61 protein-coding genes, 1 pseudogene and 1 riboswitch (1 of these 63 cut by a window edge) are annotated in these 52,959 nt (G+C 72.7%); of the genes and pseudogenes, 37 read left to right on the top strand and 25 right to left on the bottom strand.

Translation table 11 applies throughout. From position 1 onward, the window contains the following. The 3 genes in view from BMW85_RS24700 to BMW85_RS24690 are tightly spaced (at most 60 nt apart) and all read right to left on the bottom strand, a layout consistent with a single transcriptional unit that may run on beyond the window. On the bottom strand, nt 1-399 hold the 5' portion of the coding sequence (locus BMW85_RS24700) for a MarR family winged helix-turn-helix transcriptional regulator (protein WP_091085649.1). Its footprint begins 21 nt before the window's first position; the window shows 399 of its 420 coding nt (coding positions 1-399); it begins with the start codon at nt 397-399; its stop codon lies beyond the left edge, outside the window. Between the two features lie 52 nt (nt 400-451). Next, nucleotides 452-2,638, bottom strand: coding sequence for an amino acid adenylation domain-containing protein (locus tag BMW85_RS24695; RefSeq protein WP_091085647.1), 2,187 nt, complete (start codon nt 2,636-2,638; stop codon nt 452-454). A 60-nt stretch (nt 2,639-2,698) separates the two neighbouring features. After that, nucleotides 2,699-3,304 (bottom strand): TetR/AcrR family transcriptional regulator, encoded by a 606-nt coding sequence (locus BMW85_RS24690; RefSeq protein ID WP_091085644.1) that lies wholly within the window; start codon nt 3,302-3,304, stop codon nt 2,699-2,701. A 108-nt stretch (nt 3,305-3,412) separates the two neighbouring features. Here BMW85_RS24690 and BMW85_RS24685 point away from each other — a divergent pair, with 108 nt between their 5' ends. Next, a complete protein-coding gene (locus tag BMW85_RS24685; protein ID WP_091085642.1) occupies nt 3,413-4,228 on the top strand; it encodes an SDR family NAD(P)-dependent oxidoreductase in 816 nt (271 codons plus the stop codon). A 4-nt stretch (nt 4,229-4,232) separates the two neighbouring features. On the opposite strand, the gene BMW85_RS24680 is transcribed toward BMW85_RS24685, so the two are convergent. Together BMW85_RS24680 and helR are read right to left on the bottom strand one after the other, a co-directional pair. Continuing rightward, complete coding sequence (locus BMW85_RS24680) at nt 4,233-5,129, bottom strand: RNA polymerase sigma-70 factor (protein WP_091085639.1); 897 nt, start codon at nt 5,127-5,129, stop codon at nt 4,233-4,235. A 112-nt stretch (nt 5,130-5,241) separates the two neighbouring features. After that, nucleotides 5,242-7,395 (bottom strand): RNA polymerase recycling motor ATPase HelR, encoded by a 2,154-nt coding sequence (gene helR, locus BMW85_RS24675; protein ID WP_091085636.1) that lies wholly within the window; start codon nt 7,393-7,395, stop codon nt 5,242-5,244. A gap of 162 nt (nt 7,396-7,557) precedes the next feature. On the opposite strand from helR, the gene BMW85_RS24670 reads away from it, so the two are divergent. Together BMW85_RS24670 and BMW85_RS24665 are read left to right on the top strand one after the other, a co-directional pair. Continuing rightward, nucleotides 7,558-8,919 (top strand): MFS transporter, encoded by a 1,362-nt coding sequence (locus BMW85_RS24670; protein WP_218155915.1) that lies wholly within the window; start codon nt 7,558-7,560, stop codon nt 8,917-8,919. A gap of 37 nt (nt 8,920-8,956) precedes the next feature. Continuing rightward, nucleotides 8,957-9,988 (top strand): carboxylate-amine ligase, encoded by a 1,032-nt coding sequence (locus tag BMW85_RS24665; RefSeq protein WP_091085631.1) that lies wholly within the window; start codon nt 8,957-8,959, stop codon nt 9,986-9,988. Between the two features lie 5 nt (nt 9,989-9,993). Here BMW85_RS24665 and BMW85_RS24660 read toward each other — a convergent pair whose 3' ends face one another. Both BMW85_RS24660 and BMW85_RS24655 read right to left on the bottom strand, forming a co-directional pair. Next, entirely contained in the window at nt 9,994-10,920 is a 927-nt protein-coding gene (locus tag BMW85_RS24660) for an alpha/beta hydrolase family protein (protein ID WP_091085628.1), read from the bottom strand. A 20-nt stretch (nt 10,921-10,940) separates the two neighbouring features. Then, nucleotides 10,941-11,816 (bottom strand): LLM class flavin-dependent oxidoreductase, encoded by an 876-nt coding sequence (locus tag BMW85_RS24655; protein WP_091085627.1) that lies wholly within the window; start codon nt 11,814-11,816, stop codon nt 10,941-10,943. Between the two features lie 166 nt (nt 11,817-11,982). Here BMW85_RS24655 and BMW85_RS24650 point away from each other — a divergent pair, with 166 nt between their 5' ends. Next, entirely contained in the window at nt 11,983-12,558 is a 576-nt protein-coding gene (locus tag BMW85_RS24650; protein WP_091085625.1) for a TetR/AcrR family transcriptional regulator, read from the top strand. A 6-nt stretch (nt 12,559-12,564) separates the two neighbouring features. Here BMW85_RS24650 and BMW85_RS24645 read toward each other — a convergent pair whose 3' ends face one another. Together BMW85_RS24645 and BMW85_RS48580 are read right to left on the bottom strand one after the other, a co-directional pair. Next, complete coding sequence (locus tag BMW85_RS24645; protein WP_091085623.1) at nt 12,565-13,905, bottom strand: FAD-binding oxidoreductase; 1,341 nt, start codon at nt 13,903-13,905, stop codon at nt 12,565-12,567. Between the two features lie 95 nt (nt 13,906-14,000). Further along, on the bottom strand, nt 14,001-14,342 hold the full coding sequence (locus BMW85_RS48580) for a YciI family protein (RefSeq protein WP_143082396.1): 342 nt from the start codon (nt 14,340-14,342) through the stop codon (nt 14,001-14,003). 204 nt (nt 14,343-14,546) lie between these two features. On the opposite strand from BMW85_RS48580, the gene BMW85_RS24635 reads away from it, so the two are divergent. The 6 genes from BMW85_RS24635 to BMW85_RS24610 all read left to right on the top strand — a co-directional run bounded on the left by BMW85_RS24635 (nt 14,547) and on the right by BMW85_RS24610 (nt 19,939). Beyond that, nucleotides 14,547-16,931: an ATP-binding cassette domain-containing protein gene (locus BMW85_RS24635; RefSeq protein ID WP_218155914.1), complete on the top strand. Its 2,385-nt coding sequence runs from the start codon at nt 14,547-14,549 to the stop codon at nt 16,929-16,931. Between the two features lie 49 nt (nt 16,932-16,980). Next, complete coding sequence (locus tag BMW85_RS24630; RefSeq protein WP_245775041.1) at nt 16,981-17,448, top strand: helix-turn-helix transcriptional regulator; 468 nt, start codon at nt 16,981-16,983, stop codon at nt 17,446-17,448. A 5-nt stretch (nt 17,449-17,453) separates the two neighbouring features. Next, nucleotides 17,454-17,864, top strand: a complete 411-nt coding sequence (locus BMW85_RS24625) for a VOC family protein (RefSeq protein WP_091086326.1) — start codon at nt 17,454-17,456, stop codon at nt 17,862-17,864. A gap of 25 nt (nt 17,865-17,889) precedes the next feature. Further along, complete coding sequence (gene lexA / locus BMW85_RS24620) at nt 17,890-18,558, top strand: transcriptional repressor LexA (protein ID WP_218155913.1); 669 nt, start codon at nt 17,890-17,892, stop codon at nt 18,556-18,558. 83 nt (nt 18,559-18,641) lie between these two features. Continuing rightward, nucleotides 18,642-19,433 (top strand): maleylpyruvate isomerase family mycothiol-dependent enzyme, encoded by a 792-nt coding sequence (locus BMW85_RS24615; RefSeq protein ID WP_091085616.1) that lies wholly within the window; start codon nt 18,642-18,644, stop codon nt 19,431-19,433. An 83-nt stretch (nt 19,434-19,516) separates the two neighbouring features. Further along, nucleotides 19,517-19,939, top strand: a complete 423-nt coding sequence (locus BMW85_RS24610; RefSeq protein ID WP_091085613.1) for a hypothetical protein — start codon at nt 19,517-19,519, stop codon at nt 19,937-19,939. Nucleotides 19,940-19,948: 9 nt separating this feature from the next. On the opposite strand, the gene BMW85_RS24605 is transcribed toward BMW85_RS24610, so the two are convergent. Next, nucleotides 19,949-20,260: a hypothetical protein gene (locus tag BMW85_RS24605; RefSeq protein WP_091085610.1), complete on the bottom strand. Its 312-nt coding sequence runs from the start codon at nt 20,258-20,260 to the stop codon at nt 19,949-19,951. Nucleotides 20,261-20,330: 70 nt separating this feature from the next. After that, the gene (locus BMW85_RS24600; protein WP_245775040.1) at nt 20,331-20,573 is read right to left on the bottom strand and encodes a hypothetical protein; all 243 of its coding nucleotides are present in this window, start codon (nt 20,571-20,573) and stop codon (nt 20,331-20,333) included. A gap of 256 nt (nt 20,574-20,829) precedes the next feature. Between BMW85_RS24600 and BMW85_RS52340 the strand changes: the two genes are divergently transcribed. The 12 genes from BMW85_RS52340 to BMW85_RS24540 all read left to right on the top strand — a co-directional run bounded on the left by BMW85_RS52340 (nt 20,830) and on the right by BMW85_RS24540 (nt 27,314). Continuing rightward, nucleotides 20,830-21,249 (top strand): SH3-like domain-containing protein, encoded by a 420-nt coding sequence (locus tag BMW85_RS52340; RefSeq protein ID WP_091085606.1) that lies wholly within the window; start codon nt 20,830-20,832, stop codon nt 21,247-21,249. Continuing rightward, nucleotides 21,249-21,545, top strand: coding sequence for an SH3-like domain-containing protein (locus tag BMW85_RS52335; protein ID WP_091085603.1), 297 nt, complete (start codon nt 21,249-21,251; stop codon nt 21,543-21,545). The genes BMW85_RS52340 and BMW85_RS52335 overlap by 1 nt, the downstream gene beginning before the upstream one ends. 9 nt (nt 21,546-21,554) lie before the next feature. Continuing rightward, nucleotides 21,555-22,253 (top strand): thiocyanate hydrolase subunit gamma, encoded by a 699-nt coding sequence (gene scnC, locus BMW85_RS24585; RefSeq protein WP_091085601.1) that lies wholly within the window; start codon nt 21,555-21,557, stop codon nt 22,251-22,253. Nucleotides 22,254-22,260: 7 nt separating this feature from the next. Beyond that, nucleotides 22,261-22,599 (top strand): ScnB, encoded by a 339-nt coding sequence (locus BMW85_RS24580; protein ID WP_091085598.1) that lies wholly within the window; start codon nt 22,261-22,263, stop codon nt 22,597-22,599. A 138-nt stretch (nt 22,600-22,737) separates the two neighbouring features. Continuing rightward, on the top strand, nt 22,738-22,950 hold the full coding sequence (locus BMW85_RS24575) for a CbtB domain-containing protein (protein ID WP_091085597.1): 213 nt from the start codon (nt 22,738-22,740) through the stop codon (nt 22,948-22,950). A 15-nt stretch (nt 22,951-22,965) separates the two neighbouring features. After that, on the top strand, nt 22,966-23,712 hold the full coding sequence (locus BMW85_RS24570; RefSeq protein WP_091085593.1) for a CbtA family protein: 747 nt from the start codon (nt 22,966-22,968) through the stop codon (nt 23,710-23,712). Between the two features lie 272 nt (nt 23,713-23,984). Continuing rightward, nucleotides 23,985-24,380, top strand: coding sequence for a hypothetical protein (locus BMW85_RS24565; protein WP_218155912.1), 396 nt, complete (start codon nt 23,985-23,987; stop codon nt 24,378-24,380). A gap of 34 nt (nt 24,381-24,414) precedes the next feature. Further along, nucleotides 24,415-25,011 (top strand): histidine phosphatase family protein, encoded by a 597-nt coding sequence (locus tag BMW85_RS24560; RefSeq protein ID WP_091085587.1) that lies wholly within the window; start codon nt 24,415-24,417, stop codon nt 25,009-25,011. Between the two features lie 148 nt (nt 25,012-25,159). Beyond that, nucleotides 25,160-25,348: an ammonium transporter gene (locus BMW85_RS48575; RefSeq protein ID WP_177240865.1), complete on the top strand. Its 189-nt coding sequence runs from the start codon at nt 25,160-25,162 to the stop codon at nt 25,346-25,348. Further along, the gene (locus BMW85_RS24550; RefSeq protein ID WP_143082395.1) at nt 25,336-25,602 is read left to right on the top strand and encodes a DUF1275 family protein; all 267 of its coding nucleotides are present in this window, start codon (nt 25,336-25,338) and stop codon (nt 25,600-25,602) included. The genes BMW85_RS48575 and BMW85_RS24550 overlap by 13 nt, the downstream gene beginning before the upstream one ends. 112 nt (nt 25,603-25,714) lie before the next feature. Further along, on the top strand, nt 25,715-26,779 hold the full coding sequence (locus BMW85_RS24545) for a fatty acid desaturase family protein (RefSeq protein WP_091085582.1): 1,065 nt from the start codon (nt 25,715-25,717) through the stop codon (nt 26,777-26,779). A 7-nt stretch (nt 26,780-26,786) separates the two neighbouring features. Then, on the top strand, nt 26,787-27,314 hold the full coding sequence (locus tag BMW85_RS24540; protein WP_091085580.1) for a GNAT family N-acetyltransferase: 528 nt from the start codon (nt 26,787-26,789) through the stop codon (nt 27,312-27,314). Here BMW85_RS24540 and BMW85_RS51300 read toward each other — a convergent pair. Next, nucleotides 27,287-28,645 (bottom strand): pentapeptide repeat-containing protein, encoded by a 1,359-nt coding sequence (locus BMW85_RS51300; RefSeq protein WP_177240864.1) that lies wholly within the window; start codon nt 28,643-28,645, stop codon nt 27,287-27,289. The genes BMW85_RS24540 and BMW85_RS51300 overlap by 28 nt on opposite strands. Nucleotides 28,646-28,722: 77 nt before the next feature. Further along, nucleotides 28,723-30,681, bottom strand: coding sequence for an ATP-binding cassette domain-containing protein (locus BMW85_RS24530; protein ID WP_091085574.1), 1,959 nt, complete (start codon nt 30,679-30,681; stop codon nt 28,723-28,725). Nucleotides 30,682-30,743: 62 nt separating this feature from the next. On the opposite strand from BMW85_RS24530, the gene BMW85_RS24525 reads away from it, so the two are divergent. Next, nucleotides 30,744-31,718, top strand: coding sequence for a helix-turn-helix transcriptional regulator (locus BMW85_RS24525; RefSeq protein WP_091085571.1), 975 nt, complete (start codon nt 30,744-30,746; stop codon nt 31,716-31,718). Here the strand turns inward: BMW85_RS24525 and BMW85_RS24520 are convergent. Next, the gene (locus tag BMW85_RS24520; protein ID WP_091085568.1) at nt 31,680-32,090 is read right to left on the bottom strand and encodes a DUF6010 family protein; all 411 of its coding nucleotides are present in this window, start codon (nt 32,088-32,090) and stop codon (nt 31,680-31,682) included. The genes BMW85_RS24525 and BMW85_RS24520 overlap by 39 nt on opposite strands. Nucleotides 32,091-32,179: 89 nt before the next feature. Here BMW85_RS24520 and BMW85_RS24515 point away from each other — a divergent pair, with 89 nt between their 5' ends. Continuing rightward, nucleotides 32,180-33,133, top strand: coding sequence for a GlxA family transcriptional regulator (locus BMW85_RS24515; RefSeq protein ID WP_091086321.1), 954 nt, complete (start codon nt 32,180-32,182; stop codon nt 33,131-33,133). A gap of 5 nt (nt 33,134-33,138) precedes the next feature. Here the strand turns inward: BMW85_RS24515 and BMW85_RS24510 are convergent, their stop codons facing one another. After that, nucleotides 33,139-33,645 (bottom strand): FBP domain-containing protein, encoded by a 507-nt coding sequence (locus tag BMW85_RS24510; RefSeq protein ID WP_091085566.1) that lies wholly within the window; start codon nt 33,643-33,645, stop codon nt 33,139-33,141. A gap of 68 nt (nt 33,646-33,713) precedes the next feature. Here BMW85_RS24510 and BMW85_RS24505 point away from each other — a divergent pair, with 68 nt between their 5' ends. Then, nucleotides 33,714-34,286 (top strand): TetR/AcrR family transcriptional regulator, encoded by a 573-nt coding sequence (locus BMW85_RS24505; protein WP_091085564.1) that lies wholly within the window; start codon nt 33,714-33,716, stop codon nt 34,284-34,286. A 5-nt stretch (nt 34,287-34,291) separates the two neighbouring features. On the opposite strand, the gene BMW85_RS24500 is transcribed toward BMW85_RS24505, so the two are convergent. Further along, nucleotides 34,292-34,984 (bottom strand): CHAP domain-containing protein, encoded by a 693-nt coding sequence (locus BMW85_RS24500; protein ID WP_091085562.1) that lies wholly within the window; start codon nt 34,982-34,984, stop codon nt 34,292-34,294. A gap of 16 nt (nt 34,985-35,000) precedes the next feature. Next, nucleotides 35,001-35,143: riboswitch (cyclic di-AMP (ydaO/yuaA leader) on the bottom strand. 198 nt (nt 35,144-35,341) lie between these two features. Next, the gene (locus tag BMW85_RS24495; RefSeq protein ID WP_091085559.1) at nt 35,342-36,211 is read right to left on the bottom strand and encodes an LLM class F420-dependent oxidoreductase; all 870 of its coding nucleotides are present in this window, start codon (nt 36,209-36,211) and stop codon (nt 35,342-35,344) included. A gap of 122 nt (nt 36,212-36,333) precedes the next feature. Between BMW85_RS24495 and BMW85_RS24490 the strand changes: the two genes are divergently transcribed. The 4 genes from BMW85_RS24490 to BMW85_RS49685 all read left to right on the top strand — a co-directional run bounded on the left by BMW85_RS24490 (nt 36,334) and on the right by BMW85_RS49685 (nt 39,338). After that, nucleotides 36,334-37,341 carry an iron-containing redox enzyme family protein gene (locus BMW85_RS24490; RefSeq protein WP_091085556.1) on the top strand — a complete coding sequence of 336 codons (1,008 nt, stop codon included), beginning with the start codon at nt 36,334-36,336 and terminating at the stop codon, nt 37,339-37,341. A gap of 66 nt (nt 37,342-37,407) precedes the next feature. Next, nucleotides 37,408-37,536 carry a hypothetical protein gene (locus BMW85_RS52030; protein WP_281249601.1) on the top strand — a complete coding sequence of 43 codons (129 nt, stop codon included), beginning with the start codon at nt 37,408-37,410 and terminating at the stop codon, nt 37,534-37,536. Continuing rightward, nucleotides 37,533-38,633, top strand: a complete 1,101-nt coding sequence (locus BMW85_RS24485) for a YeiH family protein (protein WP_177240863.1) — start codon at nt 37,533-37,535, stop codon at nt 38,631-38,633. Before BMW85_RS52030 ends, BMW85_RS24485 begins: the two co-directional genes overlap by 4 nt. Before the next feature lie 336 nt (nt 38,634-38,969). Further along, a complete protein-coding gene (locus BMW85_RS49685; protein ID WP_091085553.1) occupies nt 38,970-39,338 on the top strand; it encodes a hypothetical protein in 369 nt (122 codons plus the stop codon). Nucleotides 39,339-39,474: 136 nt separating this feature from the next. Here the strand turns inward: BMW85_RS49685 and BMW85_RS52025 are convergent, their stop codons facing one another. Next, nucleotides 39,475-39,606 carry a hypothetical protein gene (locus tag BMW85_RS52025; protein ID WP_281249600.1) on the bottom strand — a complete coding sequence of 44 codons (132 nt, stop codon included), beginning with the start codon at nt 39,604-39,606 and terminating at the stop codon, nt 39,475-39,477. Between the two features lie 85 nt (nt 39,607-39,691). On the opposite strand from BMW85_RS52025, the gene BMW85_RS24475 reads away from it, so the two are divergent. Beyond that, entirely contained in the window at nt 39,692-40,534 is an 843-nt protein-coding gene (locus BMW85_RS24475) for an ABC transporter ATP-binding protein (protein WP_091085551.1), read from the top strand. A gap of 5 nt (nt 40,535-40,539) precedes the next feature. Continuing rightward, nucleotides 40,540-40,782 carry a hypothetical protein gene (locus tag BMW85_RS49680; RefSeq protein WP_091085549.1) on the top strand — a complete coding sequence of 81 codons (243 nt, stop codon included), beginning with the start codon at nt 40,540-40,542 and terminating at the stop codon, nt 40,780-40,782. Between the two features lie 40 nt (nt 40,783-40,822). Here BMW85_RS49680 and BMW85_RS24465 read toward each other — a convergent pair whose 3' ends face one another. Beyond that, nucleotides 40,823-41,749, bottom strand: a complete 927-nt coding sequence (locus BMW85_RS24465; RefSeq protein ID WP_245775038.1) for a tyrosine-type recombinase/integrase — start codon at nt 41,747-41,749, stop codon at nt 40,823-40,825. A 228-nt stretch (nt 41,750-41,977) separates the two neighbouring features. Here BMW85_RS24465 and BMW85_RS24460 point away from each other — a divergent pair, with 228 nt between their 5' ends. The 3 genes from BMW85_RS24460 (at nt 41,978) to BMW85_RS24450 (ending at nt 44,066) form a co-directional block, all read left to right on the top strand. After that, entirely contained in the window at nt 41,978-42,565 is a 588-nt protein-coding gene (locus BMW85_RS24460) for a DUF5994 family protein (RefSeq protein ID WP_245775037.1), read from the top strand. A gap of 119 nt (nt 42,566-42,684) precedes the next feature. Then, complete coding sequence (locus tag BMW85_RS24455) at nt 42,685-43,008, top strand: STAS domain-containing protein (protein ID WP_091085545.1); 324 nt, start codon at nt 42,685-42,687, stop codon at nt 43,006-43,008. Between the two features lie 5 nt (nt 43,009-43,013). Further along, nucleotides 43,014-44,066, top strand: coding sequence for an acyl-CoA desaturase (locus tag BMW85_RS24450; protein WP_091086314.1), 1,053 nt, complete (start codon nt 43,014-43,016; stop codon nt 44,064-44,066). 6 nt (nt 44,067-44,072) lie between these two features. Here the strand turns inward: BMW85_RS24450 and BMW85_RS24445 are convergent, their stop codons facing one another. After that, nucleotides 44,073-45,227, bottom strand: a complete 1,155-nt coding sequence (locus BMW85_RS24445; protein WP_281249605.1) for a Tn3 family transposase — start codon at nt 45,225-45,227, stop codon at nt 44,073-44,075. A gap of 113 nt (nt 45,228-45,340) precedes the next feature. Between BMW85_RS24445 and BMW85_RS24440 the strand changes: the two are divergent. Beyond that, nucleotides 45,341-46,099, top strand: a pseudogene (locus tag BMW85_RS24440) (LLM class flavin-dependent oxidoreductase); the annotation flags it as partial. Here BMW85_RS24440 and BMW85_RS24435 read toward each other — a convergent pair. After that, nucleotides 46,096-46,515 carry a hypothetical protein gene (locus BMW85_RS24435; RefSeq protein ID WP_143082392.1) on the bottom strand — a complete coding sequence of 140 codons (420 nt, stop codon included), beginning with the start codon at nt 46,513-46,515 and terminating at the stop codon, nt 46,096-46,098. The pseudogene BMW85_RS24440 and the gene BMW85_RS24435 overlap by 4 nt on opposite strands. A gap of 91 nt (nt 46,516-46,606) precedes the next feature. Then, nucleotides 46,607-46,924, bottom strand: coding sequence for a sensory rhodopsin transducer (locus tag BMW85_RS24430; RefSeq protein WP_143082391.1), 318 nt, complete (start codon nt 46,922-46,924; stop codon nt 46,607-46,609). Nucleotides 46,925-47,013: 89 nt separating this feature from the next. Here BMW85_RS24430 and BMW85_RS24425 point away from each other — a divergent pair, with 89 nt between their 5' ends. Further along, nucleotides 47,014-48,231, top strand: coding sequence for an FUSC family protein (locus tag BMW85_RS24425; RefSeq protein WP_091085533.1), 1,218 nt, complete (start codon nt 47,014-47,016; stop codon nt 48,229-48,231). Here BMW85_RS24425 and BMW85_RS24420 read toward each other — a convergent pair. Beyond that, on the bottom strand, nt 48,223-49,074 hold the full coding sequence (locus BMW85_RS24420; RefSeq protein ID WP_143082390.1) for a GNAT family N-acetyltransferase: 852 nt from the start codon (nt 49,072-49,074) through the stop codon (nt 48,223-48,225). The genes BMW85_RS24425 and BMW85_RS24420 overlap by 9 nt on opposite strands. Then, nucleotides 49,071-51,170: a phosphate acetyltransferase gene (gene pta, locus BMW85_RS24415; RefSeq protein WP_091085528.1), complete on the bottom strand. Its 2,100-nt coding sequence runs from the start codon at nt 51,168-51,170 to the stop codon at nt 49,071-49,073. The genes BMW85_RS24420 and pta overlap by 4 nt, the downstream gene beginning before the upstream one ends. A gap of 93 nt (nt 51,171-51,263) precedes the next feature. Here pta and BMW85_RS24410 point away from each other — a divergent pair, with 93 nt between their 5' ends. Then, nucleotides 51,264-51,986, top strand: coding sequence for a class I SAM-dependent methyltransferase (locus BMW85_RS24410; protein ID WP_091085526.1), 723 nt, complete (start codon nt 51,264-51,266; stop codon nt 51,984-51,986). A 149-nt stretch (nt 51,987-52,135) separates the two neighbouring features. On the opposite strand, the gene BMW85_RS24405 is transcribed toward BMW85_RS24410, so the two are convergent. Continuing rightward, on the bottom strand, nt 52,136-52,912 hold the full coding sequence (locus tag BMW85_RS24405; protein ID WP_091085522.1) for an SDR family oxidoreductase: 777 nt from the start codon (nt 52,910-52,912) through the stop codon (nt 52,136-52,138). Between the last annotated feature and the right edge of the window lie 47 nt (nt 52,913-52,959).

The following is a 52,959-nucleotide window of genomic DNA, read 5'->3' as shown; positions in this document are numbered from 1 at the left end:
CAGGTTGGTGGCCATCCGCTGGAGCGTGTGCACGGTGGCGGTGTACTCCTCCTCGGTGAGGCCGGTGAGGAACGCCGAGCGGATGCCGTGCATCTTCTCCTGTACGGCGGCGTGCCCGGTCAGGCCCTCGGGTGTGAGGGCGTGGCGCCCCTCGGCGTCCTCGGTGAGCCAGCCGCGCCGGGCCAGCTCGCCGGTGACGTCCTCCAAGGTGATCGCGCCGGGCTGCCAGAAGGGGCGCAGCGTCTCGCCGAGGCCGCTCGCGGTCTGCGGGGACTGGCGCAGCACGTTCAGGACCTGCCAGTGCCGGCGGGTGAGGCGCTCCTCGGCGAGGACCCGCTCGGCCTCGGTCTCGATGAGTCGGTCGAGGTGCTTGAGCCAGTAGCCGATGGGACGTTCCATGGCGTATGCCTTTCTGCATATACATGTCTTTATGCAAGTATATGCAGGACGTTCAGGGGGTTGGAGCCCGGTAGGTGCGCACGTCGTCTCCGTCGCCCAGGTACGCCATGACGAGCAGCCGCTGGGTGCCGTACCTGCCGCCGTTCCAGGGCAGCCAGGCGAAGTGCACGCGGACGCGGTAGTGGCCGGGCCGCCCGCGCAGCGACAGGTCGGGCAGGACGATGCCGGACAGATCGTCCCGCAGCCGTAGGTCTCCGGCCGGGCTGTCGTAGCCCACCTCCACCACGTGCTCCCAGCCGCCGGTCTCGACCGGCGGGCGGCGGGCGTAGGTCTCCAGCGTGACGCAGGCGTGCGCGTCGGAGTGGGTGAGGATCACCAGGTGGCCGCGCCCGCCCGCGACCAGCCCGTTGGCCAGCGCCTTGCTGAACACTCCCTGGCTCAGCGGATCGAAGGAGTCGTCGACCGCCTCGAACAGGCCCAGGGACCCGTCCGGCCACTGGGGCTCCTTCACGCGGACCGCCTTCGCGGGCGCGATCAGCGAGCGATGACGCGGGGCGGCGTCGCACTTGCGCCGCTCCTCGGCCTGCGACTGCTCGTACTCCACCTCCTCGGCCGTCTCCGCCGCCACGACCGCCGCGTGCGCGCTCGGGCAGATGTCGTCGATCACCCAGGGCAACCCCTCCGGGTCCACGCCCTCCTCGGAGCGCAGCCGGGCCAGCTCGGCGGGGTCCTGGCGGGCGTGGACGGCGCACAGGCGGCGGCCCCGCGCGAGCAGGACGTGATCAGGGGTGCCGGCGGCCACGTCCAGCGTCGCGTTCACCCGGATCGCGCACAGGTACGCCCGCTCGCTGGTTCGCGGGGCCCGCGCGCAGTCCTCGACCGTGGTGATCTTCCCGGGGGCCAGGTCGGCCGCCGGGAGGAAGCACAGCGCGAGGGCCGCCGCCGTCGCCGCGAGCAGCGTGTGCCGGCGCGGGGTCCCCGCCTGGAGGGCGAGCAGCAGGAGGGCGGCGGCGGTCAGCGCGGCGGCGTGCCACAGAGGGGGGAGCGCGGCGGGGTCCGGGCCCGGCGCCAGGTCAGGGCCGGTGCCGCCGAGCCGGGCGGGCGGGAGGGTGAGCGCGGAGACGGCGACGAGCGCGGCGCAGTCGAGCAGTGCCACCGCGGTGACGCGGACCGCCGTACGGGTGCGCCGCGCCACGGCGGCGAGGACGAGCAGCGCCGGAGCGCCGACGCCGAGCAGCAGGTCGAGGGCGTACCACGCCAGGGACGCCCGGTCGCTGATCCGGAGCAGGTCCGCGACCGCCCCTCCGGGGCCGATGGCGCGGGGCACACCATGGGCGAGGTTGACGGCCACGGCGACCAGTGGCAGCGCGACCGCCACCGCGGCGAGCGGCAGCGGGAACGAGGGGCCACGAACCGCGCCGGGCCGGGCTTCGGCCGAGCGGGACCGAGCCTCGGCCGGGCGGAGCCGGGTGCCGGCCGGGCGGGGCTCCGTCTCGGGCGGGCGGGTCAGCTCGTGTGCCGAGCGTGCCTCCCACACCGCGCCGAGCGCGCCCAGCGCCACCACGGCCACCTCGAACAGCAGCCCGGGGTCGAGCTCGCGGGGAAAGCGGATGGCGAAGGACGTGGGGCGGAGCAGCCACGCCGCCGCGAAGATCGCGCCGGTCCACACCGTGCCACGGCTCCAGCGCGGATCTCTCGCCTGGCCCACCAGCACGGGTACGGCCCACAACAGCCAGATCGGGGTGCCCGCCGGGCCGTACCCGAGGTCGGCCGCGACCGCCGCGATGCCCGCCACGAGCGTGCCGAGCCGCACCCACCGGGGCAGGGACGCGGCCAGCACCGGGACGTACAGTCCGACGACGGCCAGCCGGACCAGCGCGCCCGTCCAGATCGGCCACTCCACGTCGTCCGGTGGCCACAGGTGCAGGAGCAGCGTGTGCGCGACGCTCGCGTACAGCGCGACCCGTAACCATCCCGCCGCATCATCCGGCCACCCGACCCGCGCCGCGCCCCCGAGCGCCGGCCCCCGCAGCACCTGCCAGAGCGCCCACCCCTGCAGGACGGCCACCGGGAGCAGCACCCAGCGCGCCCACGGCCCGAGCTCCATCAGGTGCGGCGGCTCCACCGGCACGACGACGCCCGCCACCGTGATCCAGTCCGCGAAGACGACCACCCCGACGCCGGCCACGTACGCGACCGCGACCAGCGCGGCGATCCTGCCGAAACGGTACCGGCGCATGGCGGCTTCCTCGGAAGGGGGACAAAGGCGCCCAACCCTAGCGGCCCGCCACCCAAACGATCAAGGAGTCACGGGGGAGGCGGCGGTGAGCCGGCGAGCGGCGGCGATCACCGCCTCGCGCCGGCGGGCCATCGCGGCCCGGTCGCTCTCCTCGTCCAGCATCATCCGGCACATCCCGGGCACCGCGAAGTTCCAGGCGATCAGCCCCAGGATGGTGAAGAGCAGGTCCTGGGCGGCCCGCACGCGCTCCTGCTCGGGCAGGTGGGGGGCGACGCTGTCGGCGAGGCCGCAGACCTTCTCCCGGTACGCGGCGCGGCGCTCCGGCTCGCTCGCGTCGATCCCGTCGTCGCACGTCTCCAGCGCCTCCCACAGCAGCAGCCGGATCAGCTCGGGATGTTGCTGGTGCCAGTCGAAGATCTGCCCGACGGAGTCGGCCACGGCGTCGGGATCGATGGTGATCGCGGTGTGGATCTCCTCCAGCTTCGCCCGCAGGACGGCGGCGAAGAGCTTCTCCTTGCCGCCGTAGTAGAGGTAGATGGCCTGCTTGTTGGCCTTGGCGGCGGCGGCGATCCGGTCGACCCTGGCCCCCGCCAGCCCGTGCTCGGCGAACTCGGCGGTGGCGGCCACGAAGATCCGCCGCTTGGTGTCCTCCGCGTCATAGGCCATGAAGAAATTAAACCATCCGGTTGACTCGCTCCCGTGCAAGCGGCAGTATCGGGGAGGCGAAATAAAACAACCAGATGGTTTATTTCTCACCATCGCGGAAGGCATCCCATGACCATCGGCACCACTGGCACCACTGTGTCCGCGCCCGTCCCCGTACGCTCCCCGCTGCCCACGGGCCTCGCCGGCGCGACCGCCGTCCTCATCGGCGCGAGCTCGGGCATCGGCCTGGCGGCGGGCGTCCTGCTGCGTTCCGTCGGCGCGCGCGTCGTCCTGGTCGGACGCGACCCCGACCGGCTGAAGGCCGCCGTCGCCCGGGTACGCGAGGCGGGCCAGGAGACGGACCCCGACGACGCCGTGGTGGGCGTCCCCGGCGACGGCGGCGACGAACGCACCCTCGACGAGGCCTTCGACCGGGCCGGGCACACCGACCACATCCTCGTCACGGCGGGCAGCATGGCCGGCGTGGGCCCCGTGAGCGAGGTGTCGCGCGAGGGCCTCGTCACGCTCCTCGACTCCCGCCTCTGGCCCGCCTTCGCCGCCGCCCGCGCCGCCGCGGCCCGCCTGCCCGCCGGAGGCTCGCTCACGTTCAGCTCGGGAACGCTCGTGGTCCGCCCCATGCCGGGGATGAGCGCGCCGCTGTCACTCGGCGGCGCCGTGGAGACCATGACCAAGGCCCTCGCCGTGGAGCTCGCCCCGGCGCGTCAGCGCGTGAACGCCGTACGCTTCGGCATGATCGACACCCCGCTCCTGCGCTCGATCCCGGGCGCGGACTCCGACGAGGGAGTCGCCGCCCTCGGAGCGGGCGCGCCGCTCGGCCGGGTCGGCACCGCCGAGGAGGCCGCCGCCTCCGCCCTGTTCCTCATGTCGAACAACTACGTCACCGGCCAGGTCATCACCGTCGACGGCGGCGCCACCCTGACCTGAGCCCTCACCGGCTGACCGGGGTCTCCCGCTCGACGCGCGACAGCTTCTCGGGGTTGCGCACGGCGTAGAGGCCGGTGACGAGGCCGTCGTCGATCCGTACCGTGAGGACGGTGCTGAGCGCGCCGTCGAGCCGGAAGATCAGCGCCGGATGGCCGTTGATCTGCGCCGGCTCCAGCGTGGCCGGCGCGTCGGGCGTGCGCAGCCTGGCCACCAGCGCGGCCACCTGCTCGGGCCCGACCAAGGGGGTCAGCGCGGCCTTGGCGACCCCGCCGCCGTCGCCGAGCATGACCACGTCCGGGGCGAGGATGTCGAGCAGCCGCCGCAGGTCGCCGGTCTCGACCGCCCGCTGGAACGCCTCCAGCGCGCTCCTGATCTCGGCGGCGGACGCGCTGCCGCGCGGGCGCCGCTCGGCGACATGGGCCCGCGCCCGGTGCGCGATCTGCCGGACCGCGGCCGGGCTCTTGCCGACGGTCTCGGCGATCTCGTCGTAGTCCACGGCGAACACCTCACGCAGCACGAACACCGCCCGCTCGGCCGGCTGCAGCGTCTCCAGCACCAGCAGCATCGCCGTCGAGACGCTGTCGGCCAGCTCGACGTCCTCGGCCACGTCCGGCGAGGTCAGCAGCGGTTCGGGCAGCCAGGGGCCGATGTAGGACTCCCTGCGCCGGCCGAGCGTGCGCAAACGGCCGAGCGCCTGCCTGGTGGCGATCCGCACCAGGTAGGCGCGCCGGTCCCGTACGGTGCCGAGGTCCACCCCCGCCCACCGCATCCAGGTCTCCTGCAGGACGTCCTCGGCGTCGGCCGCCGAGCCGAGCAGCTCGTAGGCGACGGTGAACAGCAGGTTCCGGTGCGTGACGAACGCCTCGGTCGCCGCGTCCAGCCGGTGCTCGCCTGTGCTCATGGTCGCTCCTGTCCGCTCGCCGTCGAAAGTGCCACGCATGTGACACCGCCCGCGGCCACCATGTGACAGCACGCCACTGTGACCCCTGTCACAGTGGCGTGCCGGCGCGGGATCAGGAGCTGGTCAGGATGGCGAGCCGCTGCGTCGCGCGGGTCATCGCGACGTAGCGGTCCACCGCCCCTTCGACGCCCTCGCCGAACCGCTCAGGATCGACGAGGACGACCAGGTCGAACTCCAGCCCCTTCGCGAGCTGCGGCGTCAGCGACCGGACCCGGGGCCGCGCCTCGAACGCCGGGGCGCCGATGACGCAGGCGACCCCCTCGGGGTGCTCGGCGAGCCAGCCGTCCACGATCGGGTCCAGCTCCGCCACCGACCCGTGCCGCACGGGGACGCCCACGGCGCGGATGGACGCCGGCACGTTGGCGTCGGGGAGCGCGGCCCGGATGACCGGCTCGGCCTCCGCCATGATCTCCTCCGGCGTCCGATAGTTGACGGTGAGTGAGGCGAGGGTGATCCGGTCCAGCCCGACCCGTTCCAGCCGCTCCCGCCACGACTCGGTGAACCCGTGCCTGGCCTGGGCGCGGTCCCCGACCACGGTGAAGCTCCGCGACGGGCAGCGCAGCAGCAGCATCTGCCACTCCGCGTCGGTCAGCTCCTGGGCCTCGTCCACCACGACGTGCGCGAACGGGCCGGCCAGCCGGTCGGGCTCGGCGGCGGGCAGCGCGCCCTCGTCCACCAGGGCGTCCCGGAGGTCCGCGCCGCGCAGCATCGTCACCGCGGCCTCGCCGTCGTCGTCGGCCTGGAGCAGGTTGTCGACCACGCCGGCCATGCGCTCGCGCTCCGCCGCGGCAGCGGCCTCCTGCCTGCGCCTGCGCCGCGACGACTCCGGGTCGCCGAGCCGCTGCCGGGCGGCGTCCAGCAGCGGCAGGTCCGACACCGTCCACGCCTGCGCGTCGGCACGCCGCAGCCGCCGGATCTCCTCCTCGCCGAGCCAGGGAGCGCACAGCCGCAGGTAGGCGGGCACCGACCACAGGTCGCCGACGAGGTCGGCAGGCTCGATCACCGGCCAGGCGCGGTTGAAGGCGGTCAGCAGCTGCCGGTCGCGCAGCAGCGACCTGCGGACCAGGTCGGCGGGGACGTCCTCGTCGTCGTGCTTGGCGACGATGATCTCGACCAGTTCCTCCCAGATGCGGTCGCGCGCCTCGTTGTGCGGGGTGCCGGGCTCCGGCGCCTCGAACGCCTCGGCCCAGTCGTCGGGGCCGAGCCGGACGTCGGCCCACTCGGTGGTGACCGTCATGCCCTGGGCGGGCGGGTTCTCGTAGAACCTGACGGCCGGCTCGATCGCCTTCACCAGGTCCGCGGACGCCTTCAGCCGGGCCACCTCGGGATCGCTCTCGGCCACCGCCGTCGCGCCCTCGGGCACGAGGTCGCGCAGGGTGCAGGTCTGCACGCCGTCCTCGCCGAGGCTCGGCAGGACGTCGGCGACGTACGCCAGGTACGGCTGGTGCGGCCCGACGAACAGCACCCCGCCCCGGTTGTGGCCGAGCCGCGGATCGGCGTAGAGCAGGTACGCCGAGCGGTGCAGGGCGACGACGGTCTTGCCGGTGCCGGGACCGCCGTCCACGACCAGCGCGCCGCGCGAGCTCGCCCGGATGACGGCGTCCTGGTCGGCCTGGATGGTGGCGAGCACGTCCCGCATCCGCGGCGAACGGCTGCCGCCCAGACTGGCGATGAAGGCCGACTGGTCGTCCAGCGCGGCGTGCCCGTCGAGCCCGTCCGCGGTGAACACCTCGTCCCAGTAGTCGCTGATCCGGCCGCGCGTCCAGCGGTAGCGGCGGCGGCTGGCCAGGCCCATCGGGTTGGCGTGGGTGGCGCCGAAGAACGGCTCGGCCGCCGGTGACCGCCAGTCCAGGAGCAGCCGGCGGCCCTCCCGGTCGGTCAGGCCCAGCCGGCCGACATGGACAGGCTCGGCCCCGTCCCCGCTGACCATGCGGCCGAGACACAGGTCGAGCCCGAAGCGGCGCAGCGTGCGCAGCCGGGCGCTCAGCCGGTGGACCTCCAGGTCCCGGTCCAGCGCCGCCCGGCCCGCGCCGCCGGGGGCCCTGCGCATGGCGTCGAGGCGGTCGGACAACTCGGCGACCGTCTGCTCCAGTGCCTCGCCGATGGCCGCGAAGTGCTGCTCGTCGCGGGCGATCAGCGCCGGGTCGGCCTTGGCGGACAGCCACTCGGGCAGGTCGAACACGCTGATGGTCGATGGGTGATTCACGTAATGCGCTCCGGCGTTTTCGCAGGTTCTCGGCCTCGGCCGCCGATTGTCCTGCACGACCGGGGTCTTGCCGCAAGTCCCCGGGTGCGCTATAGGTTGAAAGTGGAAAGGAGCGGATTCCCCCCTTTCCCGCCATCGGTCTCCTCCTCTGAGCGCCTGCTGGTGCCGGCGCTCTTCTTCGTGGTGCTGGTCGTCGCCGTCGTCGGCAGTCTCGGGGCGCCGCTGATCACGACGGTGGCGGGCGAGTTCGGCGTGTCGCTGGCCGCCGCGCAATGGACGCTCACCGCTCCGCTGCTCGTCGGCGCGCTCGCCACTCCGGTGCTGGGCCGCCTCGGCGCGGGCCCGCGCCGCCGCCAGGTCGTCCTCGCCACCCTGGCCGTCGTCGTGGCAGGGAGCCTGCTGACGGTCGCGTCGCCCTCGTACGGCTGGCTGCTGGCCGGGCGGGTCGCCCAGGGCGCGGGGCTGGGGCTGACCGCGCTGGCGATGGGCGTGGCCCGCGACCACCTGCCGGAAGGGCGGTCGGGCCCGGTGATCGCGCTGCTCTCGGTGGCCTCCATAGTCGGCATCGGCGTCGGCTACCCGCTCGCGGGGCTGCTGACCGCGCTGGCAGGGCCGCGCGCGGCGTACGGGCTCGGGCTGCTCGTCACCGTGGTCGCGCTGGCCGCCGCCTGGCGGTCGGTGCCCCGGCCGCCCGCCGGGCGGACGGCGACCGTGGACGTGCGGGGCGCGGCGCTGCTCGGCGGCGGCCTGCTGGCCCTGCTCCTGGCGATCGGCCAGACCACGCTGTGGTCCGAGCGGCCGGCGCTCGGCGTGGCGCTCCTGGCCGGCGCGGCGGCGCTCCTCGCCGCGTGGGTGCGGCACGCGCGCAGAGCCGCCGCGCCGCTGGTGGACCTCGCCCTGCTGCGCGAGCCCGCCGTGGCGGGGGCCAACGCCGTCATGCTGCTCGGCGGCGTCGGCATGTACCTGCTGCTGACCCTGGTGACCCGCTACGTCCAGACGCCCGCCTCGGCCGGGTACGGTTCCGGCGTCGGCGTGTTCGTCGCGGGCCTGGTGCTGGTGCCGTTCTCGGTGATGGGGTTCGCCGGCGGGAAGGCGGTGCGGCCCCTCGGCGGCAGGCTCCCACCCCCGGCGGTGCTGGCCGTGGGCGGGACGGCCGTGCTGGCGGCGCTGGCGCTGTTCGCCCTGGCCCGTGGCCCGTTGTGGCCGGCGTTCGTGGTGATGGGCGTGCTGGGGCTGGGCGTCGGCGTCTTCTCGGCGGCGATGCCGGCCGCGATCCTCGCCGTCACCCCGGCGGCCGAGACGGCCAGCGCGATGAGCGTCAACCAGGTCGTGCGCAGCGTCGGTTTCTCCGTCGGCAGCGCCCTGGGCGGCCTGACCCTCGCCGCCGCCACCCCGGCCGGCGCGGTCTTCCCCGCCGAGCACGGGTACGGAGCCGCGGCCTGGCTGGGCGCCGCCGCGATGGCCGTCACGATCGCCGCCGCGCTCCTGCTCCCGCGCACGAAGCCCCTGGCCGCGCGAGACTGATCCGCAAGGCCGCCGGTGTACGGGGAAGTGGGGTCCCATGGCTGAAACGGATGTGACCATGGGAGTCGAGGAGGGGTTCATTCTTCTGGACCCGGCCACCGCGAAGGTGATGCCGGTCGCCGGCGACGTGCGCGAGCGTGTCGGCGGCACCGCCCGGGACCAGGTGACGACGCGGACGGGATTCCAGATCGAGACCCGCAGCGGCCCGCACACCGAGCCGGCGACCCTGCGGGAGGAGTTGCTGCGGCTGCGCGCCGTCGTGGTCGCCGCCGCCGACGGCGCGGGCGCCGGGGTGGCGGCGACGGGCACCGCGCTGTCGGGCGACCTGCCGGGCGACGCGGGCTGTCACGTGTGGCTCGGCGTGGACGACAGGGAGGAGGCCGTCCAGGTGGTCAACCACCTGCGGCCCTGGCTGCCCGTGCTGCAGGCGCTGACCGTGAACTCGCCGATCGGCGGCGGCAGGGACACCGGCAGCGCGAGCGGGCGCGCCCTGGCGCTGAGCCGGCGTGCCGCCGCCGGGCCGCCGCCCTGGTTCCGGTCCGCCGAGCACCACGACTGGCTGGTCGAAGGGCTGCACGCCACCGGAGCGGTCCCCGAGTGGCAGGCCCGGCTCTCCTCCGACAGGCCGGCGATCGAGGTCCGGGTGGCCGACACCTGCCAGACCGTGGCCGAGGTGGTGCTCCTCACGGGCCTGGTCAGGGCGCTGGCCGCGACGGCTCTCGGCGACGTACGCGCGGGCCGGCCCGCGCCGAACGTGGACCAGACTCTGCTCGCCGCCGCGAGCTGGCGGGCCGCCCGCGACGGGCTGGAGGGGGAGAACGTCGACCAGCTCACCGGCCGCAGGCTGCCCGTCTGGCGGCTGGTGGACACGCTGATCGACCGCATCGGACCCGAGCTGCGCGCCCTCGGCGACCTGCCCCTCATGGACGAGGGGCTGGACGTGCTGCACCGGCACGGGTCGGGCGCGGCGCGGCAGCGGGCCGCGTACCGGCGGCGGGGACTGGTGTCCGACGTCGCCCGCGTGCTCGCCGACCAGGCACGGCAGGACCTGCCGCGCCTGGCGGGCTGAGCCGGTCAGCTCGTCTCGATCCGCCCCAGCGGGCCGGGCTCCGCCGCCAGTGCCGCGCACGCGGCGGGCCAGGCGGGGTCGCCCGGGTCGAGGGCGCTGCGGAGGTAGGCGGTGGTGAGCCGCTGGACCAGGGCGACGCGGGCCGGGCTCTCGTCCGTGGTCTCGGCGGCGCCGTGGCCGACGATCCCGCCGAGCGAGTGCTCCGCCCCGAACAGGGTGAGCAGGCTCTTGCCTCCCGGGCTCAGCCGGTACGGGTCGGCGAACCAGTCCGGGCCCCGTACCGACAGTGCCGACCGGTCCTGGTCGCCCGCGACCACGAGCGCCGGCGGGGTCATCCGGGCGAAGTCCGGGTTCATGAAGGGGAAGTGCTCGGCCGCGAACGGCGTCAGGTCGGCCCCGCCCGATCCCGGGGTGGCGAGCAGCACGCCCGCACTGACCCGCCGGTCGGACAGGTCCTCTCCCGGCCGGCCCGCGTCGTCGAGGACGCGCGCGCCGAGCAGCATGCTCGCCGTCTGCCCACCCCAGGAGTGCCCGGCCACGGCGATCCGGTCGCGGTCGAGGCGTCCGGCGAGGCCGGGAACGGCGGCCTCGACGGCGTCCAGCCGGTCGAGGACGTGCGTCAGGTCCGCCACCCGCCACCGCCAGATGAGCGGGGTGCGGGGATCGTCGGGCGGCAGGGCGAGCGTCCGCGAGTCGAGGTGGGTGGGCTGGGCCACCACGAACCCGTGCGCCGTCCAGTGGTCGGCCAGCGGCCCGTAGCCGTCCATCGACCAGCCGAAGCCGTGCGAGAGGACGACGACCGGCAGATTCCGCCCGGTCGCGGGCGCGGACACCCGCACCCGCAGGTCCTCGCCGCGGTCTGGGGCGGGCAGCACCACCGGCTTCACCGAGACGACCTGGGCGGCGGCGGTCGTCGTATCCGTCATGCTCATGAGAGCGGTCCTCTTTTTCTTCAGTGGGTGGGGATGAGCTCGTCGGCGACCCAGCGGGCGACGCCGTCGGGGTAGGGCGCGGGCAGTCCGAGCACGATGTGCCGGAAGCCGGCCTCGACCGCCGTGCCGATCGCGTCCCTGGTGGGGCCGGGACGGTCGTAGGTGACGGGCAGGTGGATCGAGCGGGTGATCGCGGCCGGGTCGCGGCCGATCTCGGCGCAGTAGCGGTCCAGCAGGGCGGAGCGGCCGGCGAGGTCGGCGATGTCGCCGCCGCCGGGGATGTTCCACAGGTCGGCGTGCTCGGCGGCGACGCGCAGCGTCGCCGGCGAGCGCCCGCCGATGAGGATGGGCGGATGGGGGCGCTGCACCGGCTTGGGGTTGCCGAACGCGCCCTTCAGCCGGTGGTGGTCGCCGTCGAAGTCGAACGGCTCGTCCTCGGTCCACAGCCGCCGGATCACCGTGCACGCCTCGCCCAGGCCGGCCACGGCCTGGGCGGTGTCGTGGAAGGGCAGGCCGTGGGCCTCGTACTCGCGCCGCGCCAGCGGGTGGCCGGGGCGGGAGCCGACGCCGATGCCGAAGTCGAGGCGTCCGCCGGAGACGACGTCGACGGTCGTGGCGATCTTGGCCAGCAGCGCGGGCGGCCGGAACCGGTTGCTGGTCACCATCACGCCGAGCCGTAGCCGCCGGGTCTGCGCGGCGAGGGCGGCGAGCAGGGTCCAGCCCTCGTGGACGGGGCCGGTCAGCTCGCCCGCGATCGGCAGGAGGTGGTCGAACAGCCACGCGTGCCCGATCTCCGGGATCGTGTCCGCCTCGCGCCAGACGCGCAGGACGTCGTGGTAGCCGACCTGCATCGGCGCGGTCATGATCCCGAAGCTGGGCGGGGGGTCGTAGGGCATGGGAGTGCTCCTTCCGGCAGGGCAGCCGGGGGTTCGCGGGGGGCGAGAATGCGCGCGCGCTCTGGCATCATGGGAGAGAGAGCAAGTGGGACTGTGTCCCGTTTAGAACATACGGGACAGTGTCCCGTTTAGCAAGCCGGGCGGTGCCGGCGGGAGGAGCGGCGCGGTGAGCGACAACGAGAGGAGCGCCCCGCGCAAGCGGGCCGACGCCCGGCGCAACGAGAAGACCCTGCTCGACGCCGCCGCCGCGGTCTTCGTCACCTCGGGCGTCGAGGCGCCCATCCGGGACATCGCGGCCGAGGCGGGCGTCGGGACGGCCACGATCTACCGCCACTTCCCGACCCGGGCCGACCTCATCATCGCCGTCTACCGGCACCAGATCGAGGCGCTGGCCGAGGCCGGCCCGGCCCTGCTGGCGGCCGGGCCGACCCCCTACGCCGCCCTGGGCAAATGGATCAACCTGTTCATCGACTTCCTGGTCACCAAGCACGGCCTGGCCGGCGTGCTGCGCTCCGACGAGGCCGGGTTCGAGGCGCTGCACGCGTGCTTCCTCGACCGGCTCGTGCCGGTGTGCGGGCGGCTGCTCGACGCCGCGGCCACCGCCGGCGAGATCCGCTCCGACATCGCCGCCCTGCAGCTCATGCGCGGCGTCGGCAACCTCTGCATCGGCGCGGAGAACGACTCCCGCTACGACGCCCGCCCCCTGGTCGAGCTGCTCATCGCGGGACTGCGCCGGGTGTAGCCGGGGTCAGCGGGGGCGGACGTTGTGGTTGCGGGCGAACAGGTTCTCCGGGTCGTAGCGGCGCTTGACGGCGGCGAGCCGGTCGTACGTCGGCGCCGGGTAGACCGCGGCGACGTCCTCCTCCGTGGCCGAGGCCAGGAAGTTGGCGTAGGCGCCGGCCACGTGCGGCGCGAGGTCATGCCAGAGGGCGTCCAGCGCCGGGCGGGCCGCCGCGAGCACCGGCTCGGGGCCCGCGCTCATGGTCACGACCATCAGCGCGGCGTCGCGGTGCGCGTACGCGGTGGCGTCGGCCGGCACCCGGGCCACCGCGCCGCCGACGGCGCGTACCGAGATGAGCGGCGCTCCCTCCACCGCCCCGGCCGCGACGAGCACGCGCAGCACCTCGGGCACCGCCCCCGCCCCCGCGAACCCGCTCCGCGTCACCAGCCGGATGCCGGGCGGCGGCACCAGGCCCTCCACGAGCGTCTCCGCGTACGGCTTCAGCGCCACGCCGTCGCCGGTCACCGTGCCGAGCCGGCGGAGCGGGTCGATCGCCCGGGCCGCGAGCCGCGGGTCGTCCCCGTCGAAGGCGACGTGGACCTGCACCGGCGCCTGCGGACCGCCGGCGAAGGGGTTGGCGAAGTCGGTGACGGAGGTCAGCTCCTCGGGCGCGGTACGCAGGTGCTCCGCCCACCCCCGGAGCACCGTGGCCGCCTCCGCCGCCGGGAAGGTGATCGTGCCGTGGAAGACGTCCGTCGTCAGGTGGGCCGCGAACACGAACGCGGTCACGACCCCGAAGTTGCCGCCGCCGCCGCGAAGCGCCCAGAACAGCTCGGGGTTCTCCTCGGCGCTCGCCCGTACGATCTCCCCGGCGGCGGTGACCACCTCGGCGGCGACCAGGCTGTCCAGGGCCAGGCCGTACTTGCGCACCTTCCAACCGATGCCGCCGCCCAGCGTCAGCCCGCCCACGCCGACGCTCCTGGTGTCGCCCGAGGAGATCGCCAGGCCGTGCGGGGCGAGGGCGTCGGCGACCTGGCCCCAGGTGGCGCCGCCGCCGATCCGTACGAGGTGACGCCGCTCGTCCACGATCTCGACCTGCGCCAGATGGGCCAGGTCGAGCACCACGCCGCCGTCGTTCGTGGCGAAGCCGGCGAAGCCGTGGCCGCCGCCGCGCACGGACAGCGGCAGCCCGGCGGCGGCGGCGAAGCGCACGCCCGCCCGCACGTCGGCGACGGTCTTGGGCCGCAGGACGAGGGCGGGGCTGCCCGGCACCAGCAGCGACCGGCCGGCCGCGGCGTAGCCGGCGTCGTCGGGGCCGATCAGGTCGCCGCCGAAGTCGCGGCGCAGGGTCTCCAGCGCTGTGTTCATGATGACTCCTTCACATTGCTCGTTGGCGAACACGAGATGCCGCCCGCCCCGGGCATGTGACAGGAAGAAGAGGTGACCTGCGCCACACCGCTGACTCACGGCCGGTCGGCGAGCTCGGCCGCGCGGCCCAGCAGGTAACGCTGTTCGGGCAGGCTCGTGGTGCGGCGGGCCGCCTCGCGGTAGCTCTCCAGGGCCGCCGCATGGTCGCCGGCCACCTCGCCCTCGTCCGGCAGCGAGCGGCGCAGCGCACGGGTGAGCCGGATCGCCTCCACCGCGCTCCGCGCCGGGTCGGCCAGCGCGACGGTGCCGACCAGCTCCCCGGACGCGCGCGCGGTCTCCATGAACGGGCCGTGGCCGCTCATCACCTCCTGACGCTCCTCTTCGGTCAGCGCGTCCCAGACCAGCGGGTTGTTGTGCATGATCAGCAGGAACTTCATGTCGTCTCCTCCGGTTGCCGTTCATCGGTGAGTCGGAGCCGGAGACCGATTCTTGCGCTTCTGCTTGTTCCCGGCCGGTCAGGAATCGAGAAGCGGCCGCCGTCGTCCTCCGGCTAGCGTGACCGGGCGCCCCGGGGGCGCGCCGAGGTAGGTAAGGTGCACTGACCCCGAGCCGGGCGACGACCCAACGGAGACACGATGAGCATGGACACCCGAACGGAGGCGCAGTCGCCTGCGTCGCATCTCGCCGACGGCCACGATCTGATCCGGGTGCACGGCGCCCGCGAGAACAACCTCAAGGACGTGAGCGTCGCGATCCCGAAGCGCCGGCTGACGGTGTTCACCGGCGTCTCGGGCTCGGGCAAGAGCTCACTGGTGTTCGACACGATCGCAGCCGAGTCCCAGCGGCTGATCAACGAGACCTACAGCGCCTTCGTGCAGGGCTTCATGCCGACGCTGGCCCGGCCCGAGGTGGACGTGCTCGACGGGCTGACCACGGCCATCATCGTCGACCAGCAGCGCATGGGCGCCGATCCGCGCTCCACGGTCGGCACCGCCACCGACGCCAACGCGATGCTGCGCATCCTGTTCAGCCGGCTCGGCCAGCCGCACGTCGGCTCGCCGCAGGCGTTCTCCTTCAACGTCCCGTCCGTACGGGCCAGCGGCGCGATCACCGTCGAACGCGGCGGCGGCAAGACCGTGAAGCAGAGCTTCACCCTCACCGGCGGCATGTGCCCGCGCTGCGAAGGCCGGGGCACGGTCTCCGACATCGACCTCACCCAGCTCTACGACGACTCCAAGTCGCTCGCCGAGGGCGCGTTCACCATCCCCGGCTGGAAGTCCGACAGCTTCTTCACCGTCCGCGTCTACGCCGAGTCGGGGCTGTTCGACCCGGACAAGCCGATCCGCGAGTTCACCGAGAAGGAACTGCGGGACTTCCTCTACCGCGAGCCGACCAAGGTGAAGGTCGAGGGCGTCAACCTCACGCTCGAGGGCCTGATCCCGAAGATCCAGAAGTCGTTCCTGTCCAAGGACCGCGAGGCGATGCAGCCGCACATCCGGGCGTTCGTGGACCGGGCGGTCACCTTCACCACCTGCCCCGAGTGCGACGGCACCCGGCTGAGCGAGGCCGCGCGCTCCTCGAAGATCCACGGCGTCACCATCGCCGACGTCTGCGCCATGCAGATCACCGACCTGGCCGAGTGGGTGAGCGGCCTGGACGAGCCGTCCGTCGCGCCGCTGCTGGCCGCGCTGCGGCACACGCTGGACTCGTTCGTGGAGATCGGGCTGGGCTACCTCAGCCTGGACCGCCCCGCGGGCACGCTGTCCGGCGGCGAGGCGCAGCGGGTCAAGATGATCAGGCATCTCGGCTCGTCGCTCACCGACGTCACGTACGTCTTCGATGAGCCGTCGATCGGCCTGCACCCGCACGACATCGAGCGCATGAACACGCTGCTGCGGCGGCTGCGCGACAAGGGCAACACCGTCCTGGTCGTCGAGCACAAGCCCGAGATGATCGCCATCGCCGACCACGTCGTCGACCTCGGCCCCGGCGCGGGCACCGGCGGCGGCGAGGTCGTGTACGAGGGCAGCGTGGACGGGCTGCGCGCCGCCGGCACGCTGACCGGCCGGCACCTGGACGACCGGGCCGCGCTGAAGGCGTCGGTGCGCGAGCCGTCGGGAGCGCTGGAGGTGCGCGGCGCCCGCCTGCACAACCTGCGGGACGTGAACGTCGACATCCCGCTCGGCGTGCTGGTCGTGGTGACCGGCGTCGCCGGGTCGGGCAAGAGCTCGCTCATCCACGGCTCGGTCGCGCGCGAGGACGGCGTGGTGGCGGTGGACCAGACGCCGATCCGCGGCTCGCGGCGGAGCAACCCGGCCACCTACACGGGGCTGCTCGAACCGATCCGCAAGGCGTTCGCCAAGGCCAACGGCGTGAAGCCGGCGCTGTTCAGCGCCAACTCCGAGGGCGCCTGCCCCGCCTGCAACGGCGCCGGCGTCGTCTACACCGACCTTGGGATGATGGCCGGTGTCAGCACCACCTGCGAGGAGTGCGAAGGCAGGCGCTTCCAGGCCGCGGTGCTGGAGCACCGTCTCGGCGGCCGGGACATCAGCGAGGTGCTGGCCATGCCGGTGAGCGAGGCCGAGGAGTTCTTCGCGGCGGGCGAGGCCCGCATCCCGGCCGCGCACGCCATCCTGCGCAGGCTCGCCGACGTCGGGCTCGGCTACCTCAGCCTCGGCCAGCCGCTCACCACGCTGTCCGGCGGCGAGCGGCAGCGGCTCAAGCTGGCCACCCACATGGGGGAGAAGGGCGGCGTCTACGTCCTTGACGAGCCGACCACGGGCCTGCACCTCGCCGACGTCGAGCACCTGCTCGGCCTGCTCGACCGGCTCGTGGACAGCGGCAAGTCGGTCATCGTCATCGAGCACCACCAGGCGGTGATGGCGCACGCCGACTGGATCATCGATCTCGGCCCCGGCGCGGGCCACGACGGCGGCCGGATCGTCTTCGAGGGCACCCCGGCCGACCTGGTCGCCGCCCGCTCGACCCTCACCGGCGAGCACCTGGCGGCGTACGTCGGCGCTTGAGCACTGGGACAGGTGGACGAGCCGGAGACCGGCTCGGGAAGATGGCATCGTGCGACCGAACCAACCCGTGCCCGAGGACGCGGCGCAGCAGCAGCGGCTGCGCACGCTCGCACTGCTGCGCCGCGTCCGCGACCGCATCGACCGCGAGTACGCCCAGCCGCTGGACGTCGAGGCGCTCGCCCGCGGCGTGAACATGTCGTCCGGGCACCTCAGCCGCGAGTTCCGGCGCGCCTACGGGGAGTCTCCCTACTCGTACCTGATGACCCGGCGCATCGAGCGGGCGATGGCGCTGCTGCGCCGCGGCGACCTCACCGTCACCGAGGTCTGCTTCGAGGTCGGCTGCTCCTCGCTCGGCACCTTCAGCACCCGCTTCGCCGAGCTGGTCGGCGTGCCGCCCAGCACCTACCGTCGGCAGGCGGCGGAGGCGACGGAGGGCATGCCGTCGTGCGTGGCCAAACAGGTCACCAGGCCGGTCAGGAATCGAGAAGCGCCGGCCGCGGAGCCGCCGTTAGCGTGACGGCCATGGACATCATCATCAACGCGAGTTTCCTGCCGCATGACGACCCCGAGGCGGCCCTCGCCTTCTACCGGGACGCCCTCGGCTTCGAGGTCCGCAAGGACGTCGGCCACGGAGGCATGCGCTGGATCACCGTCGGCCCGCCCGGACAGCCCGAGACCTCCATCGTGCTCTACCCGCCCGGCGCCGACCCCGGCGTCACCGAGGAGGAGCAGCGCGTCATCACCGAGATGATGGCCAAGGGGACCTTCGGCGGCATCCTGCTGGCCGCCGAGGACGTCGACGCCACCTTCGACAAGCTGCAGGCGACCGGCGCCGAGGTGATGCAGGAGCCGACCGACCAGCCGTACGGGGTGCGCGACTGCGCCTTCCGCGACCCCTCGGGCAACATGATCCGCATCAGCAATCGCGATTGAGCCCGGCGGTCGGCGGCGGGCTACGATGTCGCAGGTGACGGCCTACGACGATCTCGACGCGTTCGAGCACCTGAACGCCTCGGCCCTGCCGCCGCGCCAGCAGCGGATCCTGGCGGCGATCCGCGACCACGTGGTCCGGCACGGCTATCCGCCGAGCACGCGCGAGCTCGGCCGGGCGGTCGGGCTGCGCTCGCCGTCGTCGGTCTCGAAGCATCTCAAGAGCCTGGAGGAGAAGGGGTTCCTCCGCCGGGCCGGCACGATGACCCGTCCGATCGACGTACGCCTGTTCCTGCGCGAGTCCGCGCAGGAGACGGCCGGCGACCTGGTGAGCGTGCCCGTGGTCGGCGACATCGCCGCGGGCACGCCCATCCTCGCCGAGCAGCACGTGGACGACCTGCTCACCCTGCCGCGCGACCTGACGGGCCGGGGCACGGTGTTCGCCCTGCGGGTGCGCGGCGACTCGATGATCGACGCCGCGATCTGCGACGGCGACCTCGTCGTGGTGCGCCGGCAGCCCGAGGCGCACTCCGGCCAGATCGTCGCCGCCATGATCGACGGGGAGGCCACCGTCAAGGTGTTCCGCCGCCGCGGCGGCCACGTCCTGCTCGAAGCGCGCAACCCCGCCTACGCCGACATCGACGGCGACGAGGCCGTGGTGCTGGGCGTCGTGGTGTCGGTTCTGCGCAACGTGTAGGCCGCCGGGCCGCTGATGATCATGCTCGGCGCGGGCGGTAGTTTGGGCGGGACGACCTGCCGACTGAACGCCTGGGAGACGCGATGAGCAGCGCCGACACGGCCATCGCCGCACTGCGGACCGGACACGACGAGCTGTCCGCACTGGTGTCCGGACTCACCGACGAGGACCTGGCCAGGCCCTCGGCCGCCACCGAATGGGACATCTCGCAGGTCCTCAGCCACCTGGGCAGCGGCGCCGAGATCGGGCGGACCGTCCTGCGGGCCGCGCTCGACGGCGCTCCCGGCCCCGGCCACGACTTCAACCAGAGCGTCTGGGACAGATGGGACGCCATGGGCCGGCGGGAGCGCGCCGACGGCTTCCTCCAGTCCGACGAGGCCCTGACCGCGCTCTACGAGTCGCTGGACGCCTCCGCCCGCGACAACCTCCGCGTCGACCTTGGCTTCATGCCCGCTCCGGTCGACGTCGCCACCGTGAGCCGGATGCGGCTCAACGAGCTCGCCCTGCACTCCTGGGACGTCCGCGTCGCCTTCGACGAGCACGCCACGCTCGCCCCCGACGCGACGGCCGCCCTGCTGCACCAGGGGCCCGACCTGTTCGCCTGGATCGGCAAGGTCGACCGGCTCGACGGCCGCACCCTGAACCTCCAGGTCACCACGACCGCCCCTGACTCCGTCTTCGCGCTGCGGCTGAAGCCGCCGATCAGCGTCGACTTCGACGTTCCCGAGCAGCCGGACGGCACCCTCGGCCTGCCCGCCGAGGCCTGGCTGCGCCTGGTCTCCGGCCGCCTCGCGCCGCGCCACACCCCGGACGGCGTGACCACGACGGGCGCCGCAGACCTCGACCTGCTCCGCCGCGTCTTCCCCGGCTACTGACGTTCGCCGGCGCGAGTTGAGGCCGCTGACCGGCGGCCGTTAACCGTTTGAACGGACCCGCCGGGCGCTGCCACCATCCACGGATGGACGATGAGGAGCTCCGGCAGATCCAACGGAACGTCGACCTCGCGATCGAGCAGCTCGGCCCGATCAGCGGCATGGACTTCGGCCTCGACGAGGAGTCCGTCGCGTGGGCGGAGGGCTTCATCGAGCGCCGGCGGGCCCAGCCAGACTTCGACCCCGAGCAGGCCGAGGGCCTGGTGAGCGTGCTCGGCTCCTACCTCGGCGCGTGCGTCGCGGCGGGCGCGGGCGGGCACTGGCACTGGCGGGACGACGGCGGGTGGGGCGTGGCGCTGCCCGACGGCAGCACGGCCTTCCCGTTCACGAAGGTGCGCAAGCAGCTCAGGGACGGCCTGGAGGGCGGCGAGTCGATCGCGAGCTTCTACCGGGTCGCCGTCGAGTTCATCGCCACCGGCAGGATGCGCGAGGCCCGGGACGGCGGATGAGCCGGAGGCTCAGTCCCGGCCCGGCTCGCCGAGCAGCTCGCCGAGGAAGTCGTCCAGACCCTCGGCCAGGGCGCGCACGGTGACCTCGCCGCCGGCGGCGGCCCTCCTGAGGCGCCGTGCCACGCCGCCGGCCGCGCCCGGCGCCGCGATCACCTTGACGTGCCATCGGTCCCGCTCCGTGCGCCGGCCGGGGCCGGTGGGTGTCACCTCGGCCATCAGGGCCCAGCCGTGCGCCAGCATGGCGTTGGCCAGGGAGGCCGCCCGGCGGTAGCCCGCCAGCGTGGTCTCGAGCTCCATCAACTCCGGCACGAACTCGTCCATGAGCCCTCCAGGGCGCCGCCGGGGATGCTCGCGCCCTCCTTCGCTCTTTCCGCACGCGGGCCGCTGAATCTTACTGATCGCGGAAGCAGACGAGGTGGAAGGACCGCGCGGACGGGGTTCCGTCCGGGGCGAAGGTGTGCACCTCCATCTTGTTCGGGTCGGAGTTGAGCCCGACCGTGATCAGGCCGGGCTCGACGGGCTCCTGCATGGTGCTGCCGATCGTGGCGGCGAAATTGGTCTTGGCCTCGCCCTGCAGCGGCACCTTCCAGCTGACGACGTACCTGTTCGTGCCGTCGAATTCGCAACCGTCCACCAGATAACCGCGGACAACCGATCCTTTGGCGTCGATGACACAGGCCAATCTCTTTTCGAATGCCATTGTTATTCGTCCTCCTCGCGCCGCATTTCCCGGCGGGCATGTACCCGGCGAAAAGGGCGGTTAACGCCGCCTTGCCTGCAACGGTTCTTTGCTTCCCCTTGCTGGCCACTTGGTATTTCGGCATGACGGGGCGGGGCAGGCTGACAGTCGGATGGAAGCAAGCACCCTAGCCGGAGAGGGGGAGCTACCAATGTCGAAGGTTCGCTACGAGTCGGTGATGACGGCCGACCGGAATCTGGCCCCTGCGGAACACGAGGAATTCGATTCGCCGTACACGATCCCCAATGATCGCTACGCGGCTCTCACCACCATTCTTCACGACGTCGGCGGCGAGCCTGACTACCCGCAGGCCCTGTACGGGAAGGGTGAGGAGGACTGGGAGATGAACACCTACCTCACCTGCGAATGCCTCGCCTGGCGCGGGGCGTGGAACGCCGAGATGCGGCGTCGCGCCGAGAACGACCTCGGCAAGACCCAGTACTACGGCTTCCCGTACTACGGCCGCTGGATCACGGGGGCGGCCAGGGTGCTGGTCCACAAGGGTCTGATCACGACCGACGAACTCGGCGACAAGATCGACGAAATCAGAGCCCGGCTGGAGAAGAAGTAATGGCCAGACCAAAGTTCCAGGTCGGCGACACGGTCAGGATCAAGGACCGTACGACGCTCTTCCACACGCGCACCCAGAAGTTCATCCGCAAGCGGGTCGGGACCATCGTGGAGCACCGCCCGGAGTGGGTGATCCCGGAGGACGAGGCATGGGACCGCATGGAGACCGGCCGTAAGGAGCCGTTCTACGTCATCCGGTTCAAGCAGACCGAGCTCTGGCCGGACTACACGGGTCTCGCGCACGACACCTTGGAGACAGAGGCCTCCGAGAGCTGGCTCGAAGCGGTAAAGGGTTGAGGGGGGTAAATGGCTAAGCATCACGGTGACGGTCATCACGACGGACACAATGCCTTCGACGTCTCGTCGAAGGTGAGCGAGTTCGAGATCCTCGAGCTCGCCGTTCGCGAACTGGCCATCGAGAAGGGCATCTTCTCGGCCGAGGACCACCGCAGGTTCGCCGAATGGGCCGAGGGCGTGGGCCCGCACGGCGGCTCGAAACTCGTCGCGAAGGCGTGGTCGGACCCGGCGTTCAAGCAACGTCTGCTGGAGAACGGGACAGAGGCGTGCAAGGAGGTGGGGATCGACTGGCTGCAGCCCACGGGGGTGGGCACGCCGAGCGACTACACCTTCTTCTACGTCCTGGAGAACACCCCGCAGGTGCACAACGTGATCGTCTGCACGCTGTGCTCCTGCTACCCGCGGCCCGTTCTGGGAATGTCCCCCGACTGGTACCGTACGCCGAGCTACCGGCGTCGCATGGTCCGCCGCCCGCGCGAGGTCCTTGCCGAGTTCGGCCTGCACCTGCCGGCGGACGTCGAGGTGCGGGTGCACGACTCGAACCAGAAGTCGCGGTTCATGGTCATGCCGATGCGCCCTGAGGGCACCGAGGGGTGGAGCGAGGAGCAGCTCGCCAGGATCGTCACCCGGGACACCATGATCGGGGTCGCCCTGCCGCGGGCCGACCGCACCTCGGACGCCGGTTCGCTCGCGGAACAGGCGAGGTGACCGGCGAATGAGTGAGCAGGCCCGTCCCTACCCGGTCCTCATGGAGACGCTGGACGACATCGGTGAGCGGACCGACACCACGCTGCGCTGCATCGATCACGAGCCGGAGGTCTGGGAATCCCGGATGCAGACCACCTGTGAGTGCCTGTCGAAGGCCGGCATACTCGACAACCTGGAGCGGCGGCACGCCGAAGACCGGCTGGGAGAGTCGATCTACAAACGCTTTCCGGTGCAGACGAGGTCGGTGCTGACCGTCGCTCACACGTTGATGGACCGCGGCCTGTTCACCGAGCAGGCATTGCGCGACAAGATGAGCAGTGTGCGAGCGCGCCTCGAAGAAAAGTGATCAATGACTTGAAGGCCGGGTCGGTCGGCTCAACGCCGGCCGGCCTGCGTGAGCCGTGTCTAACCTCTCGATCCATTGACAGTGTCAGATATTCCCTTTTACTTTTTTGTTAGGCGACACACGAAGAAGGGGTAAGTCATGACACAGGCTCCGCCCGCCCGAACCGCCTCACTTCCTGCTCAAATACCGATACGGGAGATCATTCCGTGGGCGGTGTTCGCGCTCGTCGTCGGCCTGCTGCTGATCTATTTCGTCGGCGCCGAGCAGGGAGCGACTTCCCTCTTCGGGGGAAATCTCATCCACGAGTTCACGCATGACGGCCGTCACCTGCTCGGATTCCCGTGCCATTGACGGAGGATGTCGCGGATGATGCGCGTCTTGCTGATCCGGGGAATGTTGGTCGGACTGGCTTCCGTCGTACCCGCGTACGTGTGCGCCTGGTTTCTCGGAGAGGGCCCGCTCGGGGACGCGATCGCCTTCGAGGACCGGCAGTCTCACGCTGCTGAAGGGCTCCACGAGCACGGGGTCGAGGTCGTTTCAAGACTGACTCAGCAGACCGTCGGCCTCGCGGTCGCCCTGGCCGCCATCGGCCTCGCGGTCGGCGGGCTGTTCGCCATCATGTTCGCGCTCGCCCACCAGAGAATAGGACGGCTGAGCGCCCGTGCGACCTCGATGGTGGTGGCTGTTGCCGGCTTCGTGGTCATTTCATTGGTGGCTTTCCTGAAATATCCGCCTAATCCGCCTGCCGTAGGAGATCCCGAAACGATCCAGCAGCGAAGCCTGCTGTACTTCCTGACGATCGTCATAGGGATATTCGCCGCGATCACCGCCGTTCAGACCGGCCGGCGCCTGACTCCGAGATACGGTGGATGGAACGCCTCTCTGCTCGGCTGCGGGGTGTTCGTCGTCCTGGTGGGCATCGCCTACGTGGTCCTGCCGGGAGGAACCGTCACGGAGACCGGCTTCCCGCCCGACGTCCTGTGGGACTTCCGGATCGCCTCGCTCGCCACCCAGGCCGTCATTTGGGTCACCTTGGGGCTCATGTTCGGGGCGCTCACCGAACGGGACGTCACCGGAGCCCGGCGGGAACGCGTTCCGAAGGTCCATGCGTAAGCCCCGGACGCCGAACAAAGTGGAGGGCAGACCTTTCCGGTCTGCCCTCCACTTTGTTCACGCCAGATTCAGATGGACTGCGGAACCGGATTTTCCTTGGGCTCGACCGGCTCAGTGGCGAGGTCGGTCTCCGGCGCCTCGACGGGAGCTGCTGCGTGTTTGCAGTCAGGTGTGTGGCACATTGTCGTCCATCCTTCTCTTCGATGATTCGACATGGCGATGGTAACAAGATCTTGACGTTCTGTAAAGCGTCGTCCGGGCATTAAATATTGGTGATCAACCAGTGGGCACGCGCCGACGAACGATGCACGGTGATTCTCTGCAAAGGATGCTGCTGCGGCAGCGCGGGAAAGCATCCTGATGTTTCTCAGAAGGATCAGATGGCACGCCTGCGGCTAATCAAAGAAATCAAGGTTCGCACCAGTGACGACTGCCTGGGTGTGTGCTCATATTCCAATGTGGTCGTCGTCCGGCCCCGCCCCACGGCTCGGCGCGGCGGAGCGAGACCCACCTGGCTGGGCTTCGTCCTGGACGACCTGGTCGTCGACGCCATCGGCCATTGGGCTGCTCAGGGAGGCCCGGGAGCGGCGCCGGTGCCGGAGATCCTGACCTTGTACGAGATCCAGCCACCGCGGCGCCCGCACCCGGCGGGCAGGCGCCGCGCCTGAAAAGGGGTCCGCCCGGCGGCTTTGGGAGAGGCCGGTGACCGAGAGACTTGTCCTGATCGCACACGCACCCACGTCCGCCACCGGCGAGGCGAGTTTCGCCGCCGACGAGTCGCTGACGCCTTCTGGGCGCTCGTCCGCGCAGGCCGCCCGGGGCGTGTTGCGCCGGATCCGGCAGGCTTGGCGCGGACCGGAGGTCCGGTGCGCGCAGACCTGCGCCGCGCTGGGACTGACGGCCAGGGCCGACCCCCGGCTGGCCGACCTGGATGTCGGGAACTGGCGGGGCCGGAGCCTGGAACGGGTCCAGGCCGAGGATCCCGCGGGTCTTTTGGCCTGGCTGACCGACCCCGGTGCGGCCCCGCACGGAGGCGAGACGATCGACGGACTGCTGGAACGGGTCGCCGGATGGATGGACGCGTGGCCACACGAACCCGGCAGGGTCGCGGCGATCACTCATCCCTCGGTGATCAGGGCGGTGGTGCTGCACCTCCTCGGCGCGCCGGCGACGGCCTTCTGGAACCTCGACGTCCCGCCGCTGTCCCAGACGTGGCTGTCGTGGAACGGCGGGAAATGGCGGTTACGGGAGACAGGCCATCGGCTCACCGGGGAGAGGGCGGATCCGGCCGATCAATGATCTTCACCCCATCTCTCACCGTTCCCCGAGATTTGGCACGAGCCATATGCGCCGCGGAGCGGCGGGACTGATGCACATCTCCCAAAGGTACGCCCACACGACACGGAGGTGCGGAAATTCCCCATGGCCTCTGATCAGCGTCCTGTGCATGAGCATCGTCTCCATTCCCGCGGTGAGCGTGATCTGGTTCGTCCACGGCTACGGGTTGGCGTTCGGCCCCGACGTCGGCGGGGTCGGCCTTTTCGGCTGGGGCGACTGGCAGCTCTTCGGCACCATCGCCCGGGCGAGCTGCTGCTGCTCCTCGGCACCGCGTTGCACGCCGTCATGGTGGGGGTGACGGCGGTGCTCGTCACCTTCTACGGCCTGGAGAGAGCGGTCATGCGGAACCTGGCGCTGGTGTTGCTCGCCTTCTCCATGGGGTGGCAGTACGCCCTCGTGCTGAGGCTGAAGGTGGCCGACGTGACCACGACGGTCGTCACGACCACGCTCACCAGATGCGCCCCGCTGTGGGCGGCAGGGCTCGTTCTCACGATGTGCTCATTGATGACCTACCTCGCCCTCAGACGATCCGATGCCCAGGAGTGGCGTTGAGGCCCGTGCGCGGGACGGCGGCCGGGGGCGTAGGGCTGGCCCTACCTGAGGAAGGGGTGACAGCGGGGGTCCGCGTACCCCCTGGTTCTCGCGATGCTGGCAAGCGATCATCATGTGGACGACTTCGCCGGCATCGGAGGCTGATGTGAGTGTTGTAGACCTCGACCGACCGCAGCGCGGCAGCGACTTCGCGCGACTGTCGCGCCGCATAGCCGAGGCCGGCTTACTGGAGCGGCGGCCCGCCTACTACGCCGTCCGCATCGGGTTGGTCGCCGCTCTGTTCGCGGGCAGCTGGGCGGTCTTCGCCGCCGTGGGGGACTCCTGGTGGCAGCTCCCGGTGGCGGCGCTGCTGGCCGTGGCCTTCGCCCAGGTCACGCTGCTGGCCCACGACCTCGCGCACGGGCAGATCTCGCGTTCGCGGCGTACCGGCAGGATCGCGGGGCTGCTGGTCGGCAACCTGGCCGTCGGGCTGAGCTACGGCTGGTGGATGGACAAGCACACCCGACACCACGCCAACCCCAACCACGAGGACCACGACCCCGACGTCGCGCCGGACGTGCTCATCTGGTCACGCGGGCAGGCCGAGGCGGCGCGCGGGCTGGCCCGCTTCGTCGGGCGGTGGCAGGCGTGGCTGTTCTTCCCGCTGCTCACCCTCGAAGGGTTCAACCTGAAGGTGTCGAGCTTCCGGGCGCTGCGGCGGCCGGAGCTGAAGAACCGGACGGCCGAAGGGCTGCTGCTGGTCGCGCACGTCCTGGCTTACGTGGGCGCGCTGTTCCTGGTCCTGCCGCCCGGCAAGGCGCTGGTGTTCCTGCTCGTCCACCAGGCGTGCTACGGCGTCTACCTGGGGTGCACGTTCGCCCCCAACCACAAGGGCATGCCGGTGCTGACCGAGGGGGACGAGCTCGACTTCCTCCGCCGCCAGGTCCTGACCTCCAGGAACGTCACCGGCGGACGCCTCCTGGACATCGCGCTCGGCGGCCTGAACCACCAGATCGAGCACCACCTGTTCCCCGCCATGCCGTCCTCGAACCTGCGCCTGGCCCGGCCCATCGTCCGTGACTACTGCCGCTCGCTGGGGGTCGACTACGCCGAATGCGGCCTGTTCGCCTCCTGGAGCCAGGCCCTGCGCCACCTCCACGACGTCGGCCGCCCCCTCCGGCAGTCCCGGCGCGCATGATGGGACCATGCCCCGCTTCGTAGACCCGGCCGCCGCGCTGCGTCCGTCGTTCCTGGCCGCGCTGGCCGAGTTCCGGGCCGATGCCGACTATCCGCTGTCGTGGTTCGTGTCGGACGTGGACGCGCCGGCGCTGGTCGAGCCGGACGCGTTCGAGGCGTACGTCGCCCGCGTGCTCGGCGAGCGGACCCAGGCCGGGGTGCGGCCCGGGTTCGTGCCGATGACCACGCTGTGGTGGGTGGACGGTGACCGCTTCCTGGGGAGGCTCGCCATCCGTCACCGGCTGACGCCCGCGCTGGCGGAGCTCGGCGGTCACATCGGCTACGACGTACGCCCCGGCGCCCGGCGGCGGGGTCACGCGACGGCGATGCTCGGCGCGGCGCTGCCGATCGCGCGGGCGCTGGGCATCGGCGAGGCGCTGGTGATGTGCGACCTGTCGAACGTCGCCTCACGGCGGGTCATCGAGGCGAACGGCGGGCAGCTGATCGAGGTGACCGAGCGCAAGCGGCGTTACTGGGTGCCCACGGACGCGGCCTGACCGGCCGCACCGCCGACCCGCACCCCGGGGGGCAGCTTCGCTCTGCCGCCGGTCTCCGCCCCGCTCAGCTCGGCGTCCGTCAGGTCCGTGTCCGTCAGGTCCGTCCCGGTCAGGTCCGCGTTCGTCAGGTTCGCGTTCGTCAGATTCGCGCTGGCCAGGTGCGCGCCCTTGAGGTTCGTCCCCTTCAGGTCCGCGTCGCGCAGGATCGCCGTACGCAGGTCCGCCCCACGCAGGTCCGCCCCGCTGAGGCTCGCGCCGGTGAGGTCGGCCCCGCGCAGGTCGGCCCCGCGCAGGTCCGCGCCGAACAGGTCCACCCCGCGCAGGTCCGCCCCGCGCAGGGAGGACCTGCCCAGGTCCGCCTGGAACAGGTCGGCGCCGCGCAGGTCGGCGCCGTCCAGGTCCGCGCCGCCGAGGTCCGCCATGAACAGGACCGCGTACGGCAGAGCCGCCCCGTCCAGCAGCGCCCCCCGCAGGTCGGCGCGGGTCAGGTCGGCGTGGTCCAGGTTCGCCCCGCTCAGCCGGGCACCGCTCAGGTCCGCCGAGGTCAGGACGGCGACGCCCAGGTTGAGGCCGCTCAGCTCCGCGCCCGGCACCCGAATGCGCGCCAGGTCGCAGCTGCACACCCAGTCGCGCCCGGCACCTGGGACGTCGTGGACGCTGCCGAGCACGGTCAGGGCCGTCTGCACGTCGGCGGCCGGCCGCCCGGCCCGCCCCGGCGGGACCGCGGAGCCGTGCTCGCGCACGTACGCGGCCATGACGTCGGCGGTCGTCACGCGGTCCCGCTCCGACTCCCGTGCCAGGCGCCGCAGCGTGTGGATCGCGGCCAGCCGCACCTCGGCCTCCTCTGAGCCGAGCCGCCGTACGGCCTCGGCGTAGCCTTCGGGGCCGTGCCGCTCGGGAGCGGCCTCGATGGACCGGGCGTCGGCGTAGACCAGGCTGCCCGAGGCCAGCAGCAGCCCGAGGACGACCCCCCAGGTGCTCACCCGCCGCAGCAGCGTGTCGAAGGACTCGTCCCGCGCGGCGCGGCGGCGCAGCCAGCCGCCGGCCCCTGTCAGGAGGCAGGCCGCCGCGAGGACGGTCATCGCCAGCGGGAGCAGGTCCTCCTCCGAGTACGGCGGCACCAGGTGGGCCGGCAGCCGTTCCAGGACCGGCCGCCACCAGCCGGGCCCGGCGACCCAGGCGAGCACGGCCGCCACGAGCACGACCACGGCGAGCAGGGCCAGGCCGAGGAGGGCTGCGGCGAGCAGGGCCGCGACGGGCGGGGCCACGGCGGCGGCCACCCCGGCCGGCCAGGCCAAGGCCCGCCGGAGATGCGCTCGCCACGAGGTCACACCATCCATTCGACCCGAAACCGGACGCGGTGGGTAGCCCCGCCGGCGAGAAGGGCCGGGAGCGGCGGGCGAGTCCGTCAGTCCGCGTGGAGGGCGGTGGCGGTGGCGGTGTCCTTGAGGGCGGCGACCGGGCCCTGGTAGAGGACGCGGCCCCCGTGCCGGCCCGGGCCGGGGCCGAGGTCGATGACCCAGTCGGCGTGCCGGATCACGTCCAGGTTGTGCTCGATCACGACCACCGTGTGCCCCTGGCCGACGAGCTGGTCGAGGACGCCGAGCAGGGCGGCGATGTCGCGCAGGTGCAGGCCCGTGGTGGGCTCGTCCAGGACGTAGAGCGCCGGCTCGGCGGCCTCGCGCAGCTCCCGCGCCATCTTCACCCGCTGGCACTCGCCGCCGGACAGCGTGGTGAGCGGCTGGCCGAGGCGCAGGTAGCCGAGGCCGGCCCGGTCGAGGTGGCGCAGCCCGTCGCGGATGTGCCGGTCGGGCAGCCGGTCGAGGGCGTCGGCGATGGTCAGGTCGTCGAGGTCGGCGATGGACAGGCCGTTCACCCGGTGGCGGAGCACCTCGTCGGTGAAGCGCCGGCCGTGGCAGGTCTCGCAGACGTTCTCCTGGCCGTCCATGAAGGCGAGGTCCGTGTAGATCACGCCGAGGCCCTTGCAGTCGGGGCAGGCGCCGCCCGAGTTGGCGCTGAACATCCCGGCGGGCAGGCCGCTGTGCCGGGCGAACAGTTTGCGTACGGCCCCGGCGATGCCGGTGTAGGTGATGGGGGTGGAGCGGCGGTTGACGCTGACCGGCCGCTGGTCGAGGACGATCGCGCCGTGCTGGGCGACCAGCTCGGCGGCGAGGCTCGACTTGCCCGAGCCGGCGACCCCGGTCAGCACGGTGAGCACCTGGGCCGGTACGTCCACGGTGAGGTTCCTGAGGTTGTTGCGGGTGGCTCCGGTCACGGTGATCACACCCTTGGGCGGACGCGGCGTCGTGTTGAGCGGCGTACGGGCGGCCAGGGCCGCCGAGGTGGCGGTGCCGGCCGACCGGAGCCCGCCGAAGGAGCCCTGGAACACCAGCCGCCCGCCGCCGGCGCCCGCGTCCGGTCCGATCTCGACGATCTCGTCGGCGATCGCCATGACGGCGGGGTCGTGCTCGACGACCAGGACGGTGTTGCCCTTGTCGCGCAGCCGCAGCAGCAGGGCGGTCATGGAGGCGATGTCGTGCGGGTGCAGCCCGACGGTGGGCTCGTCGAAGACGTAGAGCATCTCGACCAGGCTGCTGCCCAGGTGCTTGACGGTCTTGACGCGCTGCGACTCCCCGCCGGACAGCGTGGTGGTGGCGCGACCGAGGTGCAGGTAGCCGAGCCCGATGGTGATCATGGCGCGGAGCTTGTCGCCGAGTGCCGCCACGACCGGCGCGACGGCCGGGTCGCGTACCTCTTCGACCAGGGAGGCGAGCTCGGTGATCTCCATGCGGGCCAGGTCGCCGATCGTGCGGCCGAGGACGGTCACGCTGCGGGCGGCCTCGTTGAGGCGGTCGCCGCGGCAGTCGGGACAGGTCTCCGACCGGGTGAAACGCTCGATGGTCTCCCGCTTGCGGTCGGACAGGTCGTCGGAGGTGTGCAAGTAGATGCGCTCGAAGCGCTCCACCACGCCCTCGTAGTCCTTCGGCGGCCGGGTGCCGAGCCGGGCGGCGTGCTCGCCGGCCCGGGAGAACAGCAGCCGCAGGTACGTCCACGCGTCGGTGATGGTGCCGACCGTGGAGCGGGCGTTCCCGCCGATCCTGCGCTGGTCGATCAGCACGACGGGGGAGAGCCCGCCGATCTCGTCGGTCTCGGGACGGGTCCACCGGGGCAGCCGGTTGCGGGTGAACGGCGGGAACGTCTCGTTGAGCTGGTGCCCCGCCTCGGCGGCGATCGTGTCGAACACCAGCGACGACTTGCCCGACCCCGACACCCCGGCGAACACGGTCAGCCGGCCGCGCTGGAGGTCCACGTCCAGGCTCTTCAGGTTGTTGGTCCGGGCGCCCCGGATGCGGATGAACTTCGGCATGCGTACGACGCTACGAACAGATGTGGCCACATCCTGGCCGCGTCCCGGGGAAGACTGGAGGCATGGCGGACGTCACCCAGCGCATCCTCGCCCTGCTCGCCACGTTGCAGACCGGGCGGGCGTTCACCGCCGACGAGCTCGTCGCCCGGCTCGGCGTCAGCCCCCGCACCCTGCGCCGCGACGTCGACCGCCTGCGCGAGTACGGCTACCCGGTGCGGACGCGACCCGGCCCCGGCGGCCACTACCGGCTCGTGGCGGGCAGCGCGCTGCCGCCGCTGGTGCTCGACGACGACGAGGCGATCGCCACCCTCCTCGGGCTGGCCACCCTCGCCGCGACCGGCCGCGCCGCCGAGGGCAGCGTGGACGAGGCCGCCACCCGCGCCTACGGCAAGGTCGACCAGTTCCTGCCGAAGCGGCTGCGGCACCGGGCCGCCCAGCTCCGGGCCAGCCTGGAGACCAGCGCCGCGGCGGCCCCGAGCGTCAGCGCCGACGTCCTGGCCGAGCTGGCCGAGGCGATCCAGCGCCGGCTCGTCGTCACCTTCGACTACACCGGCAGGGACGGCGCGGTCACCTCGCGGCGGGCCGAGCCCTACCGGCACGTGCACCACAACCTGCGCTGGTACCTGCTCGCCCGCGACACCGCCAAGGACGACTGGCGGGTCTTCCGCCTCGACCGCCTCACCGGCCTGCGCACCTCGACCAGCACGTACGAGCCCCGCCCCCTGCCCGCCGACACCGCGCTCGACTACCTGCGCCAGGGGCTCGGCAAGGACCGCGAGCGCGTCGTCCTCACCGTGGAGGCGCCCCTGGCCGACGTGGCCGACGCCTTCGCCTACGAGGACGCCGACCTGGAGGCCCTGGGGGAGCGGCGGACCCGGGCCGTGCTGGCGCTCGACACGTGGGAGTGGCTGCTGCTCCGCCTCGCGTTCCTGGACGCCCCCTTCACCGTCGAGGAGCCGCCCGGTTTCCGGGCCGCGCTCCGCTCCTTCGGCGCGCGGCTAACGGGCGGGGGCGGTCCGGCGCAGCCGGTCGCGTAGCCGGGCGAGCACCGGCGGGCCGCCCGCGAGGCACCACAGCGCGATGACCGGGTCGCAGACGGCGCAGCCGAAGGAGGAGTCGCCGGCGAAGGCGAGGATGGGGCTGGCGTTCAGGTGGTGCAGGACGTCCCAGGCCGTGTGGAGCAGCCAGCCCGCGCCGATCCACGTCCAGCTCTCCAGGCCGCGGAAGGCGACGTAGGTCATGACGGCCGGGAGGACGAACTCCGCGTACCCGAGCCCGCCGCCGCTCAGGTAGGCGGCGCCCGCGCCGGCGACCAGCACGGCGTTGAAGCGGCGGCGGTGCGGATCGGGGATCAGGGAGAGCAGGCAGACGCAGACGATCCCGATGAGGATCGGCATGAGGATGGACATGGGGGAACGCTAGGGCGGGCCGGCCGCGGACCCCAGTGGCCGGAACGACAATTTCCCACGGGTTCCCGCCACCGCCTACGGTGTCCCTCATGCACACGGTGGCGGTGCTGGCGCTGGACCAGGTGGTGGCGGCCGACCTGGCGACGCCGGTCGAGGTGTTCGGGCGGGTCCGGGTGGACGGGCGGCGGGCGTACCGCGTGCTGGTCTGCGCGGTGACGCCACAGGTCGCGAGCGACGCCTTCACGATCGTCGCCCCGCACGGCCTGGAGGCGCTGCGCGAGGCGGAAACCATCGTCGTGCCTGGCTCCTCCGAGCGGGCCGGCGCGCCCGACCCGGCGGCGCTGGAGGCGTTGCGCGCCGCGGCGGCCGGCGGCGTCCGGATCGCCTCCATCTGCGTGGGGGCGTTCACCCTCGCCGCCGCCGGGCTGCTCGACGGGCTCAGCGCCACCACGCACTGGGCCGCGGCGGCGCGGCTGGCGGAGGCGTACCCGCTGGTGGACGTGCGGCCGGACGTCCTCTACGTGGACAACGGCCAGATCCTCACCTCGGCCGGCGCCGCCGCCGGGCTCGACCTGTGCCTGCACTTGATCCGGCGCGACCTCGGCTCTGCGGTGGCCGCCGACGCGGCCCGCCTGGCGGTGACGCCGCTGGAACGCGAGGGCGGGCAGGCGCAGTTCGTCGCGCACGCCCGGCCGCCGGCGCCGCGCGGGTCGCTGCTGGAGCCGGTGCTGTCGTGGATCGAGGACAATCTCGCCGGCGAGGTGACGCCGGCCGCCATGGCCGCGCGGGCCGGGATGAGCGAGCGCACCTTGGGCCGCCGCTTCCGCGAGCAGACCGGCACCACGCCGCTGCAGTGGCTGCTGCGCGCCCGGGTACGGCGGGCCCAGCTCCTGCTGGAGACCACCGACCACGGCGTCGAGCGGGTCGCGGCGCAGGCCGGGTTCGGCTCGGCGACGGCGTTCCGTGACCGGTTCAAGCGGGTCGTCGGCGTCACCCCGCAGTCCTACCGCGCCTCCTTCCGCAGCCGAGGCCCCGCGGTCTGACCGTCTCATTCGGGTCTCGCGGCCACCTTGTCCAGGAAGGCGTACAGGTTCGTCCGGGTGCGGGCGAGCTTGTCCTCCAGGGTGAGGGACTCGTCGATGACGCCGCTGCCCGCGGCCTCCTTCCCGCCCCGCAGGTAGAGGGAGCAGGCGAGGTCGGCGCACAGATACTGGCCGACGGAGTTGCCCTGGCGGCCCGCCTCGCCGGTGCGGCGGGCGCTCATGAGCGCGACGCCGCCGTTGGTGTGCGTGGTCAGGCAGAACGAGCACATGCTGCGCGCGGTGAAGCCGCGGGCCGCACCCGAGGTCACGCGGAGCGCCACCCCGACGAGGGCGCCGTCGCGCTCGGCGACCAGGTAGGCGCGTTCGGGCGCGCCCGGATCCCGCCAGCCGAGGAAGTCGAGGTCGCCCCAGGGCTGGTCGGGCAGGTCCCTCGGGACGCCGGCGCGCTTGGCCTCACCCTTCGAGCAGTTGATGAACGACGCGCGGATCTCGCGCTCGGTGAGAGGTCTCATGAGCGGCGAGGCTAGTTTCCTTAATGCTATTATGCAAATGCTTAAAGGCTTTAAGTGATGGAGGGCGCGTGGCACGAGCGGGACTGACCGCGGAACGCCTGACCCAGGCGGCGGCGGAGCTGGCCGACGAGCTCGGCTTCCACAACCTGACGGTCTCGGCGCTCGCCCGCCGGTTCGGCGTCAAGCCCGCCGCCCTCTACTCCCACGTCAGGGACGTCCAGGAGCTGCGGGCACGGGTGGCGGTCCTCGCGCTGGCCGAGCTCGCCGAGCGGGCCGCCGCCGCCCTCGCCGGCCGCGCCGGCAAGGACGCCCTGGTGGCCTTCGCCGACGCCTACCGCGGCTACGCCAAGGAACACCCCGGCCGGTACGCCGCCGCGCAGATCCAGCTCGACGACGAGACCGCCTACGCCAGCGCCGCCCGCCGGCACGCCGAGATGACCCGGTCCATCCTGCGCGGCTACGACCTGCCCGAGCCCGCCCAGACCGACGCCGTGCGCATGCTGGGCAGCATGTTCCACGGTTTCGTCAGCCTGGAGACGCAGGGCGGCTTCGCCCGCACCCCGCGCGAGGTGGACGTGTCCTGGGCGAGGACCCTCGACGCCCTCGACTCGGTGCTCAGGAACTGGCCTCCGGACGAATGAGGAGGTCAGGCGGCGTAGTTCGGGTAGCCGTAGCCGACGACCTGGGAGGTCGGGCGGACCCGCTCCTCGACCTTGCCGTTGCCGGTGTTGCCCTCGATCGTGGAGATCGTGCCGTCGCCGTTGTCCTTGACGACGAAACCGACGTGGTCGATGGAGCTCAGGCTCTTGCCGCCGTTCCAGTCGAAGAAGACGACGGCGCCGGGCTTGGCCTCGGTGCCCCAGCGGTCGTTGGCGGCGAACCACTTGGCGTGAGCGACGGTGTAGGCGTCCCAGCCGATCTGGGAGCGGGCGCCGCTCTGCTCGCCGACCCAGGAGACGAACATCGAGCACCAGGGGGCGTTCAGGTAGGCGCTCCTGTTGCCGCCGTCGCGCAGGACGGTCTCGCCGGCGCGGGCCGAGTCGGCGTACCACTGCTGGAACTTGGTGCCGCCGCCGGCGGCGTTCTCGGTCGTGCCCACCTGGGCGCGGGCGAGGTCCAGGACCTGCCCGGCGGAGACGTTCACGCGCGCGTCGCGGTTGCTGACGTCCTGCTGGGCGGTGGTGGCGGCGGCTCCGGCCGCCGCGGGCCGCGCGGGAGCGCTGTCGGCGGCCGCGGTCACGGCGGCGGTCGCGCCCAGGGCGGAGACGGCGAGGGCCCCGCTCAGCGCCAGCTTGGCGGCGTTCAGCTTCGGGGCACGGATGAAACGGCTGATGGCCATAAGGGTGTTGCTCCTTTTATGCTTCCGTGCCGCTTACCGGGTTAGCTGACGGGTTCGGGCGTGCGGAAGCTGCCCTACGGCACATGGACGTGCCGATTCACCCCGGTCGAGATTGGGTCCCCGGTTCCGCCTCGACGGCGGATTCAGCGGCCGCGGGCATCGAAGGCCCGCGGTGGGAGTGGGATCGTACGCGGCGCCCGCGATGCGGACGCAGGTGAGCGCGGTCCGGTGGTCACTCGCTCCACGGCTGAGGTCGCGGCCACGCTCACTGGACGGTACAACACCCCTCTGACCTGCGTCATTCCCCGGTCACGAAATCCCCATGACGGGCGGCCAAGGTAACGCGCCGGTCTGCTCTCAGCCGCGTTCCAGTCCGAGCGCGGCGGCGGCCTCCTCCAGGGCGTCCAGGTGTCCCTCGACCGGGCCGAGGCCCGCCCCCATCGTGTCGATCGCGAGATGCGTCGCGCCCGCCTCCCGCCAGCGCCCGGCGACGTCCACCAGCGCCCCGGCGTCGCCCCTCCACCGCACCCGGCCCTCCATGCCGAGCTCGGACGGGTCGCGGCCGGCCTGCGCGGCGGCCTCCTCGACCATGGCCTTGGCCTGGTCCAGCTCCGGCCCCGGGAGCATCTGGGGGAACCAGCCGTCGGCCAGCCGTCCGGCCCGCCGGTAGGCCGGGGGCGACTGCGCGCCGAACCAGACCGGGATGGGCCGCTGCACCGGCAGCGGCGCGAGCCCGGCGCCGCTCACCCGGTGGTCCTCGCCCTCGAAGGTGACCGTCTGCTCGCACCAGAGCCGGCGCATGACCGCGACCTGCTCCTCGATCCGCCTGCCGCGGGTGCCGAAGTCGGCGCCGAGCGCCTCGTACTCGACCCGGTTCCAGCCCAAACCCACGCCCATGCGGAAGCGTCCGCCGGTCAGCAGGTCCACCTCGGCCGCCTGCTTGGCGGCCAGCACCGCCTGCCGCTGCGGCAGGATGATGATGCCGGTGACCAGCTCCAGCGACGTCAGCGCGGCCAGGTAGCCGAACAGCACCATCGGCTCGTGGAAGGTGGTGTGCACGTCATAGGGGCCGCTCCAGCCCTCGTGCACGGCCGGGTCGGCGCCCACGACGTGGTCGTAGGCGAGCACATGGCGAAAGCCCAGCTCCTCGACGCGCCGGCCGTAGGCGCGCACGGCGCCCGGGTCCGCGCCCATCTCGGACTGCGGGAAGACGACACCGATCTGCATGCGTGGCTCCTGTCATCGTGATCTTCCCTCCCATCATCGCGGGCCCGCCGCGCCCGGCCCGCGACCGCCGCGCTGGCCGGGGCGCGCGGTTTGGACCTCGGGGCCCCGGGCAGCGGAGTCCGATGCGCCTGCCCGCCGCCCGCGGTCCCATCACCGCTGAGCTCTTCGAGCGGCTCGCGGGGCCGCCCGCCGACCTGGACCCGCCGCCGGCGACACCGCGCCCCTGCGCCACGGCCCTGGCGGACGGCGACCTGCAGCTCGCCCTGTTCGCCTGCTACGAGCTGCACTACCGCGGCTTCGACGGCGTGGACGACCGCTGGGAGTGGCAGCCGTCGCTCCTGGGCTTCCGGCGCGAGCTCGAACGCCGTATGGAGGGCGCGCTCGCGGACGCCGTGCCGCGTCCCGCGCCGGTGCCGCCCCAGCAGGTGCGCCGGGCGCTGAAGGAACTGGTCGCCCACGACGAGCAGCAGGGGCCGGGGCTGGCGGCGTACCTCCAGCGCGAGGCCGACCTCGACCGGTTCCGCGAGTTCGTCGTCCACCGCTCGATCTACCATCTGAAGGAGGCCGACCCGCACACCTGGGGCATCCCGCGCCTGCACGGCCGGCCCAAGGCCGCGCTGGTGGAGGTCCAGTCCGACGAGTACGGCGGCGGCAGCGCCGAGCGCATGCACGCCGAGCTGTTCCGCACCACCATGACCGCCCTGGGCCTGGACGCCTCCTACGGCGCCTACCTGGGCCGGGTGCCGGGCATCACGCTGGCCGTCTCCAACGTCATGTCGCTGTTCGGGCTGCACCGGCGGCTGCGTGGCGCGCTGGCCGGGCACCTCGCCGCGCTGGAGATGACCTCGTCGCTGCCCAACCGCCGCTACGCCACGGCCCTGCGCAGGCTCGGCGGGGACGCCGAGGCCACCCGCTTCTACGACGAGCACGTCCAGGCCGACGCCGTGCACGAGCAGATCGCCGCGCACGACCTGTGCACCGGCCTGGCGACGCAGGAGCCGGCGCTGACCGGCGACATCCTGTACGGCGCGGCGTGCGCCCTGGCCGTCGAGCGGCTGTGGGCGGAGCACGTGATGGGGCGCTGGGAGCAGGGCGCGACCTCGCTGGAGGACGAGACGGTCGCCGCCTGATCACCTCATTAACCCACTAAATTAGTAGGTCTTGACGGGTTTGATCCTCCGTGGTGTCCTGACCCCATGAGCACCCGCGAAGAACCTCCTGAGAGCCGTACCGCGTTCAACGAGGACTGGGCGGCGACCCTCCTCGGCCTGGCCCTGCTCGTCCTCGTCCTCGCCGGCGTCATCCCGCCCGGCCTGGTGCCGTGACGACCGCCGGGACCGCCGCCGCCACGACCCGCACGTGGCAGTGGAGCGCGCTCGGCGTGCTCGCCGTCCTCCTGCTCGGGGCCGCCACCCGTTTCCTGGAGCAGAACGTCCCGTCCTGGTTCGCCGGCTCGGGCCTGGCCAAGGCCATCGAGTTCCCCGTGTACGCGATCGTCCTCGGCCTGCTCGGCAACGCCGTGCTCACCGCGGCCGGGCTGCGGGAGCGGCTGTCGGGCGGGTTCCGCACCGAGTTCTTCATCAAGACCGGGCTCGTGCTGCTCGGCGCGTCCATCAACCTCAAGGTGATCGTGACCGCGGCCGGGCCGGCGATCGCGCAGGCACTGGTGCTGATCAGCGTGGTGTTCCTGTTCACCTGGTGGCTGGGCGGCAGGCTGGGGCTGGACGACCGGCTGCGGGCGCTGCTGTCGTCCGCCGTGTCGATCTGCGGGGTCAGCGCCGCCATCGCGGCGGCCGGGGCCGTGCAGGCCAAGCGCGAGCAGCTCGCCTACAGCGCCAGCCTGGTGATCGCCTTCGCGCTGCCGTCGATCTTCGTCCTGCCCGCGCTGGCCTCGCTGCTCGGGTTGAGCCCCGAGGTCGCGGGCGCGTGGATCGGCGGCAACATCGACACCACCGCCGCGGTGACCGCCGCCGGCGCGCTCGCCGGCGAGGACGCGCTGGCCATCGCCACCATCGTCAAGGTCACCCAGAACGCGCTCATCGGCGTCGTCGTGGTGGCGCTGACGGCCTGGTTCGCCTTCCGCGTGGACCGGCGGCCGGACGCGCCCCGGCCCGGCGCGGGGGAGCTGTGGCGGCGCTTCCCGAAGTTCGTGCTCGGCTTCGTGGCCGCCTCCGTGCTGGCGACCTGGTATCTCACCACGGTCACCGCCGGGCACGGCAAGGAGGTCATCGGGGTGGCGAACGACCTGCGGACCTGGTTCCTCATCCTGGCCTTCGTGAGCATCGGCCTGGAGTTCCGGGTCGCCTCGCTGCGGGAGGCGGGCTGGCGGCCGGTCGCGGTGTTCGCGGCGGCGACCGTGGTCAACGTGGTGGTGGCGCTCGCGCTCGCCCTGGCGCTGTTCTCGGGGTTCGCCGTGTCGTGAAAGCGGCGTCGCCGCAGCTTGCGCGGCCGGTCGCGGTCGCCCACCTCTGGCCGGAGGTGTTCGTGCCGTCGCCCGGCTCGGTGTGGCAGCAGTTCCTGCTCACCTCCTCCGTCCACGACGGGCAGCGTGGCTACGGCGGCTACCTGCTGTCGGAGCACCTGCTGGCCAGCGTGCGGCGGATCGCGCTCGGCAGCCTCTACGGCATCGCCGACGTCGTCGTGCTCGGCCTGCTCGTCATCGGCGCCTCCGGGCTGCTCATCGACACCCTCCTGCAATCCACCGAGCGCCGCTCGTGCCCTGGCGCGGCAAGGCATGAACCACCGGAGGCACCAGCCCATGAAACTCCGCCTCGTCCCCGCCCTGGCGCTCGCCCTCTGCCTGGCCGCCTGTTCGAGTGCCGCTGTCGACGCCGGCGCCAACGCCGACGGCAGCCCCGAAGAGCTGCGCATCGGCTACCAGCTCATCCCGAACGGCGACCTCGTCGTCAAGGACCAGCGCTGGCTGGAGAGCGAGCTGCCCGACACCAAGGTGACCTGGATCAAGTTCGACTTTCCTGCTCGACGGCAAGGAGCAGGCCGGGCCCGGCTATCTCGGCACGCCGGACGAGCCGGGCAAGCTCGCCGAGAACCTGCGCGACGCCGCCACGTTCCTCAAGGGCCTCGATCGCCCACTACAGCCTGCTCGCCGCGCTCCAGCCGGCCATGAGCTGGCGGCCGACGGCCGCGGCGGCGGCCTGCTTGTCGGAGCGCACCAGCTTGACGGCCCGGTCCTGCTGGCGCAGCCTTAGGCGGCGTCGATGTCGCCGCGCGTCCAGGCGGCCTGGATGTCCGGCGGCTCCACCTCACTCCGGACGAGGCCGCCGCGCAGCTCGACGAGCTGATGGGTCGACGACGGTGACGTCGGACTCGGTGAGCCCGGCCAGCTCCTTGCTGGTCACGAGCGTCCTGCCGGTCTTGCGCAGCTCGCCGAGCACGGGTGTCCAGACGCGCAGAACAAGCTGCCGTCGGTGCCCGAGCTCACGGTCTTCCAGAAGGGCCTGGCCACGAAGGACCTGCGTGATGCGTTCAGCGGATGAGCTGACCGGCGGGTCGCGCACGGCGGCGGGCGTGCGGCTCGACGGCGTCTCGCTCACCTACCGGCCGCGTTCCCGCTGGTCGCGCGCCGCGCCCGTCGAGGCGCTGCGCGGCATCACGGGCGGCTTCGGGGCGGGCGAGTTCGTGGCCGTCGTGGGGCCGTCCGGCTGCGGCAAGAGCACGCTGCTGCGGCTGGTCGCCGGGTTCGCGGCCCCGACCGCCGGGCGGATCGAGGTGGGCGGCGCGCCCGTGACGGGGCCGGGGCCCGACCGGGGCGTGGTGTTCCAGCAGCCGCGGCTGTTCCCCTGGCTGAACGTGCGGCGCAATGTCGAGTTCGGGCTGCGGACGGCGGGCGTGCCGGGGCCGGAGCGGCGGGCGCGGGCGGCCGGGCTGCTGGAGCTCGTCGGGCTCGGCGACGTGGCGGAGCGGCGGCCGTACGAGCTGTCGGGCGGCATGCAGCAGCGGGCCGCCATCGCCCGCGCGCTCGCCCCGGGCCCGGCGATCCTGCTCATGGACGAGCCGTTCGCCGCGCTGGACGCGCTCACCAGGGAACGCCTCCAGGAGGAGCTGCGCCGTCTCTGGCAGGCCACCGGCACGACCGTGCTGTTCGTCACGCACAGCGTGGACGAGGCGGTCTACCTGGGCACCCGCCTGATCGTGATGAGCAGGCGGCCCGGCCGCGTCCTGCTCGACCAGCGCTCGGCCCTTCCCCACGCGCCCGACCCGCACACCCACCCCGACTTCCCGGCGGTGCGCGAGAGCGTGGCGCTGGCCGTGCGCCGGGCCGCGGCCGACGATGACACCGACGACGTGAAAGAGGCGAGGTAGTCCGGATGCTCCGTTTTCACTGGTTCCTGCCGACGACCGGCGACGGCCACGACGTGCGCTCGGCCATCACCACGACCGACGCCTTCCGCCCGGCAGGCCGCCCGGCGAGCCTCGCGTACCTGACGCAGGTGGGCCGGGCCGCCGAGCAGGCCGGGTTCGGCGGTCAGAGAGATTTGGAACGGAACCCGGCGTTAACGGGGTTCCCACTGGTCAGCGCGGTCCCATCTCGCTCGCGCCCCCAGACGTGATAAACGTCAGACTCCGTGTCGACGCACAGGAAGCTGGTGGTCAATGGTCGGTGATGAGGGCGTCCAAGGCGGCTTCCTTGTCGGCTTCGGTGGGCAGGGCGTAGCGGCGGGTGGTGTCCAGCGAGCCGTGACCGAGGAGTTCGGCGACCAGGATGGGATCTTTGCCGTCGCGGATGAGCTGGGTGGCGAAGGTATGGCGCAGGACGTGCGGGCTGAAGGGTTCGGTGGGGTCGTCACCCAGGCCGACGGCGTCGCCGAGGCCGGTGATGATGTCGCGGGCGGCGCGGTCGCTCAGGCGTCCGCCGCGGTGGTTGAGGAACAGCGCGGCGTGGGTGCCGGCCCCCTTCCAGTCGGTGCGAGTTGCCAGCCAGTCGGTCAGGGCCTGGCGCAGGTCGGGGTGGACGGGCAGCAGGCGGATCTTGCCGCCGTCGCGGCCCTTGCCGCGGATGCGTAGTTCGCCCTTGCGGGCCGACAGGCGGACGTCGGCCAGGTCGAGGCCGACGACTTCGGAGATGCGCAGGCCGGCGTAGTAGGGCAGCAGGGCGATGGCCTTGTCGCGCGGGGACGCGGTGAGCTGGACGTGGCGGATGTAGCGGCGGGTGCGCCGGGCGTCCAGGGCGCGGGGGGCGGTGCGGCGGGTGTCGCGTTCGCGGCGGGCCTGGGGCTTGCCGAGGCCGCGGCGGGCATAGAAGTCGTCGATGGCCGACAGGTAGGTGTCGATGGTGTTGGGGGCGCGGCGGGCGTTCTTCAGATGCCGGCGGAAGTCGCGTACGGCGCCGGTGGCGGCGATGGGGTCGGTGAGCGGGTCGCCGTCCAGGGCGCCGGCGTCGGCCTGGTCGGCCAGCCAGGCCAGGTAGCCGCGCAGCCGGGAGGCGTACTTGGTCCTGGTGGAGTCGGCCAGCGGGGCGTGCGCGAGTGCGGCGGTGTAGTCGGCCAGGACGGCGGCGTGCGGGGCGGTGAGCGGCACGGCCCGCGACCGGCGTGTGTTTCCGGAAGCTGGTCCGGCCGGTTGCGTGATCTCTGAGGGCGTGTTTCCGGAAGTCACCCACCCAGTCTACTTCCGGAATTATGTGATTCCGGAAGTAGGAGGTAGACTGAAAACACCGAGGACTTCTCGAGCGTTGGCATTCAGGTCGGCGTCGCCCCCGGCGAATCATCACCGGCCTCTTCGGAGGCCTGGACAGGTCAGGCGACCATGACGCCGGCACTTCTCTCTCAACCTGCACCGCTCAGCTCCACCTCGCCCGCGATCCCACGGGTCGATTCCGCGCTACGGCTCAGTCTCCGCCCAGTGCAGAATCGGCTGGCTGTGGTGGACGGGGCCTGGTGGCCCTCCTCCTGTGACGCGGCCGCCGAACTGCCTGGCCTCATCGCCGCCGTGGACCGGCTGCTGGGTCGGGTCACGCTCCGCATCGGCCTGCATGGCGATGTGTGGCAGAACATCCCGCGCCGCATCCCGGCACGCGGGCGGCAGGTCCGCATCGGCTGGTTCCGCCACACCGATCCGCGGGTAATCACTCTCAGCTTCGCCGCCGGCGAGCCGGTCGTCCTGCTGATCGTCCCTTCGGGCACCGCCGCCGGTGCCGCCGAGGCCACACTCAAGCTCACCGCCCAGGACATCGGCGGCATGAGCATCGACGCCATCCTCACCCTCGCGCACCTGCCCGCCGACCCCGCCCCGCGTGCCACGGCCGATGGCTCGGCCCGCTGGGAAGACGAGGGCGGGTCGATCATCGGGCAGGCAGCGCGGCCATCCACGGGACGGCCGACAACGTCGGAATGACCCCGTGCCGCCTGCCGGCCGGATCGAGCGGTCCTGGCACCGCCCGTACTGGCGGCGGGCCGATCTCCGGCCGGCAGGCATCTCATCACCTTTCAGCTTCTCCCGTGAGGAGACATTCCATGACCGTCATCGACACCGCCCCGCTCGCCGGGACGAGCGCCTCGGCGCCGACCCTCGTGCATCTGTCGGGGGACATCGACATCTTCACCACAGCGCGGCTGCGCCGCCGGCTGATCAACACCCTCGATCACAGCACCGACCTGCTCATCTTGGATCTGTCCCAGGTCACCTTCTGCGGGGCAGGCGGGCTCGGTGTGCTGGTCGGCGTGCAAGGCCGTGCCCGGACACGAGGCATCACGCTGTCCCTGACCGGCGTTCCCCCGCGCGTGGCCCGGCTGCTGCGCATCACCGGGCTGGACCGCCGCTTCCCGGTCACGGCGTGACCGGCATGCCGACCGCCACCCGCACCGCCGCCGAGGCGGGCTATGACGGTCATGCGCCGTTCCCCCGCCCCGCCGCGCCAGCGCGGGCCGGCATCGTCCCGGTGACGCTGACCGCGGCGATCGTCATCGCGCCGTTCCTCGCGCTGGGCGCCGGCATCTGGCTGGCGTGGGGAAGCGGGATCACTCTCACCGACCTGCTGCTGGCCGCCGTCTTCTACGTGGTGACCGGGCTGGGGGTGACGGTCGGCTTCCACCGGCTGCTGACCCACCGTTCCTTCACCGCCCGCCCGTGGCTGCGCGTCGTCCTGGCCGTGGCCGGATCGATGAGTTTCCAGGGCAACCTCATCGACTGGGTGGCCGTCCACCGCCGCCACCACGCCTTCACCGACCAACCGGGAGACCCGCACTCCCCTTACCGCTATGGCACCGGCCTCGGCGGGCAACTGCGCGGCCTGGCCCACGCCCACCTGGGCTGGCTGTTCTCCGCCGAACCCACCTCGGCCGAACGGTATGCCCCCGACCTGCTGCGCAACGATCCGGTCATGCTGCGCATCTCGCGTGCCTTCCCCGCCTGGTGCGCCGCCTCCCTGCTGCTGCCGTTCGCGGCGGGCTGGGCGATCAGCGGCAGCCTGTACGGCGGGCTGACCGCGTTCATCTGGGCCGGCCTGGTCCGCATCGCCCTGCTGCAGCACGTCACCTGGAGCGTCAACTCCCTGTGCCACATGATCGGTGAGCGGCCGCACACCACCCGCCGCCACGACCGCTCCACCGACCTGTGGCCGCTGGTCCTGCTGTCCTTCGGCGAAAGCTGGCACAACGGCCACCACAGCCAGCCCAACTGCGCCCGGCACGGCCTCGGTCCCCGCCAGATCGACCCCTCCGCCGCGCTCATCAGCCTGTTCGAACGCCTGCACTGGGCCACCAACGTGCACTGGCAGCCCCCCGATGTCCTCGGCCACCATCGCACGGTCGCCGGCAAACACCCGCTGCGGGGCCTACCGGCTACCCGCCCGGCCAGGGGCCAGGGCGCCGCGGTCCGGCGCAGGCACCCCCGATGATGCCCGTCATCCGCCACTGACAGGGTCGTTCATCTCCTGCTGGCCGTCAGTCCTCATCGTTGGCGTCGTCGGCGTCAGGTTCACGCAGCGCCCGCCGCCCGACTGCGGCCGCTGGAAGGAATACCGGCCGTGCACATTAATGTGCTTCCTGATGAACGGGCTGAGCCGGGCGATGTCGTCATACAGCACCGGATAGCCCTGCACGCGCAGCTGACGTAAAGCGTCATCGATGTAGACGGTGTTCCACAGCACCAGGCAATTCAGAACAATGCCCAGCGCACCCAATTGGTCCTCCATTCCCTCGTAGTATCGCTGGAACACCTGGCTTTTGCGGCCGTGGAAGACCTTCTGCGCCAGATCGTGGCGGCCCTCCTGGAGGTTGCGGATGCCCTTGATGCCGCGCCGCATGCCCTCATCGTCGATCAGCGCCAGCACATGCACGCTTTTGTAAATGCGGCCGTAGATGTTGATCGCCTCGCCCATCGCGGTCGGCCGGCCGTCGCGTTGCAGCATCCGCACCACGTCGTAGAGGTTGACGGCGCTGGTGTAGATGGAGCCGACCAGACGCAGGATGTCCGGCCACCAGCGGGCGACCTTGCCCAGGTCCAACCGCCCGCGCGCCAGCGCGTTCAACGCCCCATAGTCGGCGTCGGCCTGCACCCGCCACAGCTTCTGATCAGGCAGATCGGCCAGCGCGGGCCGGTACTCCTTGTCCAGCAGATGCGCGAGCCCGAATACCAGATCGCTGTAAGATCCGGTATCGGTGACAATCACATCGGCCCGGCGGCCCTTGCCCGAGCCGAAAATGACATCTAGCGCGTGCAGGCAATCCCGGTCGGTGCCAGACACGATTTTCGACGCGATCCCGAACGCCTGATCGTTGATCATATTCAGCCAGGTTATTCCGCGCTTCGGCCCGAAATACTTCTTATTCGGCCGGGCGTACGCCGAGGGCACCGGGACGACGAACCGCATGCCGTCGATGGCCGCGACCAGGCCGCCGCCCAGTGCCTGGGCGAAACCGATCCCGGCCTGCTTGGCGATCAGGTGCGGGTTGGCCGCGCCGTAGTTGTCGGCGCGCAGGTAGGTGTGGTCGACGTAGCCGAGCCGGTACCGCTCCAGCGCGGGCACGCCCTTGACCGCGATCGGCCCGTAGGTGATGTTCAGCGCTTGATCATAGTCGCGCTGTGAAACCGAACCGAAGCTGGCGCTGGCCGCGTTCAGAGGCAGCGAAAGGCTCGACTCGCTGACCAGCGGGAACCTCGTTAACGCCGGCCGCGCTCACCCCCATCGGCGCGGGCTGCCCCGATCCGTGGATCGTCTGCGCCGCGCTCGCCCAGCAGGCGCAGTCGTTCCAGGAGATCTCCGGCGGGCGGCTGCTGCTCAACGTCGTCACCGGCGGCGACCCCGTCGAGCAGCGCGCCTACGGCGACTTCCTCGACCACGACGCCCGCTACGCCAGGACCGGCGAGTTCCTGCACGTGCTGCGCCGCTCCTGGGCGGGCACGCCCTTCGACCACCACGGCGAGCACTACCACGTCGAGCGCGGCGGGCTGGCCCGGCCGCTCGACCCGGCGCCCACGCTCTACTTCGGCGGCGCCTCGCCGGCCGCCGAGCAGGTCGCCGCCCGGCACGCCGACGTCGTCCTCATGTGGGGCGAGCCGCCGCACGCCGTCGCCGAGGCGTGGGCCGTGGCCGACCGGCTCCTCGCCGGCATGGATCCGGCCCGCGTCGAGGCGGCCCAGCGCCGCTTCGCCCGCTACGACTCCGTCGGGCAGCGCCGCATGGTGGACCTGCACGCCGGCTCCAGCCGCGACCTGGAGATCCATCCTGGGCTGTGGGCCGGGGTGGGGCTGGTCCGCGAGGGGGCGGGCACCGCGCTGGTCGGCTCCTACGCCGAGGTCGCCGCGCTGCTGCGGCAGTACGCCGAGGGGGGAGTGTCGGAGTTCGTGCTGTCGGGCTGGCCGCATCTGGAGGAGGCGTACCGGGTGGGCGAGTACGTGCTCCCACGCCTCGCCCCGGTCCCCGGCTAGCTCAGTGCTTCCGGCTCCGCCCGCCACCAGTACGACGGCCGCCGCAACGTGCCCCGGACCCGCCCGTCGCCCTTGAGCAGGTCCAGCAGCGCCTGGCTGAACTCCGGCCGCACGTCACAAGTGCAGCCGCGCCCGGCGAGCACGGCCGCCGCCAGGTCGCGCGTGCGCAGCTCCCGCCCGTCGGCGAGCGCGGCGAGCACCTCCGGCATGGCCGCCGCGGCGGGCGCGCCGCCCTCGCCGCAGTCGTGCGAGCCGGGCTGCTCACCCGGTTTCTCCGACAGGTACGCGTCCAGGCGTGTCAGGAACTCGGCGGAGGAGGACGTCACGTCCTCCGCGCCCGTCCTCGGCGGGGTTCGCGCCGGCTCGTGCTGCTCGAGCCGCCTGCGCTGACGTCTGATGCGATTACCCTTTCCCATGATCAAGGGACAGTAGCCGCTCGCCGCCGGCCGGAGCGTGTGACAACGCCCGGCCGGATCGGCAAGATTGCGTCAAACGCCGGCCCGGATCTCACGCCGCCGGGCGGTGGCTCGCCTCGTGGGTGTCGCGGGTCAGATCGACGAGCACATCCACGTCGGCGACGATCACGACCGCGTACGCGATGGCGGGGGACAGGACGGCGGGCCCGGCCAGCTCCTCCAGCGACAGCGCGTGGTGCCGCTGTGCGGGCACGACCGTCCGGTACGGACCGAGCGGCGGCCGGCCCTCCGCGCAGAAGGTCAGCTCGACGCCCGCGTTGCGCGGCCCGACGTTGAACAGGTGAAGCCGGTCCCCGGGCGCCCAGCCCTCGGTGACCGCCATCCGCTCGGCTCCGACTAACGTCCTCATGCGCGACTCCCGTGTCCTGGTGACTCCGTCCTGCCGCTACCCAGACAGACCGGTCTCTATCAGGCGGACTTGCTGGGCAGGGGACGGACATGGAGACCGAACCGGGACGGGGGCGCGACGACCGAGGTTCCCCGCTCGGCCGCATCATGCGGGGCGGGGCGGCGGCGCTCGCCAACATCCACCGGCACGGCCTCAGACGCTGGCTGGCGGCGGAGCGCGAGGAGCTCATCCAGACGATCAAGGTGACGGTCGCGTGCGTGTTCGGCTGGTGGCTGGCCGCGTACGTGCTGAAGGTCGATCTGGCGGTGCTCGTGCCCATCGGCGTGCTGCTGACGATCTCCGCCACCGCGTACGACACCGTGATACGCGGCGTGCAGCAGGTCGGCGCGGTCTTCGTCGGCATGGCGGCGGCGACGACGCTGATCTGGCTGATAGGCGTCAACGCCCTGACCCTGGGCGTGCTCGTGCTCGCGGGCCTGGTGCTGACCCGCCTGCTCAACCTGCCGGAACGCAACGTGCAGATCCCGATCACGGCGCTGCTGGTGCTCGCGCTGGGCAAGACCTACGGCTTCGCCCGGCTGGGCGACGTGCTGCTGGGCGCGGTCATCGGCATCGCCGCCAACCTGATCCTGCCGCCGCGCTTCGTCGACAACGCGTTGCGGGAGCTCGGCGACCTGTCCGGCGAGCTGTCGGAGCTGGCCCAGGACATGGCCGACGGCCTGCGCTCCGGCCTGGGGAAGGACGTGGCCGAGGACTGGCTGGAGCGGGCCAGGGACCTGTCGCGGCGCCTGGAGCAGACGGAGCAGGCGAGTGACCAGGCGGAGGAGTCGGTACGCCTGTCGCCGCGCCGCCGCCGCTACGACCGCCGGCTGCGGCAGGTGTCCGAGGCCGCTACCTGCCTGGACCACGCCTGCCACCAGTTGAGGGGCGTGGCCAGAGGGCTGGCGGACCTCGTGTCGGGCGTACGCGGGCTGCCGGCGCAGGAGGCGGCCGAGGTTCCCCGCCCGCTGGCCGAGGAGCTGGACGCGCTGTCGCGGCTGTTCGGCACGTTCGGGCGGTTGCAGCTCGGCCGGGGACGCGAGGAGGACCTGCGGGAGCTGCGGGCGGCCCTGCGCGAGGGCGAGCGTCAGCAGCACGTCTCGCTGTCGATGTTCGGCCGGACGCGCGACGACCGGCTGCGGACGCTGCAGGGTTCGCTGCTGGAGGACTGCGCCCGCATCCGGCACGAGTTCGACCCCGACCACGGTCCGCACCGCGACGCCTTTCCCCGGCCGCCGGCCAGGAGGTCCGGCGAGGGCTCAGCCTAGGTCGGGGTGGGGGACGTACCGGTCGGGGCGCAGGCGGGCGAGCGCGGCCTCGTCGGCCATGAACGTGTCCTGGTCGGCGATGCGCCAGCCCGCGCCCAGCAGCAGGGGTACGAGGGGATGCGGGCCGGGGACGGCGATCCGCCCGGTCCGCGCGCCGGTGGCGGCCAGGGCGCCGAGCACCGCGTCCGCGCACTCGCCCGGCGTGGCGCCGCCCGCCGGGCCGATCAGGGCGCCGTCGCCCAGGCGGCGGGCGAAGGCGTAACCGCCGGCGCCGGTGGCGTGCGGGGTGACGTCCGGCTGGGCCGCGTACCAGGCGAGGGTGCCGGGGCGGGCGCCGCCGGAGGCGCGGGCGTCGGCGTCGGCGATCTCCTCCGGCCGGGCCGCGCGCACGGTCGGCGCGGGCAGCGGCGCGGCGGGGCCGGTCAGGTAGAGCAGCGGGGTCCAGGGACGCAGCCCGTGCCGGACGTACAGGGCCAGGGCGCGGGGGTCGGAGCTGGCGAAGGTCACCTTCGGACCGTCGCCGGCCAGCAACTCGGCCAGCAGGGCCCGGCCGACGCCGCCGGACTGCCGGTCGGGCAGCACGAACAGGTCGCCGAGGTGGGTGAGATCCGCCCGGCGCAATGTCCCGCCGAACCCGGCGGCGTCCTCGCCGGAAGCGGCGTCGGAAGCCGCGCTGCCGCCCGGCGCTATCAGGAGGGTGCCGAACGCGCGCTCGGCGTCCAGGAAGTCCGCCCCCTGCGGCCAGCCGCTGAGCAGCCCGAACCGGCGGGCGATGCGCCGTACGGCGGGCATGTCGGCGTCCGTGGCGGCGCGCACCGCGGTGGGCCGTGGACCGGCGCTCATCGGCCGGGACCGGGGGAGAGTGCCACGTCCGCGCCGCTCGTCACGGGCTCGGCGGGGACGTCGTCGCGCACCTGTGCGGCCGTGATGGCGACGGTGGTGACGATGTCGGCGACCGTCGCGCCCCTGGACAGGTCGTTGACCGGTTTGCGGAGGTTCTGCAGCACCGGTCCCACCGCGACCGCGCCGGCGCTGCGCTGCACCGCCTTGTAGAGGTTGTTGCCGGTGTTGAGGTCGGGCACCACGAAGACGGTGGCGCGGCCGGCCACCTCGCTGCCGGGCATCTTGGCGTGGGCGACGGCCGGATCGATGGCGGCGTCGTACTGGATGGGGCCCTCCACCGGCAGGTCGGGGCGGCTGCTGCGCACCAGCTCGGTCGCCTCCCGCACCTTGTCGACGTCCGCGCCCGCGCCCGAGGCGCCCGTCGAGTACGACAACATCGCGATCCGCGGCTCCACCCCGAACAGCGCGGCCGTGCGGGCGGAGGCGATCGCGATGTCGGCGAGCTGGGCCGCGTCCGGGTCGGGGTTGACCGCGCAGTCGCCGTACACCAGCACCCGGTCGGCCAGGCACATGAAGAACACGCTGGAGACCAGCCCGAGGCGCAGCAGCTCGAACGCCGGCCGGATGGTGTGCGCCGTGGTGTGCGCGGCCCCCGACACCATCCCGTCGGCCAGGCCGAGGTGCACCATGAGCGTGCCGAAGTAGGACACGTCGGTGACGGCGTCGCGGGCCAGTTCGACGGTGACGCCCTTGTGGGCGCGGAGTGCGGCGTACTCGCGGGCGAAACGCTCGCGCAGCTCGGGGTCGAACGGGCTGATCACGGCGGCCCCGTCCAGGTCCAGGCCGAGCTGGGCCGCCTGCGCCGCGATGCGCTCGCGGTCGCCGAGCAGGGTCAGCTCGGCCACGCCGCGGCGCAGCAGCACCTCGGCGGCGCGCAGGATGCGCGGCTCCTCGCCCTCGGGCAGCACGATGCGGCGGCGGCGGGCCCGCGCCCGGTCCAGCAGCTCGTACTCGAACATGAGCGGCGTGACGACGTCGGTCCTGGCGATGGCCAGCCGGTCCAGCAGCACCTGGCCGTCCACGTGCTCGGCGAACAGCCGCAGCGCCGTGTCGATCTTCCCCGCGGCGGCGGGCGTGAAGCGGCCCTCGACGGCCGACAGGCGGGTCGCGGTGTCGAACGTGTCGTGGTCGGTGGCGATCACCGGCAGGGGGATGACCATGCCGCGCAGCAGGCGCTCGACCGGGGCGGGCAGCTCCGTGCCCCCGGTCATGATCACCGCGGACAGGGAGGGGAAGCCCGGCGAGGTGTGGGCGGCGATCAGGCCGGGCAGCAGCGCGGCGGCCCGGTCGGACGGGATGATCAGCGCGGTGCCCTCGATGTAGCGGTCGAGGATGTTGGGCAGCGACATCGCGCCCACCGTGAGCCCGCTCGCCTCGCGGCCGAGCCCTTCGCGATCGCCGAGGAAGAACCGGCCGTCGCAGGCCTGCAGCAGGTCGGCGACGGTCGGGGCGCGCAGGGACGGGGCCTCAGGCAGCACGAACACGGGCGTCGGGTGCTTCAGCGCGTCGCGCAGCCCGGCCGGCTCGTCCGCGCGGGTGACGACGACGGCGAGTTCGCGGGCGTGGTGGTGGACGAGCTGCCGCGTCGACAGCTCCACGGCGGCGGCCACCTCGGCGGCGGTGCGGTTCCTGGCGCTGACCACGTTGAGCACGGGCGTGCCCAGGTCGGCGGCGAGCCGGGCGTTGAACTCGAACTCGGTCGGCGCGCCCACGTCGGTGTAGTCGGTGCCGACGACCACCACGGCCTCGCAGCGCCCGGCCAGCTCGCGGTAGCGGGCCACGATGTCGCCGGCGGCGCGGTCGGCGTCGGCGTGCACCTCGTCGTAGGTGACCCCGGCGCAGGCGTCGTAGGGGAGGCCGAGCTGGAAGCGGCTGCGTACGGTGTTGATGAGGTTGTCCTCGCGGCCGGCCCGCACCACCGGCCGGAACACGCCCACCGCCCCCACCTGCCGGGACAGCAGCTCGACCATGCCGAGGGCGACCGTGCCCTTGTTGCTCTCCGCCTCGCCCGCCGCGACGTACACCGCACGTGTCATGCGCCCATTCTGTCCCGCCGGACCGGTGGTCCGGTGCACGGGCGGACGTTTATCCGGTGGCGGCGCATCCGGCGCTGTGCCTAGGGTCGCGGCATGGCAGAGGAGTTCGAGGACCCGCGGCTGGCCGCCGTGTACGACCCGCTCGACCCCGACCGTTCTGACCTCGACGTCTACGCGGCGATCGCGGCCGAGCTGGGCGCGCGCACCGTGCTGGACGTCGGCTGCGGCACCGGGACGTTCGCGCTGATGCTGGCCGGGCGCGGCCTGGAGGTGACGGGCGTCGACCCGGCGGGGGCGTCGCTGGCCGTCGCCCGCGCCAAGCCGGGCGCCGAGCGGGTGCGCTGGATCCACGGCGACGCCCGCGCGCTGCCGCCGATGGCCGCGGACCTGGCCACGATGACCGCGAACGTCGCCCAGGCCATCGTCGAGCCGGACGACTGGGCCGCCACCCTCGACGGCGTGCGCCGGGCGCTGCGGCCGGGCGGGTGGCTGGTGTTCGAGACACGGGTGCCGGCCCGCCGGGCGTGGCTGGGGTGGAACCGCGCGGAGTCCCACCACGTGACCGACGTCGAGGGCGTGGGCCGGGTCGAGCAGTGGTTCGACCTGCTCGACGTCAGCGGCCCGCTGGTCACCTTCCGCGGGACGTGGGTGTTCGCCGCGGACGGGGCGGTGCTGACGTCGGAGTCCACGCTGCGGTTCCGGGAGCGGGAGGAGGTCGAGCAGGACCTGGACGCGCACGGATACGTCGTGGAGGAGGTCCGCGACGCCCCGGACCGGCCGGGCCGCGAGTACGTGTTCCTGGCCCGCGTCCGGTGACGCTTCGTGACGGCGGGTGACATAACCCTGCCTTGACGTCACTCTGGGTGACGAGCGACGCTGGGAGGTGTCAACGCCCGCCCGCAGGGGCCGGCCGGGCTTCTTCCCTGGTCCTCAAGGCCCGGCCGGCCCCTGCCCTTGCCGCCGGGTCAGCTCGCCTGGCCGGTCGGCATGATGGTGACCTGCTGGAGGTTCGCCCGGGGCGGCAGGCTCGCGAGGAACCCGATCGCATGCGCGACGTCTTGCGGCGTCAGCCACTCCATCGCCTGCTTCGACCCCTCCAGCCAGGCCAGCGCCCCTTCGTCGGTGACGTGGTCCTGCAGCTCGGTGCCGACGATGCCGGGCTCGACCGCCGACACCCTGACGTTCTTCGGCCCCAGCTCGGTCCGCAGGTGCCGGGACAGGTGGGTGACGTACGCCTTGGTCGCCGAGTACACGGCGAAGTTCGGGAAGATGTTCTGCGCCGCGATCGACGAGGTGTTGACCAGGTCGGCGACTCCGCGTTCGGCGGCCGTCTTGACCAGTTGGGGGACGAACGCCCCGATGGCGTTCATCAGTCCCGTGATGTTGAGGTCGATCTGGTGCCGCCACTGGTCGGTCGCCAGCTCCTCCACGGGGGCGGGCAGCATGACGCCCGCGTTGTTGAACAGCAGGTCGGCGCCGCCGAGCTCGTTCGCGACGCGCTCGGCGGCCGCGCGCACGGCCGCCTCGTCGGTCACGTCGGCGGCGAGGGCCAGGGCTCGGCCGCCGGCCCGCGTGACGCGGGCGACCAGGGCGTCCAGGCGCTCCGCGCGCCGGGCCAGGGCGACGACGTGCGCGCCGAGCTCGGCCAGGTGCTCGGCGGTGGCCTCGCCGATGCCGCTGGAGGCTCCGGTGACGACCGCGACGCGGCCGGCGAGGGGACGGGCGAAGGTGTGCGTGGTCATGAGAGGTGCGTCCTTTCCGGGTTCCTGTGCGGGAGTGCCGCCTCTTC

The sequence above is a fragment of the Nonomuraea wenchangensis genome, from assembly GCF_900111685.1.
GTDB classification, from domain to species: Bacteria; Actinomycetota; Actinomycetes; order Streptosporangiales; family Streptosporangiaceae; genus Nonomuraea; species Nonomuraea wenchangensis.
The sequence above is the reverse complement of the archived record's forward strand: the minus strand, read 5'-3'. Positions and strand labels throughout refer to the sequence as shown.

Bases quoted from the DNA above. Each gene is read 5' to 3' on its own strand.
- BMW85_RS24695 (WP_091085647.1), bottom strand. From the start codon at position 2,638: ATGCGCCGGTACCGTTTCGGCAGGATCGCCGCGCTGGTCGCGGTCGCG.
- BMW85_RS24690 (WP_091085644.1), bottom strand. From the start codon at position 3,304: ATGGCCTATGACGCGGAGGACACCAAGCGGCGGATCTTCGTGGCCGCC.
- BMW85_RS24685 (WP_091085642.1), top strand. From the start codon at position 3,413: ATGACCATCGGCACCACTGGCACCACTGTGTCCGCGCCCGTCCCCGTA.
- BMW85_RS24680 (WP_091085639.1), bottom strand. From the start codon at position 5,129: ATGAGCACAGGCGAGCACCGGCTGGACGCGGCGACCGAGGCGTTCGTC.
- BMW85_RS24665 (WP_091085631.1), top strand. From the start codon at position 8,957: ATGGCTGAAACGGATGTGACCATGGGAGTCGAGGAGGGGTTCATTCTT.
- BMW85_RS24660 (WP_091085628.1), bottom strand. From the start codon at position 10,920: ATGAGCATGACGGATACGACGACCGCCGCCGCCCAGGTCGTCTCGGTG.
- BMW85_RS24655 (WP_091085627.1), bottom strand. From the start codon at position 11,816: ATGCCCTACGACCCCCCGCCCAGCTTCGGGATCATGACCGCGCCGATG.
- BMW85_RS24645 (WP_091085623.1), bottom strand. From the start codon at position 13,905: ATGAACACAGCGCTGGAGACCCTGCGCCGCGACTTCGGCGGCGACCTG.
- BMW85_RS48580 (WP_143082396.1), bottom strand. From the start codon at position 14,342: ATGAAGTTCCTGCTGATCATGCACAACAACCCGCTGGTCTGGGACGCG.
- BMW85_RS24635 (WP_218155914.1), top strand. From the start codon at position 14,547: ATGGACACCCGAACGGAGGCGCAGTCGCCTGCGTCGCATCTCGCCGAC.
- BMW85_RS24625 (WP_091086326.1), top strand. From the start codon at position 17,454: ATGGACATCATCATCAACGCGAGTTTCCTGCCGCATGACGACCCCGAG.
- lexA (WP_218155913.1), top strand. From the start codon at position 17,890: ATGTCGCAGGTGACGGCCTACGACGATCTCGACGCGTTCGAGCACCTG.
- BMW85_RS24615 (WP_091085616.1), top strand. From the start codon at position 18,642: ATGAGCAGCGCCGACACGGCCATCGCCGCACTGCGGACCGGACACGAC.
- BMW85_RS24610 (WP_091085613.1), top strand. From the start codon at position 19,517: ATGGACGATGAGGAGCTCCGGCAGATCCAACGGAACGTCGACCTCGCG.
- BMW85_RS24605 (WP_091085610.1), bottom strand. From the start codon at position 20,260: ATGGACGAGTTCGTGCCGGAGTTGATGGAGCTCGAGACCACGCTGGCG.
- BMW85_RS52340 (WP_091085606.1), top strand. From the start codon at position 20,830: ATGTCGAAGGTTCGCTACGAGTCGGTGATGACGGCCGACCGGAATCTG.
- BMW85_RS52335 (WP_091085603.1), top strand. From the start codon at position 21,249: ATGGCCAGACCAAAGTTCCAGGTCGGCGACACGGTCAGGATCAAGGAC.
- scnC (WP_091085601.1), top strand. From the start codon at position 21,555: ATGGCTAAGCATCACGGTGACGGTCATCACGACGGACACAATGCCTTC.
- BMW85_RS24580 (WP_091085598.1), top strand. From the start codon at position 22,261: ATGAGTGAGCAGGCCCGTCCCTACCCGGTCCTCATGGAGACGCTGGAC.
- BMW85_RS24575 (WP_091085597.1), top strand. From the start codon at position 22,738: ATGACACAGGCTCCGCCCGCCCGAACCGCCTCACTTCCTGCTCAAATA.
- BMW85_RS24570 (WP_091085593.1), top strand. From the start codon at position 22,966: ATGATGCGCGTCTTGCTGATCCGGGGAATGTTGGTCGGACTGGCTTCC.
- BMW85_RS48575 (WP_177240865.1), top strand. From the start codon at position 25,160: ATGAGCATCGTCTCCATTCCCGCGGTGAGCGTGATCTGGTTCGTCCAC.
- BMW85_RS24550 (WP_143082395.1), top strand. From the start codon at position 25,336: ATGGTGGGGGTGACGGCGGTGCTCGTCACCTTCTACGGCCTGGAGAGA.
- BMW85_RS24545 (WP_091085582.1), top strand. From the start codon at position 25,715: ATGTGGACGACTTCGCCGGCATCGGAGGCTGATGTGAGTGTTGTAGAC.
- BMW85_RS24540 (WP_091085580.1), top strand. From the start codon at position 26,787: ATGCCCCGCTTCGTAGACCCGGCCGCCGCGCTGCGTCCGTCGTTCCTG.
- BMW85_RS24530 (WP_091085574.1), bottom strand. From the start codon at position 30,681: ATGCCGAAGTTCATCCGCATCCGGGGCGCCCGGACCAACAACCTGAAG.
- BMW85_RS24525 (WP_091085571.1), top strand. From the start codon at position 30,744: ATGGCGGACGTCACCCAGCGCATCCTCGCCCTGCTCGCCACGTTGCAG.
- BMW85_RS24520 (WP_091085568.1), bottom strand. From the start codon at position 32,090: ATGTCCATCCTCATGCCGATCCTCATCGGGATCGTCTGCGTCTGCCTG.
- BMW85_RS24515 (WP_091086321.1), top strand. From the start codon at position 32,180: ATGCACACGGTGGCGGTGCTGGCGCTGGACCAGGTGGTGGCGGCCGAC.
- BMW85_RS24510 (WP_091085566.1), bottom strand. From the start codon at position 33,645: ATGAGACCTCTCACCGAGCGCGAGATCCGCGCGTCGTTCATCAACTGC.
- BMW85_RS24500 (WP_091085562.1), bottom strand. From the start codon at position 34,984: ATGGCCATCAGCCGTTTCATCCGTGCCCCGAAGCTGAACGCCGCCAAG.
- BMW85_RS24495 (WP_091085559.1), bottom strand. From the start codon at position 36,211: ATGCAGATCGGTGTCGTCTTCCCGCAGTCCGAGATGGGCGCGGACCCG.
- BMW85_RS24490 (WP_091085556.1), top strand. From the start codon at position 36,334: ATGCGCCTGCCCGCCGCCCGCGGTCCCATCACCGCTGAGCTCTTCGAG.
- BMW85_RS52030 (WP_281249601.1), top strand. From the start codon at position 37,408: ATGAGCACCCGCGAAGAACCTCCTGAGAGCCGTACCGCGTTCAACGAG.
- BMW85_RS49685 (WP_091085553.1), top strand. From the start codon at position 38,970: ATGAAACTCCGCCTCGTCCCCGCCCTGGCGCTCGCCCTCTGCCTGGCC.
- BMW85_RS24475 (WP_091085551.1), top strand. From the start codon at position 39,692: ATGCGTTCAGCGGATGAGCTGACCGGCGGGTCGCGCACGGCGGCGGGC.
- BMW85_RS49680 (WP_091085549.1), top strand. From the start codon at position 40,540: ATGCTCCGTTTTCACTGGTTCCTGCCGACGACCGGCGACGGCCACGAC.
- BMW85_RS24460 (WP_245775037.1), top strand. From the start codon at position 41,978: ATGACGCCGGCACTTCTCTCTCAACCTGCACCGCTCAGCTCCACCTCG.
- BMW85_RS24455 (WP_091085545.1), top strand. From the start codon at position 42,685: ATGACCGTCATCGACACCGCCCCGCTCGCCGGGACGAGCGCCTCGGCG.
- BMW85_RS24450 (WP_091086314.1), top strand. From the start codon at position 43,014: ATGCCGACCGCCACCCGCACCGCCGCCGAGGCGGGCTATGACGGTCAT.
- BMW85_RS24435 (WP_143082392.1), bottom strand. From the start codon at position 46,515: ATGGGAAAGGGTAATCGCATCAGACGTCAGCGCAGGCGGCTCGAGCAG.
- BMW85_RS24430 (WP_143082391.1), bottom strand. From the start codon at position 46,924: ATGAGGACGTTAGTCGGAGCCGAGCGGATGGCGGTCACCGAGGGCTGG.
- BMW85_RS24425 (WP_091085533.1), top strand. From the start codon at position 47,014: ATGGAGACCGAACCGGGACGGGGGCGCGACGACCGAGGTTCCCCGCTC.
- BMW85_RS24420 (WP_143082390.1), bottom strand. From the start codon at position 49,074: ATGAGCGCCGGTCCACGGCCCACCGCGGTGCGCGCCGCCACGGACGCC.
- pta (WP_091085528.1), bottom strand. From the start codon at position 51,170: ATGACACGTGCGGTGTACGTCGCGGCGGGCGAGGCGGAGAGCAACAAG.
- BMW85_RS24410 (WP_091085526.1), top strand. From the start codon at position 51,264: ATGGCAGAGGAGTTCGAGGACCCGCGGCTGGCCGCCGTGTACGACCCG.
- BMW85_RS24405 (WP_091085522.1), bottom strand. From the start codon at position 52,912: ATGACCACGCACACCTTCGCCCGTCCCCTCGCCGGCCGCGTCGCGGTC.